53 protein-coding genes (2 of these 53 cut by a window edge) are annotated in these 57671 nt (G+C 47.4%); 30 read left to right on the forward strand and 23 right to left on the reverse strand.

What is annotated here, in order from left to right:
- The 6 genes in view from BCT27_RS17775 to menE are tightly spaced (at most 23 nt apart) and all read left to right on the forward strand, a layout consistent with a single transcriptional unit that may run on beyond the window.
- A protein-coding gene (locus BCT27_RS17775) for an isochorismate synthase (protein ID WP_102396368.1) crosses the window boundary here: on the forward strand, positions 1-128 show its final stretch. The gene continues 1237 nt to the left of window position 1, outside the view; 128 of the gene's 1365 nt are visible here — the last part of the coding sequence; its start codon lies off the left edge, out of view; it ends in the stop codon at positions 126-128.
- Positions 125-1858 (forward strand): 2-succinyl-5-enolpyruvyl-6-hydroxy-3-cyclohexene-1-carboxylic-acid synthase, encoded by a 1734-nt coding sequence (gene menD, locus BCT27_RS17780; RefSeq protein WP_102396369.1) that lies wholly within the window; start codon positions 125-127, stop codon positions 1856-1858. The genes BCT27_RS17775 and menD overlap by 4 nt, the downstream gene beginning before the upstream one ends.
- A gap of 10 nt (positions 1859-1868) precedes the next feature.
- The gene (menH, locus tag BCT27_RS17785) at positions 1869-2687 is read left to right on the forward strand and encodes a 2-succinyl-6-hydroxy-2,4-cyclohexadiene-1-carboxylate synthase (RefSeq protein WP_102396370.1); all 819 of its coding nucleotides are present in this window, start codon (positions 1869-1871) and stop codon (positions 2685-2687) included.
- A gap of 23 nt (positions 2688-2710) precedes the next feature.
- A complete protein-coding gene (gene menB, locus BCT27_RS17790; protein WP_017008475.1) occupies positions 2711-3577 on the forward strand; it encodes a 1,4-dihydroxy-2-naphthoyl-CoA synthase in 867 nt (288 codons plus the stop codon).
- Positions 3578-3588: 11 nt separating this feature from the next.
- A complete protein-coding gene (menC, locus tag BCT27_RS17795; protein WP_102391930.1) occupies positions 3589-4572 on the forward strand; it encodes an o-succinylbenzoate synthase in 984 nt (327 codons plus the stop codon).
- A complete protein-coding gene (menE, locus tag BCT27_RS17800; protein ID WP_102396371.1) occupies positions 4551-6035 on the forward strand; it encodes an o-succinylbenzoate--CoA ligase in 1485 nt (494 codons plus the stop codon). The genes menC and menE overlap by 22 nt, the downstream gene beginning before the upstream one ends.
- 4 nt (positions 6036-6039) lie before the next feature.
- Here menE and BCT27_RS17805 read toward each other — a convergent pair whose 3' ends face one another.
- From BCT27_RS17805 to BCT27_RS17815, 3 genes are all read right to left on the reverse strand, one after another.
- Positions 6040-7905, reverse strand: coding sequence for an MFS transporter (locus BCT27_RS17805; RefSeq protein WP_102396372.1), 1866 nt, complete (start codon positions 7903-7905; stop codon positions 6040-6042).
- Positions 7906-7932: 27 nt separating this feature from the next.
- A complete protein-coding gene (locus BCT27_RS17810) occupies positions 7933-8535 on the reverse strand; it encodes a TetR/AcrR family transcriptional regulator (RefSeq protein WP_198597583.1) in 603 nt (200 codons plus the stop codon).
- 107 nt (positions 8536-8642) lie between these two features.
- Positions 8643-9041, reverse strand: coding sequence for an NINE protein (locus tag BCT27_RS17815; protein ID WP_017008480.1), 399 nt, complete (start codon positions 9039-9041; stop codon positions 8643-8645).
- Positions 9042-9300: 259 nt separating this feature from the next.
- Here BCT27_RS17815 and BCT27_RS17820 point away from each other — a divergent pair, with 259 nt between their 5' ends.
- The 3 genes from BCT27_RS17820 (at position 9301) to BCT27_RS17830 (ending at position 11918) form a co-directional block, all read left to right on the forward strand.
- On the forward strand, positions 9301-10194 hold the full coding sequence (locus BCT27_RS17820; RefSeq protein ID WP_102316581.1) for a Tim44 domain-containing protein: 894 nt from the start codon (positions 9301-9303) through the stop codon (positions 10192-10194).
- Between the two features lie 201 nt (positions 10195-10395).
- Positions 10396-11532 (forward strand): MFS transporter, encoded by a 1137-nt coding sequence (locus tag BCT27_RS17825; RefSeq protein WP_277872025.1) that lies wholly within the window; start codon positions 10396-10398, stop codon positions 11530-11532.
- A 143-nt stretch (positions 11533-11675) separates the two neighbouring features.
- Entirely contained in the window at positions 11676-11918 is a 243-nt protein-coding gene (locus BCT27_RS17830) for a TIGR02647 family protein (protein WP_017008483.1), read from the forward strand.
- A 144-nt stretch (positions 11919-12062) separates the two neighbouring features.
- Here BCT27_RS17830 and BCT27_RS17835 read toward each other — a convergent pair whose 3' ends face one another.
- The 6 genes from BCT27_RS17835 to dinG all read right to left on the reverse strand — a co-directional run bounded on the left by BCT27_RS17835 (position 12063) and on the right by dinG (position 18533).
- Positions 12063-13481: an alanine/glycine:cation symporter family protein gene (locus BCT27_RS17835; RefSeq protein WP_102396374.1), complete on the reverse strand. Its 1419-nt coding sequence runs from the start codon at positions 13479-13481 to the stop codon at positions 12063-12065.
- A gap of 538 nt (positions 13482-14019) precedes the next feature.
- Positions 14020-14178 (reverse strand): pleiotropic regulatory protein RsmS, encoded by a 159-nt coding sequence (gene rsmS, locus BCT27_RS17840; RefSeq protein ID WP_102316584.1) that lies wholly within the window; start codon positions 14176-14178, stop codon positions 14020-14022.
- On the reverse strand, positions 14171-15100 hold the full coding sequence (locus BCT27_RS17845) for a histone deacetylase family protein (protein WP_102396375.1): 930 nt from the start codon (positions 15098-15100) through the stop codon (positions 14171-14173). Before BCT27_RS17845 ends, rsmS begins: the two co-directional genes overlap by 8 nt.
- Position 15101: 1 nt before the next feature.
- On the reverse strand, positions 15102-15650 hold the full coding sequence (priC, locus tag BCT27_RS17850) for a primosomal replication protein PriC (protein ID WP_017014135.1): 549 nt from the start codon (positions 15648-15650) through the stop codon (positions 15102-15104).
- Between the two features lie 19 nt (positions 15651-15669).
- Positions 15670-16443, reverse strand: coding sequence for a TSUP family transporter (locus BCT27_RS17855; protein ID WP_102396376.1), 774 nt, complete (start codon positions 16441-16443; stop codon positions 15670-15672).
- Positions 16444-16454: 11 nt separating this feature from the next.
- On the reverse strand, positions 16455-18533 hold the full coding sequence (dinG, locus tag BCT27_RS17860) for an ATP-dependent DNA helicase DinG (RefSeq protein ID WP_102396377.1): 2079 nt from the start codon (positions 18531-18533) through the stop codon (positions 16455-16457).
- 517 nt (positions 18534-19050) lie between these two features.
- Here dinG and BCT27_RS17865 point away from each other — a divergent pair.
- The gene (locus BCT27_RS17865) at positions 19051-20004 is read left to right on the forward strand and encodes a porin (RefSeq protein WP_102391923.1); all 954 of its coding nucleotides are present in this window, start codon (positions 19051-19053) and stop codon (positions 20002-20004) included.
- A gap of 72 nt (positions 20005-20076) precedes the next feature.
- Entirely contained in the window at positions 20077-20712 is a 636-nt protein-coding gene (locus BCT27_RS17870; RefSeq protein WP_102396378.1) for a YccT family protein, read from the forward strand.
- A gap of 47 nt (positions 20713-20759) precedes the next feature.
- Here the strand turns inward: BCT27_RS17870 and BCT27_RS17875 are convergent, their stop codons facing one another.
- Entirely contained in the window at positions 20760-21104 is a 345-nt protein-coding gene (locus tag BCT27_RS17875) for a TraR/DksA family transcriptional regulator (RefSeq protein WP_017008494.1), read from the reverse strand.
- A gap of 307 nt (positions 21105-21411) precedes the next feature.
- Here BCT27_RS17875 and BCT27_RS17880 point away from each other — a divergent pair, with 307 nt between their 5' ends.
- From BCT27_RS17880 to recR, 5 genes are all read left to right on the forward strand, one after another.
- On the forward strand, positions 21412-21810 hold the full coding sequence (locus tag BCT27_RS17880; RefSeq protein ID WP_102391921.1) for a YbaN family protein: 399 nt from the start codon (positions 21412-21414) through the stop codon (positions 21808-21810).
- 111 nt (positions 21811-21921) lie between these two features.
- Positions 21922-22467, forward strand: coding sequence for an adenine phosphoribosyltransferase (apt, locus tag BCT27_RS17885; RefSeq protein WP_102316592.1), 546 nt, complete (start codon positions 21922-21924; stop codon positions 22465-22467).
- A gap of 106 nt (positions 22468-22573) precedes the next feature.
- Positions 22574-24886 (forward strand): DNA polymerase III subunit gamma/tau, encoded by a 2313-nt coding sequence (gene dnaX / locus BCT27_RS17890; RefSeq protein ID WP_102396379.1) that lies wholly within the window; start codon positions 22574-22576, stop codon positions 24884-24886.
- A 26-nt stretch (positions 24887-24912) separates the two neighbouring features.
- The gene (locus tag BCT27_RS17895) at positions 24913-25242 is read left to right on the forward strand and encodes a YbaB/EbfC family nucleoid-associated protein (protein ID WP_017008499.1); all 330 of its coding nucleotides are present in this window, start codon (positions 24913-24915) and stop codon (positions 25240-25242) included.
- 18 nt (positions 25243-25260) lie between these two features.
- Positions 25261-25863, forward strand: coding sequence for a recombination mediator RecR (gene recR, locus BCT27_RS17900; RefSeq protein ID WP_017008500.1), 603 nt, complete (start codon positions 25261-25263; stop codon positions 25861-25863).
- A 110-nt stretch (positions 25864-25973) separates the two neighbouring features.
- On the opposite strand, the gene BCT27_RS17905 is transcribed toward recR, so the two are convergent.
- Positions 25974-26525, reverse strand: a complete 552-nt coding sequence (locus BCT27_RS17905) for a regulatory protein ToxS (protein WP_102391919.1) — start codon at positions 26523-26525, stop codon at positions 25974-25976.
- Positions 26516-27427: a transcriptional regulator gene (locus BCT27_RS17910; RefSeq protein ID WP_102396380.1), complete on the reverse strand. Its 912-nt coding sequence runs from the start codon at positions 27425-27427 to the stop codon at positions 26516-26518. Before BCT27_RS17910 ends, BCT27_RS17905 begins: the two co-directional genes overlap by 10 nt.
- A gap of 200 nt (positions 27428-27627) precedes the next feature.
- Here BCT27_RS17910 and htpG point away from each other — a divergent pair, with 200 nt between their 5' ends.
- The 4 genes from htpG (at position 27628) to BCT27_RS17930 (ending at position 32833) form a co-directional block, all read left to right on the forward strand.
- Positions 27628-29535, forward strand: a complete 1908-nt coding sequence (gene htpG / locus BCT27_RS17915; RefSeq protein ID WP_102396381.1) for a molecular chaperone HtpG — start codon at positions 27628-27630, stop codon at positions 29533-29535.
- A gap of 128 nt (positions 29536-29663) precedes the next feature.
- Entirely contained in the window at positions 29664-30308 is a 645-nt protein-coding gene (gene adk, locus BCT27_RS17920) for an adenylate kinase (protein ID WP_017008504.1), read from the forward strand.
- 134 nt (positions 30309-30442) lie between these two features.
- Positions 30443-31411, forward strand: coding sequence for a ferrochelatase (gene hemH / locus BCT27_RS17925; RefSeq protein WP_102391916.1), 969 nt, complete (start codon positions 30443-30445; stop codon positions 31409-31411).
- 117 nt (positions 31412-31528) lie between these two features.
- Positions 31529-32833, forward strand: a complete 1305-nt coding sequence (locus BCT27_RS17930) for an inosine/guanosine kinase (RefSeq protein WP_102258737.1) — start codon at positions 31529-31531, stop codon at positions 32831-32833.
- Between the two features lie 183 nt (positions 32834-33016).
- On the opposite strand, the gene asnB is transcribed toward BCT27_RS17930, so the two are convergent.
- The 5 genes from asnB to nagB all read right to left on the reverse strand — a co-directional run bounded on the left by asnB (position 33017) and on the right by nagB (position 39952).
- The gene (gene asnB / locus BCT27_RS17935; protein WP_102396382.1) at positions 33017-34690 is read right to left on the reverse strand and encodes an asparagine synthase B; all 1674 of its coding nucleotides are present in this window, start codon (positions 34688-34690) and stop codon (positions 33017-33019) included.
- A gap of 170 nt (positions 34691-34860) precedes the next feature.
- Positions 34861-36465, reverse strand: coding sequence for a cation:proton antiporter family protein (locus BCT27_RS17940; protein ID WP_102396383.1), 1605 nt, complete (start codon positions 36463-36465; stop codon positions 34861-34863).
- 312 nt (positions 36466-36777) lie between these two features.
- Positions 36778-37992, reverse strand: coding sequence for a DNA-binding transcriptional regulator NagC (gene nagC, locus BCT27_RS17945; RefSeq protein WP_102316601.1), 1215 nt, complete (start codon positions 37990-37992; stop codon positions 36778-36780).
- A 7-nt stretch (positions 37993-37999) separates the two neighbouring features.
- Positions 38000-39136, reverse strand: a complete 1137-nt coding sequence (gene nagA / locus BCT27_RS17950; protein ID WP_102316602.1) for an N-acetylglucosamine-6-phosphate deacetylase — start codon at positions 39134-39136, stop codon at positions 38000-38002.
- 15 nt (positions 39137-39151) lie between these two features.
- On the reverse strand, positions 39152-39952 hold the full coding sequence (gene nagB / locus BCT27_RS17955; RefSeq protein WP_017014124.1) for a glucosamine-6-phosphate deaminase: 801 nt from the start codon (positions 39950-39952) through the stop codon (positions 39152-39154).
- Positions 39953-40217: 265 nt separating this feature from the next.
- Here nagB and nagE point away from each other — a divergent pair, with 265 nt between their 5' ends.
- The 3 genes from nagE to glnS all read left to right on the forward strand — a co-directional run bounded on the left by nagE (position 40218) and on the right by glnS (position 46312).
- Positions 40218-41711, forward strand: coding sequence for an N-acetylglucosamine-specific PTS transporter subunit IIBC (gene nagE / locus BCT27_RS17960; protein ID WP_102316603.1), 1494 nt, complete (start codon positions 40218-40220; stop codon positions 41709-41711).
- A gap of 92 nt (positions 41712-41803) precedes the next feature.
- Positions 41804-44482, forward strand: coding sequence for a beta-N-acetylhexosaminidase (locus BCT27_RS17965; RefSeq protein WP_102396384.1), 2679 nt, complete (start codon positions 41804-41806; stop codon positions 44480-44482).
- Positions 44483-44641: 159 nt separating this feature from the next.
- Positions 44642-46312: a glutamine--tRNA ligase gene (gene glnS / locus BCT27_RS17970; protein WP_102396385.1), complete on the forward strand. Its 1671-nt coding sequence runs from the start codon at positions 44642-44644 to the stop codon at positions 46310-46312.
- Positions 46313-46389: 77 nt separating this feature from the next.
- Here the strand turns inward: glnS and fur are convergent, their stop codons facing one another.
- Entirely contained in the window at positions 46390-46839 is a 450-nt protein-coding gene (gene fur / locus BCT27_RS17975) for a ferric iron uptake transcriptional regulator (protein WP_017014121.1), read from the reverse strand.
- 195 nt (positions 46840-47034) lie between these two features.
- On the opposite strand from fur, the gene BCT27_RS17980 reads away from it, so the two are divergent.
- Entirely contained in the window at positions 47035-47532 is a 498-nt protein-coding gene (locus BCT27_RS17980; RefSeq protein ID WP_102396386.1) for a DUF4442 domain-containing protein, read from the forward strand.
- 114 nt (positions 47533-47646) lie between these two features.
- Here BCT27_RS17980 and fldA read toward each other — a convergent pair whose 3' ends face one another.
- The 3 genes from fldA to BCT27_RS17995 all read right to left on the reverse strand — a co-directional run bounded on the left by fldA (position 47647) and on the right by BCT27_RS17995 (position 49363).
- On the reverse strand, positions 47647-48174 hold the full coding sequence (gene fldA / locus BCT27_RS17985) for a flavodoxin FldA (protein WP_102316607.1): 528 nt from the start codon (positions 48172-48174) through the stop codon (positions 47647-47649).
- 133 nt (positions 48175-48307) lie between these two features.
- Positions 48308-48529, reverse strand: coding sequence for a DUF2788 domain-containing protein (locus tag BCT27_RS17990; protein ID WP_017008818.1), 222 nt, complete (start codon positions 48527-48529; stop codon positions 48308-48310).
- 60 nt (positions 48530-48589) lie between these two features.
- Positions 48590-49363 carry an alpha/beta fold hydrolase gene (locus BCT27_RS17995; protein ID WP_102396387.1) on the reverse strand — a complete coding sequence of 258 codons (774 nt, stop codon included), beginning with the start codon at positions 49361-49363 and terminating at the stop codon, positions 48590-48592.
- A 100-nt stretch (positions 49364-49463) separates the two neighbouring features.
- Here BCT27_RS17995 and seqA point away from each other — a divergent pair, with 100 nt between their 5' ends.
- Together seqA and pgm are read left to right on the forward strand one after the other, a co-directional pair.
- Complete coding sequence (gene seqA / locus BCT27_RS18000) at positions 49464-50009, forward strand: replication initiation negative regulator SeqA (protein ID WP_017008820.1); 546 nt, start codon at positions 49464-49466, stop codon at positions 50007-50009.
- Positions 50010-50147: 138 nt separating this feature from the next.
- A complete protein-coding gene (gene pgm, locus BCT27_RS18005) occupies positions 50148-51794 on the forward strand; it encodes a phosphoglucomutase (alpha-D-glucose-1,6-bisphosphate-dependent) (protein ID WP_102396388.1) in 1647 nt (548 codons plus the stop codon).
- 71 nt (positions 51795-51865) lie between these two features.
- Here the strand turns inward: pgm and BCT27_RS18010 are convergent, their stop codons facing one another.
- A complete protein-coding gene (locus BCT27_RS18010; protein WP_102316610.1) occupies positions 51866-52633 on the reverse strand; it encodes a DUF1853 family protein in 768 nt (255 codons plus the stop codon).
- Between the two features lie 104 nt (positions 52634-52737).
- Between BCT27_RS18010 and BCT27_RS18015 the strand changes: the two genes are divergently transcribed.
- The gene (locus tag BCT27_RS18015) at positions 52738-53496 is read left to right on the forward strand and encodes a Nif3-like dinuclear metal center hexameric protein (protein ID WP_102396389.1); all 759 of its coding nucleotides are present in this window, start codon (positions 52738-52740) and stop codon (positions 53494-53496) included.
- 97 nt (positions 53497-53593) lie between these two features.
- Here BCT27_RS18015 and BCT27_RS18020 read toward each other — a convergent pair whose 3' ends face one another.
- A complete protein-coding gene (locus BCT27_RS18020; RefSeq protein ID WP_102316612.1) occupies positions 53594-54883 on the reverse strand; it encodes a citrate synthase in 1290 nt (429 codons plus the stop codon).
- A 404-nt stretch (positions 54884-55287) separates the two neighbouring features.
- On the opposite strand from BCT27_RS18020, the gene sdhC reads away from it, so the two are divergent.
- The 3 genes in view from sdhC to sdhA are tightly spaced (each overlapping or abutting the next) and all read left to right on the forward strand, a layout consistent with a single transcriptional unit that may run on beyond the window.
- Positions 55288-55680, forward strand: coding sequence for a succinate dehydrogenase cytochrome b556 subunit (gene sdhC, locus BCT27_RS18025; protein WP_017017785.1), 393 nt, complete (start codon positions 55288-55290; stop codon positions 55678-55680).
- Entirely contained in the window at positions 55674-56021 is a 348-nt protein-coding gene (gene sdhD / locus BCT27_RS18030) for a succinate dehydrogenase, hydrophobic membrane anchor protein (protein WP_017008826.1), read from the forward strand. The genes sdhC and sdhD overlap by 7 nt, the downstream gene beginning before the upstream one ends.
- Positions 56022-57671: the 5' portion of a succinate dehydrogenase flavoprotein subunit gene (gene sdhA, locus BCT27_RS18035; protein WP_017008827.1), read on the forward strand. The gene runs 117 nt beyond the window's last position; 1650 of the gene's 1767 nt are visible here — the first part of the coding sequence; its start codon is at positions 56022-56024; the stop codon falls past the right edge of the window. It abuts the gene before it with no gap.

The raw sequence follows: 57671 nt of genomic DNA on the forward strand, positions 1-57671 counted from the left end.
AGTTAGATCGTAAAATGTCGACCTTGATGAGCCTGCTATCGCCTGTCCTTGATCCCCTGCCTTTCGAGAAAAAACGTTCGATGCTGCCGATGAGTAATGCTATCGATATGGAGCAAAAAGCGGGATGAAGCAATCAACCATGAACCGCGTTTGGGCAAAGCTTGTGTTGATGTCTTTGCAACGTGCTGGCGTGACTGACGTTTGCATTGCACCAGGTTCACGCTCAACCCCTTTGACGCTCGAAGCAGAAGCGCTTCGCGAAGACGGTGCGTTACCCTTAAATCTCCACACGCATTTTGATGAGCGAGGGCTGGGTTTTCTTGCGCTCGGTCTAGCCAAAGCCTCCGAAAAACCCGTGGCGGTTATCGTGACATCAGGTACTGCGGTTGCCAATTTACTGCCGGCTGTGGCTGAGAGTCGCCTTACGCGTGAGAAGCTGATTTTACTGACAGCAGACCGCCCGACAGAGCTGATTCAATGTGGTGCAAACCAAGCCATTAGTCAGCGCGGCATTTTTGGTGACCATGCCGATACCGTGTGTGATTTACCTTCGCCTTCAGAGTTAACGACACCAGCATGGCTGTTGTCGACACTCGATGAGAGCTTGCATCAGCAATCCCTGATCGGCGGCAGTTTGCACATCAACTGCCCTTATCCTGAGCCCTTGTATGGCGAACTTGAGGATACCAGTGAGTATCTTGCACCTGTTGCAGAGTGGCTTCGTGGTCAGACGCCGTATTTGTCTTTTGTCAGTGCTTACGACGACGAGCTGGTTTTGTCTGCGTCTTTCATCAATGAAAAATGGTATGCCGCGCAACAGAAAAAAGGCGTGCTTATTGTTGGGCGGGTGACCCGAAAAGACAGGGCTGCCATTCAAGCATTGGCAGATAAACTGGCCTGGCCGATACTGTGCGACCCACAAGCGGGCATGGGGTCTGACTTCGCCGGGTTTGATGGCTGGATGCAAAACCTTGCCTGTGCAGAATTTCTGGCTCAAGCGGAGTGCGTGCTGCAATTTGGCGCGCGATTGGTATCGAAGCGGTTAGGGCAATTTCTCGATGGTTTTCATGGCGAGTACTGGCTGGTGGATGAGCATCCAGGGCGATTAGATCCACGTCATCGTAAAGCGACCCGTATTATTGGTAGGCCCGCATCTATCGCTCCACAGCTCAGTCACAAAGCGTCAGCCGTTCAACATGCAGATTGGGCAGCGGCTTTGTCTTTGGCAAGTAAAGCCTACTTGGAATGTGTGCATCAGCACGCGCTCAAAAATGAACAATTGTCAGAGCTTGCGATGGCGGCAGATTTTCCGCATTGGTTGCATGAAAATAGCGATGTGTTTATCGGCAATAGCCTAGCGATTCGCTTGTTAGATATGTGCGCGCGCCTTCCCGAGCTGCATGTTTACGCAAATCGAGGCGCATCGGGTATTGATGGCCTTATTGCCACGGCGTCGGGTGTTCAACGCGCTCAACAAAACCCCATGGTGTGTTTGATGGGTGATACGTCTGCGCTGTATGACTTGAACAGTCTCGCTTTACTGGCTCACAACCCTTATCCCTTAGTGGTCATTGTGGTGAATAATGATGGGGGCGGTATTTTTGATATGTTACCTGTTCCACAAGAAAGCAAAGATGCCTTCTATCGCATGCCACATGGCTTCGAATTCTCTCATGCAGCGGCCATGTTCGGCCTTCAGTATCAGTGTCCAACAACCTTGGAAGCGGCGCGTTTTGCGTGTTTGGAAGGGCAAAAACATGCAGGAACCACGCTGATAGAACTTCGTGTTCCTGCAGGGGAGTCTGGTGCTCATTTAAAAGCCTTGTTCACTGATATTGCAAAGACATCGTTGTTTTAAAGAGATACCAATGACTTCATTCAGCAATGAGACGTTATCACCCTGCGAGATGTTGGCTTATAAAGCAACGGGGCAAATTGAAAAGCCAGCGTTGGTTTTTCTGCATGGCTTGCTTGGCAGTGCTGATGATTGGAAACCCGTGACCGAAGCGTTGTCGCAAGATCATTTTTGTCTCGCGATTGATTTACCGGGGCACGGTGAAAGTAAACACATTCCCCCTGTGAGTTTTGAACACACCAATACCTTGATCATGCAAATCATAGAGCAGCACGTGCAAGGGGCGTATTGGCTTGTGGGGTATTCGCTAGGTGCAAGGCTTGCGATGATGATTGCCGCGAATCATCAGGCTGACGGAGCAAGTGAAAAAGCAACCCACCTGCGAGGCTTACTGATTGAAAGCGGCCACACAGGGCTACCCGATAGTGAGCGCGAGTCTCGTTGGCAAAATGATTGCCGATGGGCACACCGCTTTGAGTCTGAGCCCATTATTGATGTGCTTCAAGATTGGTATGAACAACCCGTTTTTTCCTCACTAAATCATGCGCAAAAACAAAGTTTTGTCGCACTTCGCAGTGATAATCTCGGCGTTAAAGTGGCAAGTATGTTGCGTGCTACATCGTTATCAAAGCAACCCGAACTGACTGAGCCGTTACGGCAATGCGAACTGCCTTTGCACTATGTCTGCGGGCAAAACGACACCAAGTTTTCTGCCGTCGCCGCGCGGTCGGGGTTTAGGTTCAATGTCGTCCCAGACGCGGGACACAATATTCATGCTGAGCAGCCTAGGCTGTTTAGCCAGCTGATAAAAAAGCTGATCACTACCGTTTAATTTGACGATTCAATGGAGCCATTATGGCGATTACAACAGGTTTGACCGAACAAGAACTATACGCACCGGTTGAGTGGGCTGACTGCTCTGAAGGGTATGAAGACATTCTTTATCACAAGTCTGCGGAAGGTATTGCACGCATTACCATTAACCGCCCTGAAGTGCGTAATGCGTTCCGTCCTCAGACGGTTAACGAGATGATCAAAGCACTTTCTGACGCACGCTATGACGAAAAAGTGGGTGTGATTGTCCTAACGGGCCAAGGCGAGCATGCATTCTGCTCTGGCGGTGACCAGAAAATTCGTGGCGACTACGGCGGCTACCGAGACAACGAAGGTACGCATCACCTCAACGTGTTGGATTTCCAACGCCAAATCCGTACCTGTCCGAAGCCTGTGATTGCCGCGGTTGCAGGATACGCCGTCGGTGGTGGTCATGTTCTTCACATGATGTGTGATTTGACCATTGCCGCTGACAATGCGCAGTTTGGTCAAACAGGGCCTAAAGTGGGGTCTTTTGATGGTGGTTGGGGTGCTTCATACATGGCCCGCATCGTTGGTCAGAAAAAAGCACGTGAGATTTGGTTCCTTTGTCGTTTTTATGATGCGCAAGAAGCACTGGACATGGGGCTTGTAAACCATGTTGTGCCTTATGCGGAGCTTGAGCGTGAAACTGTGCGTTGGTGTCGCGAAACGCTGCAGCACAGCCCAATGGCGCTGCGTTGTTTGAAAGCAGCATTGAATGCAGACTGTGATGGTCAAGCGGGTCTTCAAGAGCTAGCAGGTAACGCAACCATGCTGTTCTACATGACAGAAGAAGGCCAAGAAGGTCGTAACGCATTTAACGAAAAGCGTCGTCCTGATTTCGACAAATTCCCTCGTAACCCTTAATGGAAGAAGCGATGAAACACGCAACGCTTTATCGCTACGATCTGCCTATGGACAGTGGCGTGATCCTGCGCCACACCCGTCTCGCACAACGTGTTGGCTTCATTGTGGAGCTTCGTGATGGCGAGCGTATAGGACGAGGTGAAATAGCGCCACTGCCAGAATTCAGCAAAGAAACGGCAGAGCAAGCCGGTGAACAAGCCCAAGTTATGCTGAATCATTGGTTAGCAGGTCAGGCAATCGACTGGGATGTTTTATTTCCTTCAGTTGCTTTTGGCATCAGTATGGCGATGGCTGAGCTATCCGGCGAACTTCCTGTCGAAGGTAACTTCGTGGTCGCGCCGCTGTGCAGTGGTGACCCTGATGATCTAGTGCAGAAACTGGCGGACATGCCAGGGCAGAAGGTTGCCAAGATCAAAGTCGGGTTGTATGAAGCCATACGCGATGGGATGGTCGCCAACATGTTCCTTGAGGTGATCCCAGATCTGCTGCTTCGTCTTGATGCGAACCGTCAGTGGACGCCTGCGAAAGCTGCCCAGTTCGCAAAGTATGTGCATCCCGCTTTCCGTGAACGCATTGCTTTCTTGGAAGAGCCTTGCCAGTCGCCAGAAGAAAGCCTCGCCTTTGCGAAAGATTCAGGCATTGGGTTAGCGTGGGATGAAACCTTGCGCGACGAAGGCTTTGTGCTTGAAGCGTGCGACGGTCTGAAAGCCATCGTGATTAAGCCAACCTTGATCGGCGGACTGACAAAAGTGAAAGCGCTTGTTGCTCAGGCGCATGACATGGGGCTTGATGTCGTGATCAGTTCCAGTTTGGAATCCAGCTTTGGTTTACATCAGCTGGCAAGGGTTGCTCACTGGTTAACGCCTTCGACAATCCCAGGTTTGGACACGATCGATCTCTTTCAAACGCAATTGGAAGTGCCTTGGCCAAATTGCACGTTACCAACGACACCGCTGTCAGATTGCAGTATCGCATGGCAAGCATCCAACCAATAAATTTCCCAACCTGGCCGTGGTTGTGCTGGCGTGAACAACACGCTGATGCAACCGCCGTTGTGCTGGATGATGTCGCGGTGAGCTGGCAACAGCTTTGCCGAGACATCGCTTGCGCCCAAACCGTGCTTTACCGTCACACCGCTAGACATTCTTCTGTTAGCAACCGTCATGGTGATATCAGTGTTACTGACAACGTCGAACGTATCGCCATTGTCAGTGATAATCGCTACTGTGATCTGGTGAACATGCTGGCATCATGGCAATTGGGCTGGCAAACGCTCATGGTAAACCCTGCATTTTCGTCAGAACTACAAACCACATTACTGGAAGAAATCGGCATTGAGCATTGTTTATCGGTTGATGATGTGGTGACAAATGTCGGTTCATTTCCCCCCCTCAAAAACGATGACTTCGGAAACCGGTATGTTGAAAGAGACGGTTTTTTGGAGCAAAACAAGACACTTGATGCGCCATTCATCCCCGAGAAGTGCCTGACGTTAACGCTAACTTCCGGCTCAACGGGATTGCCGAAAGCTGTTGCTCATACGGTGGAACATCACCTATCGAGCGCGGCAGGTTTGTTTTCATTGATGCCTTTTAGTGAAACTGACTGTTGGTTGCTGTCATTGCCGCTTTTTCATGTGTCCGGCCTTGCGATCGTGTGGCGGTGGCTCTTAAAAGGTGCCGTCTTAAAAATCGCTGAAACCAAAGGCGATGCCCTTATTCCATCACTCGATGGCGCGACACACGCGTCACTGGTGCCAACGCAATTACAGCGTGTCGTTTCTTTGGGTAAGTCTCAGTCTTTGCGCTCCGTTTTGCTTGGCGGGGCGGCCATTCCTCAACCACTGGTTGATGACGCAGAACGAATGGGCATTCAATGCTGGTGTGGGTATGGGATGACAGAGATGGCATCAACCATCTCAGCGAAACGTGCTGATGGACGCTTTACGGTTGGTGGTGTGTTACCCAACCGAGAGGTGCGTTTATCGGATGCGGGGGAAGTGTTGGTAAAAGGGGGCACGCTAGCTGCAGGGTATATGGTGAAAGGGGAGATACATCCGCTCACTGAACATTGGTTTGCAACTAAAGATAAAGCGCGATGGTGCAACGAAAGCCATGAACTTCAGATTCTAGGTCGACTGGATAACATGTTTGTCTGCGGCGGGGAGAATGTACAACCTGAGGCTGTAGAGCGTGTGCTCGGTCAATTTGAGGGGGTTCTGCAACTCATCATTTTACCGGTTGATCATGAACGTTGGGGCCAAGTGCCAGTGGCAATCGTTCAAGGTAGGGTCGAACATGATGCTTTTCTTGAATGGGCGAAGCAGCAAGTACCTGCTTACCAATGTCCGCAAGCTGTACTGTCATTGCCAGAGAATGTCGGTGTGTCTGGCATTAAGCTTTCTCGCAACGCCCTCGCTCAATGGCTAGCTTCACAACCATTAGCACTTCCTGTTTGAGTGATTAGCGCACATTACCACGAAGTTGTTTTACCTCTTTGAACAAGGTCGCACAGCTTGCATCCTGCGGTGGCGTTGCGTTGCCAGCAGAAACGGTGACCTTCGACCAAAAGCGGCACGGCAATTTGAGTAACGCCCGACCGCCTTCTCGGCTGAAGTAGCTTCCCCACAAGCCTTGCAATGCCATCGGAACAACAGGCACAGGGGTTTGTTTTAAGATCAATCCGATTCCGCGTTTGAAGGGCTGCATTTCGCCATTGGGTGTTAAGTGCCCTTCAGGGAAAATACAGACAATTTCGCCATCGCTTAGCTGCTTTTTAATCTCTTTTAGCGCACAACGAATAGAGCCGCTGGTGAGCTTTATCGGGATCACTTTGGCTGCGCGGAAGAAATAATTAAGTATTGGTAAGTGATAATAATCTTCGTCCATCACAAATCGAATCGGCCTTGGGCACGCACCGGCAAGCAATAGGGCATCAACATAGCTGACGTGATTACACACTAACAACGCGCCGCCTTCTGAGGGGATGTTAGCGAGGTTTTTGTGTTTCACGCGGTAAAAGCTGTGGCTGAGAAACCAGGTAACAAAGCGAAGCGCGAACAGTGGAACCTGCTTGCCTGCATAAAGGGCAACTAACAGGTTCAGGCCAGCAAGAATGCAGAAAAAGACCGGAATACTTAGCCCAACAACACCCAGAAGTACGATGGCGAGAATGGCGCTACTCACCATGAATAGCGCGTTGTAAATATTATTTGCAGCAATCACTTGTGAGCGTTCACTTTCTTTTGAACGGCTTTGCATCAAGGCATACAAAGGCACAATGAAGATGCCGCCAAAAATGCCAATGAAAACTAAATCAGCAAATACCCACCACAGTGAGGGTTCAGAAACGAATGCCAAGAAGGTGTCAGTCTGAGGTGGAACATCAGGTGTAGAGAACAAAAGGTGCGCGCCAAAAACGGTGAGCCCTAGACTGCCTATAGGTACAATTCCAGGTTCGATTCGGTGTGCTGATAACTTGTCACAAAGCAGCGAGCCTATGGCAATGCCTACTGAAAAAAGCGTAAGTAAAAAGGACACGGACGCTTCATTGCCGCCTAAATGGAGCTTGGCGTAGTTTGGAAATTGGGTGAGGTAACTTGCGCCAAGAAACCAAAACCAACTGATCCCCATGATGGATTGCAGCACCACCTTATCGCGTTTTGCGATATCCAACGTCGTTTTCATTTGCTGGCGCAGTGAAAAACGAATGCGGAGATCGGGATTACCTGCGTCGGCTGGTGGAATGGCGCGGGCGCTGAGATACCCCATGACGGCAAATGCCACGATGGCCATCGCTGCGATAAGTTGTGCATTGGGGAGATTTGCTATCAGCCCAGCGACGATAGTGCCGAGCAAGATAGCGAGGAACGTACCCGTCTCAACCAATGCATTTCCGGGTACCAATTCTTCTGGCTTTAATGTTTGTGGTAAGAGCGCGTATTTCACTGGGCCAAAGAAGGCGGATTGTGTGCCCATCAAGAAAAGTAAAAAGAGCAAAACGAGATAGCTTTCGAACAGAAATGCGAGAGCAGCAAGGCTCATGATGCCGATTTCGACGAGCTTAACGGCTCGGATGAAGCGGGATTTCTCGTACTTGTCAGCGAGCTCCCCTGCAAACGCAGAGAATAGGAAAAAGGGGAGGATGAAGAGGCCTGCGGCAAGATTTATAAAAAGATCGGTGCTGACCCCAAGCGCGCCTGGTGCCGTGAATGCCACCAAAATGAGGAGTACGTTTTTATAAACGTTATCGTTAAATGCCCCGAGTGCCTGGGTAACAAAATAAGGAAGAAAACGTCGTTGCTTTAGCAGTGTTGATTGCGTGCTCATCGCTTCTTCCTAGTGGTACGTTTGGTATTACTGCGCGGCAACCCAGCTTGATAAGTATCCAGTGAGCAAGTTGTTGATCAACTCTTGGCCATTAACGGGTACATCAGTAAAGAACTTGTCGTCGACGCTCAGCAATGTAATGCCATGAACGCCCGCCCATAGAACGCGACTTGCTTCAACCACCGATTCGTCACTTCTTGACGGGGACAGTTTGTGTAGGAGCGCTTCAAGAATACCTGTCATGTTTTGAATGCGATCGCTGTGCCAGTCAGGCATATCATTGCCTTTCATGCTGTGTTCAAACACCAATTGCCAGCGGTAAGGGTTCGCCTTTGCAAAATCCAAATAGACTTGAGCGAGCAGGAATAGCGATGTTTTTGGATCGGTGGAAGATTGCAGCTTTTCTTGTGCTTGGCGGCGAAGGTCATCCAAGGTGCGTGCAACAACATGTAAGAGGAGAATGTTGTAACTGCCGAACACATTAACGAGCGTGCTTGGCACGTAGCCAATCATCGCAGCGACTTTTCGCAGGCTCAGTGAATGGTAGGGATTGTCTTTCAGATAGGCTTCGACGCAATTCAGCGTCATCTCTATAAGTTCTTCTCTACTGTGGTCGTTCCTGCGTGCCATTACTTCATGCTGCGAATAGTGAACAATGTTCGATATTCTAGGAGCCAACTTTCTAAAGGGCAAGCCATGCGCCTCTCAGTTTGCATAACTTGCCTTAAGAATCGTGCTTAGTGAGAGAATTTGTTGCTGTTCTTGATGGAGACTTGGTCGTTTAGTGTCCAAAAGTCGTAAATGATGCCTATGCCAAATAAGCCTAGCGAACAAAGGTAAAGAATACCTGTTAGCCATTTGCCCATGTACATGCGATGAATGCCAAACACACCAAGAAACGTCAGCAAAATCCAAGCCACTGAGTAATCGGTTTGACCACTGTGGAAACGCAGATCGGCTTCTCTGTCCATCGAAGGGATCAGAAAGAGGTCAATCAGCCAACCGATACCGAAAAGGCCGAACGTAAATAGCCAAATGGTGCCAGTAACCGGTTTTCCATAATAAAAACGGTGTGCGCCAAGAAAACCAAAAATCCAAAGTATGTAGCCAATGACTTTGCTATGGGTGTCGTTCATGTAAATGTCCTGAACCAATGAAATCTGCCTGAGTGTAAAGTAACTCACACGGGAAGTGGATGACGTTAATGATATTTAGACATGAATTTTGTCTTATTGTTGCCAAGCGATGTAAAATTTTGGACTAATTCAAACGATAAGGCGTATTGAAACTAAACGATTAGTAACACTTTCTACGTCCTGAACGTTTGACTTTCAAACACACGGGTATACCCTCGTTATTCATGTACTGTAACGAATTGATTAAGTAAGGTTCGCGATGAAACGCTTTTTTGCTTTATTTGCGCTGATGTTTGTCGTGGTGGTTTCTGCCCCGCATGCTGAAGCAAAGAAATTCGGTGGCGGTAAGTCTTTTGGCAAAAGCTTTAAGACCGCACCTGCACCAAAATCTCAGCCAACAAATACAAATTCAATCAACAAACAAAACGATGGCTCTGCGGCTAAATCAGGCATGAAAAAAGGTTTGATGGGCGGCTTGCTTGGCGGTCTATTGGCCGGCGGTTTGTTTGCGGCCATGATGGGCGGCGCATTTGAAGGATTCCAGATGATGGACTTCCTTATCATTGCTGTTGTCGCGTTTGTGTTGTTCAAAATCTTCAAGAGTATGATGGCGGCCAAGAATGGCTCTATCAACCGACCCAATCAACAAGCCTATGCAGGTGGTCGTGAGCCACAACAGCAGAAAGGTTACTACCACGAAGAGCAACAACCTGCTTTTCGCGAGTCGGCGGCAACGTCACAAACGGGTGGTTTTGGTGCGGTAAACAATGACGTGCCTTTTAACTTCCCACCCAACTTTGACATGGTGTCTTTTGTGAACGGTGCGCGCGAGCATTACCGTATCCTTCAAGGTGCATGGAACCACAATCAACTTGAAACCATTCAAGAGTATGTAACGCCAGAGTTATACAACGATCTGACAGAAGAGCGTCGTAAACTGGAAGGCGAACAACATACTGAAGTGATGTATGTCGATGCTGAAATTGTACGCGCTGACAATGATAGCAATCGTGCACAGCTTAGCCTTCAATTTAGTGGCCGCTACTGTGACCGCCAAGAAGGTACTGAAGAAGATATCACTGATATTTGGCACTTAGAGCGCGATATGACGCAACCTAATGCGCCATGGTTGATTGTGGGTATTCAAGCGTAATCTCTACAACACCAAGTTCGATAAAGCAGTCACTTCGGTGGCTGCTTTTTTTTGTTCAAAATTTCTGGCGTAATAGTTCAACGTTTCTCAATAGCTTATCGGTGAAAAGCTGGTTAGAGTGGCAGCCTGTCATATTTCTCATTGAATTCAAGGTAAGTGCGTGTGAATGCATTAAGAACTCCCACAAATCTTCTTATTGGTATGGCGTTTATCATGGCCATGACCTTTTCCGTTTGGAATGTGCTTTTAAACAACTTTGTTGTGGAAAGGGCGGCGTTCACGGGGAAGGAAATCGGGATTTTACAAAGCCTGCGTGAAGTACCGGGCTTTCTCGCGTTTACCGCGATTTACCTACTACTGTGGTTTAAAGAACAATCGTTCGCCCTTATTTTCTTGGCTGTCATGTGTGTGGGCGTCGCGGTGACCGGGTGGTTTCCGAGCGAGTGGGGCTTGTATCTCACCACCGTGGTGATGTCCATTGGCTTCCATTATTTTGAAACGGTGAATCAGTCACTGACCTTGCAATGGGTTGATAAAGACAAAAGTGCGCATTTCATGGGAAGGGTTCTTGCGTGGAAAGGTGGGGCCAGCTTGATTGCCTATGGCACGGTTTGGTTGCTAATGGAATGGCTTGCAGTGTCGTACAACACTGTTTATATGGTCTTTGGTTTCTTCGGTCTATTGGGAGTGCTTTTTCTGTGGTTGAGCTTTCCTTCTTTTGAATCGCCACATGCACAAACCAAAAAATTGATACTGCGTCGCCGTTATTGGCTTTACTACAGCCTGACATTTTTAAGTGGCGCAAGGCGCCAGATCTTTATCGTCTTTGCCGGTTTTATGATGGTGGAGAAGTTTGGTTATTCAGTGGGGGATGTCAGTCTTCTCTTTATCATCAATTATGTTTTCAATATCTTGTTCGCTGCCAAAATTGGTGCGTGGATTGGTAAGGTAGGCGAGCGCCGCGCGTTGACGGTTGAATATGTTGGATTAGCGTGTGTGTTTACGGGTTATGCGTTTGTAGAAAGCAGCGCACTCGCAGGGGTACTGTACGTGGTTGATCATCTTTTCTTTGCCATGGCTATCGCGATTAAAACGTACTTTCAGAAAATTGCTGATCCAGAAGATATCGCTTCTACGGCGGGTGTGAGCTTCACGATTAATCATATTGCTGCAGTTGTTATTCCCGCTGCATTAGGGCTGGTTTGGCTTTATTCGCCGACGTCCGTGTTTTTAGTTGGCACAGCGTTAGCGGTCAGTTCGCTGGTGTTATCCCAATTGATCCCCCTTGAGCCGGAAGCTGGCAACGAAATTGCCATTTGGCGAGAGAAAAAAGCCTAGGATGTGGAGTGATTCTCAGTTATCGATATTTGCAGGAAAAGTTAGGGATTGATCGATCAGTTCTTGATCTCGGCACAGTTTACAGTTTGAAGCACGGACTATAGTCTGGAAAAGCACGTGATATAGAAGATAACGGAGGGCTTATGCCATTTACTTCAGAACTGATTGACGAAATGAATTTGTTGGTAAAATTTACACTGTCATCGGATATGGCGGGAATTAAAGTTCACAGCGATGCGGATCCACTTGTGATTGCGGCATCTGAACGTTTGTTCGAGAAAAAACTAGTAACAGAAGTCGATGGTGGTTATCTCACTGCCATCGGTCGTGATGCGGTAGAACATGCAAAAGAAGCGCTTCGTATTCTAACGTCGCAACCTCATTAGTTGCTGCTTTGAAAGTAAGTTTTAACGATTAGCATTGAATGACACGCGCTGCATTCCTATTCCTCGCGTGACACAAAATAAAAAAGGGAGCCATTCGGCTCCCTTTCTTGTTTTTCATGGTTGGTCTATTTAATACAAAATGTATTACCAAACATCTTTATCAATTTGCTTGTCTAGCTGAGGGAATTTCTTACGATCGAACGTCGGTGTTTTACCTTCCTTACGTTGCGCTTCGTAGTCCTTCAACAGTGCAATGACCACACCAGACAAAGCCAGTACGGCAACCAAGTTAACGATAGCCATCATACCCATCGACAAGTCAGCAAGTGCCCATACAGTAGGTAGATCAATCACAGCGCCTACAACAACCATTGCTAAGACAGCCACGCGGTAAATGTTGATTGCGAGTTTGCTTTTGAAAATGTACTCGATGTTTGATTCACCGTACGAGTAGTTAGCAATCAAAGAAGTGAATGCAAACAGCAAGATTGCGATAGCAATGAACTGTGCACCCCAATCACCGACTTCAGTGACCAGTGCTGCTTGAGTCAAAGCAATACCGGTAAGATCGCTGCTGGTATCAAGCATGCCAGAAAGCAAGATAATGGATGCTGTTGCTGTACAAATAACGATGGTATCGATGAAGACCCCCAGCATTTGTACGTAACCTTGTGCGACAGGATGGTTAGGGCGCGTGGTCGCTGTTGCTGCAGCGTTCGGCGCAGAACCCATTCCCGCTTCGTTTGAGAACAAACCACGTTTGATGCCTTGCATCATTGCCGCACCGAGTGCACCGCCAGCAGCTTGTTCAAAGCCCAATGCGCTCTTGATGATGGTGGCAAAGATGTCAGGAAGCACAGTAATATTGATGGCGATAACGTAGAGCGCCACAATCAAGTAACCGATTGCCATGAAAGGCACAATAAGTTCAGCAACACGAGAGACAGAACGCATACCACCGAAAATAATCGGTGCAACAGCGACGGCAAGAAGAATACCCACCCAGGTGTTGTCGGTGCCAAACGCGGTGTTCATTGCCGCAGCAATGGAGTTTGATTGAACGCCGTTAAACGCAAGGCCGAAGGCGATGATCAAGCAGATAGCAAATAAGATGCCCATCCAACGCTGGCCTAAGCCTTTTTCCATGTAGTAGGCAGGGCCGCCACGGAAAGTGTTGTCGTCGTGATTCACTTTGTAAGCTTGGGCGAGGGTAGATTCTGCGAAGCTGGTAGACATACCCACAAGGGCGGTAATCCACATCCAGAAGACAGCACCAGGACCGCCGAGGTAGATAGCAACGGCAACACCTGCCATGTTACCTGTACCCACGCGTGCTGCGAGGCTTGTACTGAATGCTTGGAAAGAGGAAATACCACCATCAGCACCGCTACGGCTGCCTTTGATGAGAGAAATCATGTGCCCGAATGAACGAAATTGGAGGAAACCAGTGCGAACGGTGAAATACAAGCCCGCGCCGATCAAAAGGTAGATGAGCACACTTCCCCATAGCAAGCCATTTCCGGCATCGATAAAGGAAACGAATAAATCTTTTAGTTCCGTCATAACAAACTCTACTGTCGTCAAAAAAGGAAAGGCAGCGGAGTGAACAAGGAGGAAACAAACGCTCTGAAACTTCCTTTTCAGCTCTGAGCCTCGGGCAATGGTTGCCCTGGCGACGCTTCCTTGCAGAGATTCATGGCCAGTATTCGTGCGCAGCGAGCCTGCGGCGCTATCTTCAATTCCATTTGAGTATGTATCCTACGGCCAGTTCTATTGCGGCTTACAGGTGTACGCTACAAGAAAACGGCGCGATAATACTTCAATTTGAGATGTCGAGCATCCTAAAATTTCGTCATTTGATTAAAAATGCGTCAGATAATTTAATAAAAAGATAATTATCCAACATAAACACCATAAATCGTTAACAAGGTAGCCAAATGTATTTCCAATATGGTTACTTTGGTGCCTCGGCTTTTTTTGCGTCTATATTTGGGGCTCAAAGCGCGAGAAAAGCGATGCTTGTGTTGAACTGACCTATTTTTGAAGAGCGAGGGAATAGAAAGAAGGAAAAATAATGGGAGAGATAAAAGAGCAATAAGCATCACTCTTCTTGGTGCAGTTTACGCTCGAAATCGCTTTGCACAATCGCTAATGCTTTGAGCACCGTCTCTGGTGCAACATCATGGCTTTCCAATAAGTAGATTAAATCGACGGCTAATTTAATTTCATCAGGTGCATGTTCTAAGCCTGAATCATTCATTGTTGGGTTTCTCCGATACGTGTGGGTAAAAGACGGCGAGGGCCGAATGTATTAACTCCGCATGCAGCGGAACCAATGCCGTTTGTTCTGTGCGATAGCCTCCGCCAATCACTGCGGCGACGGGAAGGTGGTGTCGTTTACAGGCATGAAAGACAGCCATGTCCCTTTCTGCGATGCCTTGTTGAGACACTGACAAGTATCCCAATTCATCCTCTTCGTGTATATCAACCCCTGCGTCATAAATGATCATGTCGGGCTGATGCTGGGCTATGGCAAGCTCAAGTGTTGGGACAAAGGCATCTAAATAGGTATCGCTGTTTGTTCGTCTCTCGAGTGGCAGATCAATATCAGAGTCAGGTTTACGCGACGGAAAGTTCTTCTCGCAGTGAACCGAAAAAGTCACGATGTCATCGCGATCAGCGGCTAATGTAGCCGTTCCATCACCTTGATGAACGTCGCAGTCTACAATAAGCACTTTATCTACATCTTCACTTTTCAATGCATGATCTGCGGCTAAGATTAAGTCATTAAACAAGCAAAACCCGCTGCCAAAATCGTAATGTGCATGGTGATAGCCACCCGTTAGATGGATAGCAACCCCTTCTTGAATGGCTTTATCCACAGTGAGAGTTGTTCCCCCCAAAGAGGTTAAGCTTCTCTGCAAAAGCGCTTCGCTCCAAGGAAATCCAATCCTGCGCATTTTTACAAGAGGAAGCGTCCCTGTCAGTAGTGCATTCACATAATCAGGATCATGAATCGCAGTTAGTGCGTCAGGTGGGAGCTGCTCTGGCTGATGAGACACCACGGGTAAGGCTTGGTCATCAATGTACGTTTTGAGTAGTTGGTACTTTTGTAGCGGATAACGATGCCCGTCAGGCAAAGGGAAGTCTGAATAGATAGGGTGATAAATGACGGACAACATGTCAGTGCTTTTTCTCGCGAAAGGTGATGCGGGCTTCTATTTTTTGTCTTGCTTCACTGCAACGCGCGAGACGTTTCTCCAGCGTTAATAGATTCTTTTGCATCTGTTGTTGTTCGACAAGTGTTTGGCATTGGCCAAGTTTTGCCTCTGCATCACGCACCATATCGTCGAGACGTCGCTCCCAGCTTTGGTGTTGGGCGAGATCTTGATAAAGCTGGCTTGTCGATGTGCCAAATCGCGGCGCAAAACTTCTTTCTTTTTGTCGAATGGAGATTGTTGCCATTTCTCGCTGTAACGCGCTGATCTGGTTAAGCAGCTTTTCACACAGATAATCTGCTCGTGCAGCAGTGAGTCGGCCACTTTCTTGCTCACGTTCTAGTGTTGCGACAAGGCTCTGAGCTTCAGAAACACAAGGCGTGAGCAAGCGTGCGAGACAACTAAAAAGACGCTCGTCGAACAAAGGCTTAATCGCCTCACCCCGTTTTCTATCAATGTCCGCTGCATTAATAGCAAGGGTTTGTAATTGCTGTTTTAGCGTCGATAAATCCATCTTGCTCTCAAATAAAAACTTAGAACCAAGCGCTGTATGCGAGTTTTACTGCCATCACAACAACAACAGTAACAAAAACAGGGCGAATAAACTTCGCACCAAAGCGTATGGCTGAATGTGCGCCAATGAAAGCACCCGCCATGAGACAAATGCCCATTGTTAGGCCGATAGCCCAATTTACATGACCCAAAATAATGAATGTCACCAAAGAGGCAATGTTGCTGGTGAAATTCATTGCCTTTGCAAGGCCTGATGATAGCAAGATATTCATCTTGTACAGCGACATTGATGAGACGGTCCAAAAAGCGCCTGTGCCTGGGCCGACAACACCATCGTAAAAACCAAGCGCGAGACCTTGTCCCCACTGTTTTGTTTTTAGGTTCGGATCATCTTTTGGCAATTCATGGTTGTCCGCTTTTGGCTGGGGATGCCAAATGGTGTAAACCGCGACAGCAAGAATGATCAGTGGCAGTGATTTCTCAAGCCACTCAGTGCTGATGTAATCGACGATGAGTGTGCCAATGATTGCACCAACGAGGGTGGCAATAAAAGCTTGGGTCCAAAATGCGGGCGAGAAAAGTTTTTTCTTATAATAGGTGAAGGCAGCCGTGGACGATGCAAAGGTCGCAGAAAGCTTGTTTGTGCCCAACGCGATGTGCGGGGGTAATCCGATAGAGAGAAGAGCGGGGACAGTTAACATGCCTCCACCGCCTGCAACGGCATCAATAAAACCCGCAGAAAACGCCACCAAAGCCAGAACAACGATGGTGGTTGGATCTAATAGCTCGATCATTTTACGGCTCTTTATGTGTACTCAATGACACGCTTAAAAGGTGGGAGGGAATCCAGTAGGGCTTTTCCATAACGTCGGTTAATGACACGTCGGTCAAGCAGCACAACTCTACCAGAGTCCTGTTCTTTGCGCAGCAGCCTACCCGCTGATTGTATGAGCTTTTTGCTGGCTTCTGGTACGGAGATCTGCATGAACGGATTTCCCCCTTTGCGCTCGATATATTCGGCATGTGCCTCTTCGACAGGCGATGTTGGCACGGCGAAAGGGATCTTGGTGATAATTAGGTTGGTTAATTGATTGCCGGGAAGGTCGACACCCTCAGAGAAACTGCCCGTGCCGAAGAGTATGCTCACTTTTCCTTGTTCGCAGCATTTGCGGTGCGCATCGAGCGTTGCTGTGCGTGATGCTTCGCCTTGCACATGTAAGTGCCAACCATTTTTCTTTATCTGTAGGCGCAGTTTCTCGGCGACTTGGTTCATCTGCCAATAAGAAGAGAACAACACCAAACTGGCGGTTTGTCCTTCTAAGTATTCCAACAGGATGTCTGGCAGCATGGCAGTGAATTGCTCTTGCTGAGGTTCGAAGGGGACATTCGGCACAACCAGTTGTGCATTCTCCTCATAATTAAAAGGAGAAGGCAGTGCAAGGAAACGCGTTCCATCATTTTCATCCAGCCCAACCTGGCGGCAAAAATAGCTGAATTGGTTTAATGCGCGCAGCGTCGCTGACATCAGTGACACCCCTGCTGCTCTGGACCAAAGAAGTTGGTCTAGACGCCAGCCGATCTCAAGCGGTGAGACGTGAACAACGAGGTCGGTCTCTCGTTCTGCATCGCGTTGAATCCAGCGGGCGAGTGGTGCACCTTTATTGGCGTTAGGTTGCGCCATTAAGGTCCATACTTTTTCGAGATTCTCTAACCGTTGTAAGAAAAAAGCCGACTCCGCTTGAATAGGATCGGCAAGGCGTGCAGCTATTTCTCCGTCTTTGACGCGCTCAGAAACCAAATCATGGAGTTTCGCTAACGACTGGTTGGCTTTTTTTGCTGCTTTTTGGGTTTCTTTAGATAAATTAAACAGTGCCTCTGGCAGCTCTCCGTCTTCAAAGCGATAAACACCGTCGTTATTTAGAGGCATGTCTGACAGCATGTCACGGGCTGATCTTAAGCTTGGAATGAGATCTTGAATCCCCGTTTGTAAGCTGTCTAAAAACCGTGAACTGCGTTTGATGTCACCCGCATTGGCGAGCTTCGACGCTGATTGATTGAGTTTTTCTAGCCATGAGGCCGCACCGAGCAAGCTTGCTGACGCAGCGGAAAAGTCGCGAGCAACAATCGGAAGGTGGTGGGCTTCATCAATCATATAGAGCGTTTGTTCTGGTTCTGGAAGGATCACACCGCCGCCTAACTCCAAATCTGCCATCAACAAACTGTGGTTCGCGACAATGACATCGGCTTTATCTAAATTTTCACGTGCTTTAGCAAAAGGGCATCCTCTGTGCGCAGTGAGTCCTGAGTGGCAGGTATGCTTGTCTGAAACAATGCTTTGCCAAATCGTGTCGGGAATGGGTTTTGGCCATGCATCTCTATCCCCCGACCATTTTCCTTTGGCATAGGCGTTATGGAGATCGTTCATCAGGGCAATCTCTGCTTTCTTAGGCTTATGTTCGAAGAGTGCTTGCTGACCATGCCCTTCTTCACTGGCAAACGCGGCCAGTTTCTGTCCACAGCAATAACGCTGCCTGCCTTTCGCTAATACAAAGCTGAATTCTCGCGTGACGACACGACGAAAGAGTGGCAAGTCTTTCTCAATTAATTGCTCCTGTAGCGCGACGGTGGCAGTGGAGACCACCACTTTCTTATTGTTATTAAGCGCATAAGGAATGGACCCCAAGAGGTAAGCCATGGATTTACCAATCCCAGTGCCGGCTTCTGCCACCATGATCCGGCGTTTTGGGTTGTATTCCCCCGCCAATGTTTTGGCAAGCTCCGCAACAAGAAAATTCTGTGCTTTTCTTGGAATAAAATTCTGCAATTGAGCTCGAAGATTCTCGTAGCTGCTACGTATGTCTTTTTTGGTAGATGGACTAAGCATAGATGGCACATTTTGGCGTGTAGATGGGCAGTATATCACGCATAAAGAATGTGAATGAGTTCAAGTATTCGCGTATTAGTTTTAATTTATGAGACTGAGATCACGATTATGGATTGAACTAATATTAGCTATCACTATGAAAAGCAAAGGGAATGCCTTTCACTGTGTAGGTTGCAAATATGTAGTTATATATGCTGTTTTTTGTGTTTTTTTAGTTCCATGTTGGTTTTTTATTCCGTTGTGGAAATGCGAGCAACTTTACAGAAAATTGACAATGCTATTTCAATACCGTGACCCTGCTCAAGTTAATGTTTTTATCGTTATGTATTTAAAGGTTTTTTTACTTTTTTTTGTTTGTTTTAGGTTGATTTGACAGATTTTAGATTGTTCTGCACGATAACTTTCGAAGTTAAAGCGTATTTGTTGCGTCGTTGTTGTGACGTTGTGACGAGTGCAACCATAAAAGGGATCCCGGAACAGGAATTCCATTCTAATAAAGAAAAGGCAGTGGATTAACATGAAAAAGACAATTCTAGCTTTGGCAGTTCCAGCTCTAATGGCTGCTGGTGCGGTTAACGCAGCAACTGTATACGATCAAGATGGTGTCACGGTTTCTATTGGTGGCGCTGCAGAAGTTCAACTTATCCAACCTTACGAGTTTGGTGATGAAGATAATAAATTAGACGTCCGTTTAGACGACGGAGAATTGAACTTTGGTGTTGACGTTAAAGTTAGCGACAGCCTAACCGCGCTTGGTTTTTTCGACTTCGAGAATGAAGACGACGAAGGCGGTGTGGTAAACGATGAACTATGGGCTGGCTTCAAAGGTGACTTTGGTAAGTTTACAGTTGGTCGTCAATACACGTTTTGGGATGATTCAGGCATCGGCGAAGACATTGAGCTAGGTCTGGAAGGCTTTGATAGCAACGAGCCTGCAGACGGTGAAGATGTACTTAAATACCGTTACGAAGGCGAAACTGTGTGGTTTGGTATTGCTCACGATCTAGATACTGGCGATGATGTTTCTCATACAGATGCGGGCGTTGGTGCTTCATTTGCTGGTGTTGATCTAGCTTTGTATGCAAACGATGCTGATTTGAGCGCTACAACTGACGTATTTGCAATCCAAGTTAGTGCTGTCTACAACGTTGACGCATTTACTGTAGGCGCTTCCTACACTGACATCGACGAAGAAATCAATGGCGACACTAACAAAGCAGGTACAGGCAGTATTGTTGAATTGTTAGCTGGTTATGGCATGGGTGACTGGCAGTACTACATCGGTTACAACTTTGCCGAGATGGATAACGATTGGGAAGGTAATAACGTTTACGCAAACGCAACCTACAAAATGCACAGCAACGTCAAAACTTATATTGAGGTAGGCTATGCAGATCAAGATCCAGAGCCAACGACTGGTAAGTCAGACGATTCAACTGGTTTCCTAGTAGGTATGGAAGTTAAATTTTAATTTAACTTTAACCTAAAAAACATTTAGAGCCGCCCTGAGGGTGGCTCTTTGTTTATTCCGAGATGAGAAACAATGAGAAACTTTTTCGTTAGTATTCTGGTTCTTTTATTCAGTTTTCAAGCTTACGCTGCTGAGCTGGGGGTTGGTTCAGATCTAAAAGTCATGGTTTTGAATGGTAAGGAGGTAGAGGCAAACAGCGGTGATTTGCTTGAGCTCGCTGCCGGAGACAACCAAATTGTTGTTCGTTATAAGTCGATTTTAGACAATGGCTCAAAAACAAAATTTTTTGAGTCAAAACCTTATGTATTTCAGTTTTCGAGTGTCGACGAAAACCTGACCATTTCTATTGAACGTTTTCGTAAGTATCAAAAAGCGGAAAATGCGTTCAAGAGGGGAGAGGTGATGTGGTCTATCAAACAACAATCGGGTACAGCGCTACCATTTCGTATTGATATACTTCCTGGAAACCCAGGCTTTCTTCCTTATGGCGACCTTCCAAAAGCAGTTGCTGCCTACAATAAAAAAGAAGGTATTTTCTTTGATGGTCAAGATATAAAAACGCTTGAAGAGGAAGTCATCGTTGCTGTTTCTGACACTGGGGATGTTGAATTCTCAGGTGATGCATTGGCACAGCTAAAGGTTTGGTACACCAAAGCAACCATAGAAGAACGTAAGACGTTTCGTAAGTGGATGATCGATCAAGAGTGATCGAAATGAGTTTTAGATAAACGCCCACTGGGCGTTTATCTCGTTATTCAAGAGTGGTAGTAGCGACTGTGTACTCGACATTCTTGGCAACGCGGTTCTGTCGGATCCTCAATGATATCTTGAAGATCGATAGGCTCTTCGCAATCAGCGCAGTAGCCAAACAACCCTGTGTGAATAGCACACAAGGCTGCGTCGATGCGCTCAAGCCTAAAGCCATCATCATGTAGATCGTCGCTTTCTCTGCGACATAGCTTAATCAGGTGTGCAGTCGGCACGCTGGAAACATCTTGGCCTGTTAACCTTATCAGCGCATCTTCTAATCGACTACGAACCACTTCCTTCTCGTTCATCAGGTTTTTCTGTAGCTGTGCTACCTTTTCTATATCAAGCATGGTTTTGTCTTCGTGCGCCTCAAGTATCCGTATTAGTCTATTTCGAATTCGTATACAGGCTCTGACATATATCAATTCCAGTGGATAAACCCTGAAATTTGTCGGTATTTAGGGGGCGTTGAAACGGGTATATTGACAAACCACCTACAGGCGTACACGAAAAGAAGGACATAATCATGGATGCCAACTACAAAGACCCTTTTAGTTTTGCCCACTTTCTAGGATTGATAGCGGTCATTCTCCTGCCCACGTTGCCAGCGACACTTACGTGGATAAAAATGCTCAGCAGCTAGGTTAGGAGAGAAGAGTGGGGAGTTCGCTTAAGCGAGTAGTATTGGTTGCGCTAGGGTGGTTTTGTGTCGTTCTGGGGGTCATCGGTATTTTTCTCCCTCTTCTGCCTACAACACCGTTTATCCTTCTTGCCAGTGCGTGCTTCATGCGCGGCTCTCCAACCATTGCCAACTGGCTACATCAGCACCCCAAGTTTGGGCCCATTCTTTATCAATGGCATCATCACCGTGCGATTGACCGCCGGGTGAAGCGTCGAGCCAATGTCTGCATTGTATTAAGTTTCACGCTTTCAATCTTTGTGGTGCCAGAAACATGGCAGAAAATCATGCTGATATGTATGGCGACGGTACTTTTAATTTGGTTTAACCGTTTGCCTGAAGTCGAAGCAGTTGCCCACACCCCTGAAAATACATAACATGGCAGCAGAGCAAACCTAAGGGGCTTTGTTGTGTGTGTTACTCCGACGCATTAATACTGTCTCAGTCCTCCCTATATTGTTGGAAACCACATTGAGTGGTGAATCATTATGAGCCAAGACAAAATCACATTTATCAAAGACAACATCAAATCCGTTCCTGACTACCCAAAACCAGGCATTATTTTCCGTGACATCACCAGTTTGATGGAAAACGCGGAAGCGTATCAGGCAACGATTGCGATGCTAGTGGAAAAGTATCGAGATCAAGGCTTTACTAAGATTGTGGGGACAGAGTCTCGTGGTTTCCTATTTGGTGCACCACTCGCACTTGAACTGGGTGTGGGTTTTGTGCCTGTTCGTAAGCCAGGAAAACTGCCGCGTGAAGTGATCAGTGAAAGCTATGCACTTGAGTACGGTGAAGACACGTTAGAAATCCATGTCGACGCGATTGTCGAAGGTGATAAAGTGTTGATGGTTGACGATTTGCTCGCAACAGGCGGTACCATTGAGGCAACCACTAAGCTGATTCGCCGTTTGGGTGGTGATGTTGCACATGCAGCATTTATCATCAATCTACCTGAAATTGGTGGCGAGACTCGACTGCAATCACTTGGCTTAGAGGTTTATAGCCTGTGTGAATTTGAAGGTCACTAAATTACGCGTTTCAAACGTCGTGAGCGATAGAGCGTGATTCGTGAGATCGCGCTCTTTTTGTCTCTGTGCTAGGATGGCGGCAATATATGAAAAGATTTTATAACCTATGAGTTATCAGGTACTAGCCCGCAAATGGCGTCCGCATCAATTTAAAGATGTGGTGGGTCAATCGCATGTATTAACTGCGTTAGCCAACGCCTTAGATCACAATCGCCTTCACCATGCTTACCTCTTTAGCGGTACACGCGGTGTAGGTAAAACGACGATTGCCCGCATTTTCGCAAAAGGTCTGAACTGCGAACAAGGTGTCACATCAACACCTTGTGGCGTGTGTTCGACGTGCCAAGAAATCGATCAAGGCCGATTTGTCGACTTGCTTGAAATCGATGCGGCATCGCGTACAAAAGTCGAAGATACAAGGGATCTTCTTGATAACGTCCAATACAAGCCAGCGCGTGGACGTTACAAAGTTTACCTTATTGACGAAGTCCACATGCTGTCTCGTCATAGCTTCAATGCGCTACTTAAAACGCTTGAAGAGCCGCCTGAATACGTCAAATTCCTGCTCGCGACGACGGATCCACAGAAGCTGCCCGTCACTATCCTTTCTCGATGCCTTCAATTCCATTTGAAGCACTTGGATACGACCCAGATCAAGCATCAGTTAGAACATGTGCTGTCGGAAGAGACTGTCGCGTCTGAGCCTCGTGCGCTTTCTTTGATTGCACGGGCTGCTGAAGGCAGTATGCGTGACGCGCTCTCTCTGACCGACCAAGCAATAGCGCTTGGAAATGGCGCAGTGAACGAAGCACAAGTAACAGAAATGCTGGGTACGTTGAGTACCGATCAAGCCCTGTTGCTGCTGGAAACCCTTTCAAGCGGTGATGCAAACTTAGTGATGCAATGTCTGACTCAACTTGCCGAGGTTGGTGTTGAGTGGGACGGCTTACTCAAAGAGATCGCGAGCCAGTTACATCGTGTCGCGATGGCACAAGCCTTACCAGAATCTGTGGATACGTCATCACCTGACGCAGAACGTGTGACAATGCTATCTCACGGGCTCACGCCTCAAGACACGCAGTTGTTCTACCAAATCGTGCTACAAGGCCGACAAGATCTGCCTTACGCCCCAGATGGGCGAGCAGGGTTAGAGATGGTGCTGCTGAGGATGCTTGCGTTTAGACCCGTGACCTCAACACATTTCGAACCTGAAGCGATTTCAGTGCCGTCATCAGAGCCGAGCCCGCGAGCTATTGCGTCGTCTCATGCTATGCCAGCACAAGCTACGACTAATGCACAGGTCGCCCCTGTTCAGGATAGAATCGCGTCTTTAAAGGCACAGGTTGCATCAAGTCGCGCACAGCCGGCAGCACAACAACAAGTTGCGCCTGCTCAACCTGCCGTGTCGGTAGCGCCTGAAAGCGCATCAAATATTTCTGCACCACATGCTTATGTTCCAGCGAGTACCCCAACAGGCAATGTAGAGCCGCAAGCGCCGACTCGCCAGCAAGTCGCAGATGTTGACCCTCAACTGTCGTCTCATATGGCAGCGATGGAGCAAGATGCGCAGCGTGAATATGACGATGATGGCCGTGATGACAACCCGTCATCGCCAATGCAACAATCACCAAGTCATTCTCATGCTCCGCGACAACATGCATCGCAAGAACATGCTCAGGGTTCAGCCTCAAGTGAGCGTCCGTCTTCTGCTGGAGATTTGCTCGCAGCGAGAAACATGCTGCGCAGCAGAACGCGTCAACAGGAGGGGCAGCCGCCAAAAAAGGGTAGTCCGGCATCTGCCGGTCGTGAATCCTCGTCGGTGCTAGACAGGATCGCAGCAAAGCATAAGCCTGCAGATCCTGCTTCGTTTCAGCAACTCACCACGCCGGGTGCGACGCCGGTAAGAAGTGATGATGCTTACCGTTGGCAGCCGACAAAAATTGACGCGACAACGCCAGCGATTGTTGTCACGCCAGAAAAAATCAAGAAGGCGTTACTTCATGATCGAACGCCAGAAATGCGTAAAAAGCTTGAGCAAGAATCCATCGATCAAGATGAGTGGTGCCGTGTTGCTAATGCATTAGATGTTCCTCGTCTGGTGAAGCAAATGGCATTGAATGCATCGATGAAGAAAGAAGGGGACGATGTCGTGTTAACCCTTCGATCCGAGCAAGCACACTTGAATAAAGACAAAGCACAAACGCTACTTGCGGATGGGCTGAGTCAATTAATCGGTTCTCCAATCAATTTAACGATTGAACTAGGAGAGCAAGGGGTTACGCCGCTAGAATGGCGAGATAAACTCTACACCGAAAAACTCACTCAAGCGGGTCAAAGCTTGAGTGATGATCCTAATGTTCGCTTTATCTGTCAGCGTTTTTCTGCTGAGTTAGATGAAGAAAGCATTCGACCAATATAACCACCCAAGCTAAAAGAGAGAGAATTATGTTTGGTAAAGGCGGAATGGGTAACCTGATGAAGCAAGCGCAGCAGATGCAAGAGCGCATGCAAAAAATGCAGGAAGAAATCGCAAACATGGAAGTCACCGGTGAAGCCGGAGCTGGCCTTGTTAAAGTCACCATCACAGGCAGCCACAGCGTGCGTCGTGTCGAGATCGACGACAGCCTAATGGAAGATGACAAAGACATGCTTGAAGACTTGGTTGCAGCTGCGTTTAACGATGCTGCGCGCCGTGTTGAAGAAGCACAAAAAGACAAAATGGGCGATGTCACTGGCGGCATGCAAATGCCTCCTGGCTTCAAAATGCCATTCTAACGACGACGTTTATTCATTATGCGTACAAGCCAATTGCTTGAACAGTTGATGGAATCGCTACGTTGTCTGCCTGGGGTCGGTCCTAAGTCAGCGCAACGTATGGCATTTCATTTATTGCAGAGAAATCGTCAAGGCGGCATTAAGTTGTCCGAGGCGCTGGAATCTGCCATGACAGACATTGGCCATTGCGAGAAATGCCGTACGTTTACCGAAGAAGACGTTTGTGCAATCTGTGCCAATCCTCGTCGCCAAGAGAACGGTCAAATTTGTGTGGTAGAAAGTCCGGCTGATATTGCCGCGATTGAAGCCACTGGACAGTACTCTGGCCGCTATTTCGTGCTAATGGGGCATTTGTCGCCATTAGATGGCATTGGCCCTTCTGACATTGGTCTTGATTTGCTTGAAAAACGCTTAGAAACCGAAACGATTTCTGAGTTGATTCTCGCAACCAATCCAACGGTGGAAGGTGAAGCCACGGCACATTACATCAGTGAGTTATGCTTAGAGCATGAAGTCATTGCCAGTCGGATTGCGCATGGCGTACCGATGGGAGGTGAACTTGAACTTGTTGATGGAACAACGCTATCTCATTCAATTGTCGGCAGGCATCGACTGCGATAATCGTTTGAATCAATAGAAAAAGGCCGCATTTAGCGGCCTTTCTTTTATCTCAAAAACACACTCAACAGTGTTTAGATACCTATTGCAGGTGTTCATCTGATCTTTATGGGTCAACCTTGGTTATAGAGAACCATAGAACCGTGGTTAAGGCTGGTCAGCAGCAAAGCACTGTCACTGAGCACATCAATGCGTCGTACTTTTTCGGCGCCCATTCGGTAGAACGTTCTCACGAGCGCTAAATCATCTTTTGAAAACTCTGATGTGTCACCCGTGGTCACGTCTTTTAACTCACCCAACTTCAAGCGCAAGTAGCCACCACTGACTTCCCATTCTCCAGACTCGGAAACCGACATAATCACTTGAATATTGTCGACCTCATTCTTGAGAACAATTTGGGTGTCGCGTGAATAGGTGTTGTTTGGCAAAAACACCATATTGCTATGCTGCTCGGTCGCCGTCAGACCTGTCACGTTGCGATAGGTCGATTCCTCGATGTAATTCACCGTGTTTGATTTCCACTCACGGGAAAGCAATAAGGTCGACGTACGCACATCTTCACCCAAGAACACCCAACAGCTTCCGATGATGGTAAGAAGCAGCAGAAGGAATGGGCTGTAGCGCTTCATTTGGTCCCTGCGGCGTGGCGTTGTGATTAGCGACATAGTGAGTGACTCTCCTCTTGGCTGGTGAGCAGAACATAGGTGAGGTTATCGTCAGTGTCCTTGTCGAAGTGGATATAGTTCAGCGAAATTTGATTGTCTTGACCGCCTGTCACTATTACTTCGCTTAGTGAGCGAGATGATCCGTAATAGTCCATGTATTTCACGACGCATCGTTCGATCATGGGTTGCCATTTCTCAATCCGCGCATTATTGATAGGGATATATACCGAGACGTCTTGCACTTGGAAAAACGCCTTAAAGGCTTCAGATTTCGGCGTGGAGGTAGCATAAAAGATAAGGGGCACCAAAAAGGCAAGAATCAACGCAAACCAAGAACCTAAAGGCATTTTTGTGGATGTGTATACAGGACCGTCAATCGCAGGGTTTGTCGCGGCGCCGCTTGGCACCGATGCAGGCTCAACGCTAAGCGTATCAACAGGTGCGGCAGGCGACTGAGTCGACTGATCGCTGGCAGGTGCGTCACTGCTCGTTACATCGTCTTGCTGGATAGGCGTCGGATCCATCACTGGTGGAGATGGAATATCAACGTCTTGATCGTTGTATGCTTCCACTGAGCATACGACCTGATAGCCGCGTTTCGGCACGGTTTTGACAAACATCGGGCTTTTGGTCGAATCTTTCAGCGCACGTCGAAGCGTAGAAATGGATTGCGTTAGGCTTGAATCATCAACTTCAAACCCTTGCTTACGCCAAACGTAATCGTGAATTCGGTGGCGCGTTACGATCGCATGTGGCTCTTCAATCAACACCATTAAAACGCGAGCTTCATTACTGCCTAGTCGAATAAGTTCGTCTGCTTCGTGTAGATCGATGACAGAGCTGTCACTAGGAGAAAAGACGAAGCGTTCTCCCAAAAGGTATCGGTTTGATTTGTTGAGCATTTGTTTACTTAACCTGCTGGAATTCGGGTGTGCCACAAGGAACAGACACTGAATTTAAGTAAAATATGCGACGATTATACCTGAAATGAGAAAAGCACCTCAAGAAATGAAAAAATGATTTACGAGGGTTGAAAAGCAATTCTTCGCCCTTATTTAAAGAGAGTTATTTAGACTTATTACCATTTGTTTTTGGGGTTAAAATGAGCGATCAAGCTACTCTACAAAGTAAGGAAACGCGCGGTTTCCAATCCGAAGTAAAGCAACTACTGCATTTAATGATCCACTCACTGTATTCCAACAAAGAAATCTTTCTGCGTGAGTTGATTTCTAACGCATCGGATGCGGCAGACAAATTGCGCTTTAAAGCGTTATCAAATTCAGAGCTTTACGAAAATGATGGCGACCTTCGCGTTCGTTTAAGCGTCAACAAAGAAGCAGGCACGCTCACCATTGATGACAATGGCATTGGTATGACGCGCGATGAAGTGATCGATAACCTCGGTACCATTGCAAAGTCAGGGACGGCGGATTTCTTTAAACAACTTTCTGATGATCAAACCAAAGACAGCCAATTGATTGGTCAGTTTGGTGTGGGCTTCTACTCCGCATTTATTGTTGCAGACAAAGTGTCTGTGACAACGCGTGCAGCAGGCACGCCGAAATCCGAAGCTGTGCAATGGGAATCAACGGGCGAAGGTGATTACACCATCGAAGGTGTTGAAAAAGCCTCACGTGGTACGTCCATTACTCTGCACCTGCGCGAAGAAGACAAAGAATACCTTGATGACTGGCGTCTACGTGAAGTGATCGGTAAATACTCTGATCATATCGGTATCCCCGTTGAAATTTGGGCAAATGAGCGTGACGAAGAAGGGAATGAAACCGACCAAGGCAAATGGGAAAAAATCAACAAAGCCCAGGCACTTTGGACTCGCTCTAAATCTGACGTAACCGATGAAGAGTACCAAGAGTTTTATAAACACCTTTCACACGATTTTGCTGATCCTCTGCTTTGGAGTCATAACCGAGTAGAAGGTAAAAACGATTACACCAGTTTGCTGTATGTGCCATCGAAAGCGCCATGGGACATGTTTAACCGCGATCACAAGCATGGTCTGAAACTGTATGTCCAACGCGTTTTTATTATGGATGATGCGTCTCAATTCATGCCGAGCTACCTACGATTTGTACGTGGTCTGATAGATTCTAATGACTTACCGCTGAACGTTTCGCGTGAAATTCTACAAGATAACAAAGTGACCCAAACGCTCCGCAATGCATGTACAAAACGCGTGCTAACCATGCTTGAGCGTTTAGCGAAGAACGAGCCTGAGAAATACCAAGCATTCTGGAAAGAATTTGGTCTGGTGCTCAAAGAAGGCCCAGCGGAAGACTTCAGCAATCGTGAGAAAATTGCGGGCTTGCTACGTGTTGCTTCAACGCAGTCTGACAGCAGTGAGCAAACGGTGTCATTGGCGGATTACGTATCTCGAATGAAAGAAGAACAAGACAAGATCTTCTACCTCACAGCAGATACTTATCAGGCCGCGAAAAACAGCCCACACCTTGAACAATTCAAAGCAAAAGGCATTGAAGTTATTTTGATGTACGACCGCATTGATGAATGGTTGATGGGTTACCTGCCAGAGTTTGATGGCAAACAGTTCCAGGCCATCACGAAAGCGGATCTGGATCTGAGCAAATTTGAAGACGACAACGAGAAAGAAAAACGCGAAGAGACGCAAAAAGCCTTCGAATCCGTTGTTGAACGTACAAAAGCGTATTTGGGCGACCGTGTGAAAGAGGTACGTACCACCTTCAAATTGTCTGGCACACCCGCGGTTGTAGTCACGGACGAATTTGAAATGGGTACACAGATGGCGAAATTGCTCGCGGCCGCTGGTCAGCAAGCGCCTGAAGTGAAGTACATCTTTGAATTGAACCCTGAACATGCACTGGTGAAACAAATGGCTGATGAAGCTGACGAAGAAGCGTTCGGTCGTTGGGCTGAAATGTTACTTGGGCAAGCGATGTTGGCTGAACGTGGTTCAATGGAAGATCCGTCACAGTTCTTAACAGCCGTTAATCAATTATTGACTAAAGGCTAATGGTATCTAACCCACGGAAATGTAAATAATCTATAGCAAGCCCAGCACGATTGCTGGGCTTGCTAGCGTTTACGTAACCGTGTATGTTTCATTTTTTGCGAAAAATCCAAGTTAAAAAGGGGATAACAATGCGCATCATTCTTCTGGGCGCTCCAGGTGCGGGTAAAGGAACTCAAGCGCAGTTCGTCATGGAAAAATATGGAATTCCACAGATTTCCACAGGTGACATGCTACGTGCAGCAATCAAAGCCGGTACTGAAATGGGCAAACAGGCGAAGGCAGTTATCGACGCTGGTCAGCTTGTATCGGACGACATCATTCTAGGTCTGGTGAAAGAGCGTATCGCACAAGAAGATTGTGCGAAAGGCTTCCTGCTGGATGGCTTCCCACGTACGATCCCACAAGCTGATGGCTTGAAAGAAATCGGTGTGGATGTTGATTTCGTTCTAGAGTTCGACGTTGCTGACAGCGTGATCGTTGAGCGTATGAGCGGTCGTCGTGCGCACCTGGCGTCAGGTCGTACTTACCACGTTGTTTACAACCCACCAAAAGTGGAAGGTAAAGACGACGTGACCGGTGAAGACTTGGTTGTTCGCGATGACGACAAAGAAGAAACCGTGCTAGCCCGTCTAGGCGTATACCACGATCAAACGTCACCGCTTATCTCTTTCTACAAGAAAGAAGCAGAAGCAGGCAAGACGCAGTACCTAACATTCGACGGTACGAAGCAAGTGGCTGAAGTCAGTGCTGAGATCGAAAAAGCGCTAGGTTAATTCCTCGCTTTTTTTGGAAAAAGGGCAGTCTAAGGATTGCCCTTTTTTGATCCGAAAAGACGCTGCATCAGTAGTGGTATGCTTGCGAGTTCGTGATATTCTTTTGGCGTAACATACTGTTGAAGCAGGTTGAAATGGAAAATAAAAACAAAACTGGCGTGTTACTGGCCAATCTAGGGACACCCGAGGCACCAACGGCAAAAGCGGTAAGCGCTTTCTTAAGCGAATTTCTTCATGACCAGCGCGTTGTAGACATGACGCGTTGGCTATGGTGTCCGTTACTTCACGGCATCATTCTTCCTGTGCGCTCACCAAAGGTCGCAAAGCTCTATCAAAGTGTGTGGATGGACGAAGGGTCGCCATTAATGGTGTACTCTCAGCGCCAGAAAGCCGCGCTGGAGACCGTCATTGATATGCCTGTTGAGCTCGGCATGACCTATGGTCAGCCAAGTATCTTAAGTGCTGTTGAATCACTTCAAGCCCAAGGGTGTGAAAGAATTCTCGTGTTGCCGCTCTATCCGCAATACTCGCGCACAACCACTGCGGCAGTGTTTGACAAGCTGGCAAAGTCCATGAAAGGCAAACCAGTGATCCCTGAGTTTCGTTTTATCAATCAATACTATGATGATAAAGCATACATTGACGCGCTTGCGCAATCTGTGGAATCGCATTGGGATGCGAACGGCAAACCTGACATGTTGGTGTGTTCTTACCACGGTATTCCTAAGCGTTATGCTGACAATGGTGACCCTTACCGTGAACACTGCCACGACACGACAGAGCGATTGATTGCCCGCTTGAACACGGAGGTGAAGATTAAAACCACCTTCCAATCTCGATTCGGTCGCGAAGAATGGTTACAGCCATACACAGACAAAACGCTAGAGCAATTGCCGAAAGACGGCGTGAAGCGTGTTGACATTATCTCGCCAGCATTCTCTGTAGATTGCTTGGAAACTCTGGAAGAAATTGCAGAACAATGCCACGACAGCTTCATGGAAGCGGGCGGCGAGGCATTTCGATTTATCCCCTGTCTGAACGATGCGCCAGCGCATATCGATATGATGCGCCAACTGGTGGAGCGTCATACTCAAGGTTGGTAACGGTTTCATTGATGCTAGAATGAATTTCTGTCGCACCAATTTGTATGGGAGATATTCCCACTGCAAATTAGTGTGATAGAATTCTCACTTTCGCCACTACTACGACGCATCGATATCATGAAATTTCCAGGCCAACGCAAATCAAAGCATTACTTTCCTGTGCATGCACGTGACCCTCTATTGGTTCAAGCGAGCGAACAACGCAAGCTGACGCGACCGCACGTTATCGGTATTGATCAGACGCTGGTTGATATTGAAGCCAAGGTGAGCGACGAATTTCTTGCTAAGTATGCATTGAGCAAAGGCCATTCTTTGGTAATTGACGACAAGCGCGCAGAAGCCTTGTACCAAGAACTAAAAGAAAACAACATGATTAGCCACGAGTTTGCGGGTGGCACCATTGGTAACACGTTGCACAACTACTCAACACTGGCCGATGATAAATCGATTCTGCTGGGTGTAATGAGTCGTGATATTACAATTGGCAGCTACTCATACCGTTACCTGTGTAATACCTCAAGCCGTATGGACTTGAACTACCTTCAACCTGTTCAAGGGCCAATTGGTCGCTGTTATGCATTGATCAGTGAAGAAGGTGAGCGTACGTTTGCGATCAGCGAAGGTTTGATGAACCAACTGAAGCCCGAGTCAATTCCAGAGCATATCTTTAAGAATGCATCTGCACTCGTGCTTACCGCGTACCTCGTGCGTTGCAAAGAAGGTGATCCAATGCCTGAAGCAACCATGAGAGCCATTGAGTTTGCGAAAAAATATGACGTCCCTGTGGTCATGACCATGGGCACGAAATACGTGATTCAAAACAACCCGCAATGGTGGCGTGAATTCCTTGCAGAGCACGTGTCAGTTGTCGCAATGAATGAAGAAGAAGCCGAAGCGTTAACCGGTGAATCCGACCCATTGCTTGCAGCGGATAAAGCCCTTGAGTGGGTAGACATGGTGCTATGTACTGCAGGCCCAATAGGCCTCTACATGGCCGGTTACACTGAAGAGAGTGCGAAACGCGAAACCAGCCTTCCATTGCTGCCAGGCCCAATTGCAGAATTCAACATGTACGAATTCAGCCGCCCGATGATGAAGAAAGATTGCGATACACCGTCTAAGGTTTATTCGCACATCGCACCATACATGGGTGGCCCAGAGCGCATTAAGAACACCAATGGTGCAGGCGATGGCGCATTGTCTGCCGTGCTTCATGATATGTCAGCGAACCGTTATCACCGTGATAACGTGCCAAACTCAAGCAAGCATAGCTTCCAATACCTCACCTACAGCTCGTTCTCACAAGTGTGTAAATACGCAAACCGCGTAAGTTATGAAGTATTGGCGCAGCATTCCCCTCGTTTGTCTCGCGGCCTTCCTGAGAGGGAAGATTCGCTAGAAGAAGCTTACTGGGAACGCTAAATCTCTGCCGTATTGGGCACTTATGCTGCGTTGATTTCATCGATTCTGTCAGTCACTTAGTGAACTAAGCTCCCTACCAGAATCTATTCATCGCCTTGCTTAAGTACCCACTACGTTGAGATTTCGCAAGCACAAAAAAACCGCCGTTAATGGCGGTTTTTAGTTTTTAAGCGCTTCTCACACTTAGCCTTTGTTGTAGGCTTCGTTGTGAACGGCTGCTATGGCGCGACCAGAAGGGTCTGCTGCATTTTTGAAGCTCTCATCCCACTCGATGGCTTTCGCGCTTGAACAAGCGATTGACGGGCCACCAGGAACACACTCCGCTGCGCTTGGCAGTGGGAACAACTCTTCAAAGATCTCGCGGTATGCATAACCTTCTTTCGTTGTTGGTGTGTTGTAAGGGAAACGGAATTGTGCAGTTTCCATTTGTTGGTCTGTCACTTTTTCTTCGGCGACAGCTTTCAGTGTATCAATCCAGTTGTAGCCAACGCCGTCTGAGAACTGCTCTTTTTGACGCCATGCGATAGATGCTGGTAGGTAGTGCTCGAAACATTCACGCAAAATGTGTTTTTCCATTTTACCGTTACCACACATCTTGTCTTCAGGGTTCAAGCGCATCGCAACATCGATGAACTCTTTGTCGAGGAAAGGTACGCGACCTTCAACGCCCCATGCCGCTAACGATTTGTTCGCACGCGCACAGTCAAACATGTTCAATGCGAGAAGCTTACGAACAGTTTCTTCGTGGAACTCTTTCGCGTTTGGCGCTTTGTGGAAGTATAAATAGCCGCCGAAGATTTCATCAGCACCTTCGCCAGAAAGTACCATTTTGATGCCCATCGCCTTGATTTTACGGCCCATCAAGTACATTGGCGTTGAGGCGCGAATGGTGGTGACGTCATACGTTTCAATGTGGTAAATCACATCGCGAATCGCATCAAGGCCTTCTTGAATGGTGTAAGTCATCTCGTGGTGAACCGTACCAATCTGGTCTGCTACTTCACGTGCAGCTTTCAAGTCTGGCGCACCTTCAAGGCCAACTGCAAACGAGTGCAGTTGCGGCCACCAAGCTTCTGATTGACCATCATCTTCAACACGCATTGCAGCAAAGCGTTTCGCAACGGCTGACGTGATGGATGAATCCAAACCACCTGACAGCAACACGCCGTAAGGGACGTCAGTCATCAACTGGCGCTTAACGGCATCTTCCAATGCCTTCGTCAGGTCTTCTTTGCTGGTGGAGTTACCTTGAACCGCTGCGTATTCATTCCAATCACGCACGTAGTAGCGGTGCGGTTCAGAATCACCTGAACGTAGGTAAGAACCTGGAGGGAACTCGCTGATGGTTTTACACACAGGCACGAGGGCTTTCATTTCAGATGCGACGTAGAAATTACCGTGCTCATCGTGGCCTTGGTAAAGCGGGATAATACCGATGTGGTCGCGACCAATGAGGTAAGTGTCTTTTTCTTCATCATAAAGAATGAACGCGAAAATACCGTTAAGTTCTTCGAGCAGGTCTTCGCCCATGTCTTGGTAGAGCGCCAGTATCACTTCACAGTCAGAGTCCGTTTGGAAGTCATACTTGTCTTCATAACGTGCACGGATTTCTTTGTGGTTATAAATTTCGCCATTTACTGCAAGGATGTGCTTTTTGTTAGGGCTGTAAAGCGGTTGAGCGCCACTGTTTAGGCCAACAATAGCGAGACGCTCGTGCGCCAGAATCGCGTTGTCTGACGAATAAATACCAGACCAGTCTGGGCCGCGGTGGCGGAGCATTTTAGACATTTCCAGCGCTGATTGACGAAGCGCCGTCGCATCTGACTTAATATCCAGAATGCCAAATACAGAACACATAAATCCCTCTCTTACTTCCCTTCGCAACGATGTCGTGCGTAATTTAAATCTTTGTTGCCCCCAATTTGCCAATTTGAATAAAAAAAGCAACCAATTGTGGAGAAAAAAATAGAAAACTCGAAACTTGATTTTAATCTATTCGGAAAAAAGGCCAATTTGGTGAATAAACGTTAATTGCTGTGTGTTTTTTGAACGTTTTCTTCGTGAGCAATCAGTTGGTCTTTAACGTGGCGGGCAAAACCAGCCCCCGCTTCGCAATAGATGTTGTATGCCTCATCCACACCGAGTGATTTGAGCAATGCCAACTCATCGCTGTACTTGGCAATAGCCGCGACTTTTCCATTAAATCCTAATTGATGAATCTGCTCCATAGCGATGGTATTCGCTTGGCTATGCGGCATAGCTAATAAAATAAGCTCAATATGCTGAGAGGAGGTGACGCGTGACCAAAAATCAGGATCCGTGGCGTTACCTTGAATAACGTGTCGTCCCGCTTCCTTATGAAGTACGACTGACTCATCGCGTGCTTCAATGCCCAGCACTTTGCCGGGAAAGGCTGCCGCCAGTTCATCGTATGCGCCACTGCCAATGCGGCCCATGCCCAAGATAACGATAGAGGAATGACCGAGGTCGATCAGTTGATCATTGTGGTGAATCTTTTCTGGGTTTGGATCGCTGAATCTTGCGGAAGCATAGGTATAGATCTTGTGGCTAAAGGTATTCAGGGGTGCCGCCAACACGAAGGACAGCGACACAGCGATGGCTAGCGCGACGAGTATGCTGCCGGGCATAAAGCCCATTTTGTAGGCAATGCCGCCGACAATGAGGCCGAATTCGCTGTAGTTAAACAGTGTTAGAGATGCAAACAATGACGTTCTTACTCGGAACTTAAAGCTGTTGAATACGCCGTAATACAAAAGCCCTTTGAGAGGAAGTATCAGCATAAACAAGATAGCGATGATGAAGCCTTCCACTGTGGGCTGCTCTGAAAGCCCGATATTGAGGAAGAAGCAGACCAAGAAGAGTTCTTTTAGATTAAACAGCGATTTTGCCATCTCAGAGGCGCGTGAGTGACCCGCCATCATCATGCCGAGGATCAGCGCGCCCAAATCCGCTTTCATTCCTACAGCGTCAAAAAGGCCAGCACCTGCGACTAATGCCAAGAAGATACCGTAAAGTACCAAGACCTCACCGTGACCTGCCTTATCAAGTAATCTGAACAGAACAGGTCGCAAAAGTGGTAGAGCAAACAACACCAGTGCCTCAACACCAGGCACTTTGCCGGATGTCGCTGTCAGGAATACTACGGCGAAAATATCCTGCATGATCAGTACGCCGATAGCGAGCGTGCCGTAGGTGGCGTTCATCTCACCTTTTTCTTGAAGCGCTTTGATGGCAAACACTGTGCTGGAAAATGAGAGAGCAAAAGCAATCAACACGATGTCGTTCAATGCGAGCGCTGAAAAAGCACTCAAGCCAAGGGTTTTGAACACAAGCAAACAGAGAGTGAAAACCGCCGTCGTCAGTACATTATGAACTGATGCACCGAGCCAGATTTCGCGATTTAGCAGCGATTTAACATCAAGTTTTAAACCAATGCTAAACAAGAGCAGGGTGACACCTAGATCGGCAAGCGTTTGAATGAGAGGCGTCGACGCGTAGCCTGCGGCATGAAGGCCGAAACCTGCAACAAGAAAGCCAACCAAAGGTGGCATATGGCAGCGCAGCATGAGAAATCCGCTAACAAAAGCGACGGCGATAATGATCAGATCCATAAAACGAGCAATTTTCCTTTTAACTGACTGTCGTAGACACGCGAACGCGAACCAAGAGAAGGCAATCTCTGGGTAATAAGCGGATTTCTATATGAATTTACGTGAGCATGATAAAGCAAATGCACATTTGAGAGCCAGTAAACGGGAAGAAAACTGGGGGATTACCGTGTTTAATTCGTTACACGGTGTGAAGGGTTCGCTTTGTCAGAGTGTTATATGGATGCGACGACCCGAAAACAAAAAGTCCATAAGTTAACCTTATGGACTTTCAGTGCTGCTGTGCGCTTTAGAACACCTAGGTGTTCACGATACTCAGTCTTCTAACAGCCTTTGCAGTAGCGCGCCATTAAGCATGGCACGTTTCACCAATGCAAACGCACCGAGTGTTGGTGTAGAAGATAAGCCCGCTGCAACAATAGGCAAATTCTGATGGAACGTTTTCAGTGATTGGTTTTCAACGCAGCGTTGAATGGCTGGGAAAACCACGCTCTCAGCTTCTGTAATTTCACCTGAGATAACAATTTGCTGTGGGTTGAACAGGTTGATGGTCATTGCAATGGCTTTACCAAGGTGATTACCAACCTTGACCAAAACTTGGCGAGCGAGTTCATCGCCAGCGACAGCCGCGCGGCAGATATCAGACACATCCAATTCTTTTTTGCCCTGCAGCATGCTTTCGTGGCCCTGTGCGAGCAATTGTTGTGCGTGCTCTATGATGGCAGGGTTCGATGCCACGGTTTCTAAACAACCGAAGTTTCCGCACTGACATTTTTTACCGAGTGGGTCGATTTGAATATGACCAATCTCACCCACATTGCGGTTATAGCCCAAGAAAACCTGCCCATTAACGATAATACCTGCACCAGCACCGTTATGAACACTGACGAGCAGGGTATCAAAATAATTTTTACTCACCCCGAAATAATGTTCCGCGAGTGCTTGTCCTCGGGTGTCATTCCCGATGAAACACTGCACACCAAATTCGTCGCGAATTAAGTCACTTAGCGGTAATTTATCGATGGAGATATTCGGCATGTATTCAACAACACCCGCTTCAGCATCGACGAGACCAGGCAATGAGATCGCAACAGCAATGAGTTCACGAACAATGTGTTGTTGAGCGGCAAGGAAGCTGTGAAGGCGGTTTAGAAGGCCCTCGATGAGTGCATCTTGATCTTGGTATTGGAAGAGTTCGTCATGCTGACCAAGTAGTCGACCTGACAAATCAAACAGAGAGATTTCGATTCGATCGCGACCTAGACGGACTGCGAGGGAATGGAAGGGGGCGCATTCGGTGGTCAACGAGATAGCTCGTCGACCGCCTGTGGACGCTTGTTGCGCGACTTCTTTGATCAAGCCGCGCTCAAGTAACTGACGGGTAATTTTGGTAACACTTGCTGGTGCGAGGCTGCTCACATCTGCAATTTGGATACGAGAAATCGGCCCTTGTTGGTCGATAAGTCGATAAACGGCGGCACCGTTTAACTGTTTAACCAGATCTACGTTACCAATTTGTCCGCCTGTCATAAATGTCCTAGTTCATTGAGTATTCGCCGTTAACTACAGTCGCTTTAACGTTAAAATCGCGATCAAACACGGTCAGGTTAGCGACATATCCTGGTTGGATAGCCCCTAGCTTGTCGTCCATGCCGATAGCTCGGGCAGGATACAAGGTTGCCATGCGGACCACTTCGTCTAAAGCGATGCCTACATGTTCGACAGAGTTTTGAACTGCTTCAATCATCGTCAATGCCGAACCACCAAGCGTGCCATTCTCATCTACACACTTGCCGTCTCGGTAATATACTTTCTTACCTACAAAAATAAAGTGATCCATGTCTGCTCCTGCAGGCGCTGCTGCATCAGTAACAAGAACCAGTTTTTCACCTTTCAATTTGTGGGCAATGCGAATGTTTGCATAGTCAACGTGGAAACCATCTGCAATCACACCCGTATAAACGTCAGGGGTGTCGTAGATAGCGCCAACCATACCAGGCTCGCGACCAGCGATAGGCGTCATCGCGTTGAACAGATGCGTAGCGAAGGTAATACCTGCACGGAAGCCTTTACGCGCTTCAACGTAGCTAGCGTTAGTGTGGCCAGCCGATACCACGATACCTGCAGCTGACAACTGACGAATATGCTCGTCTGGTGTTAGTTCAGGTGCCAAGGTAACTTTGGTCACAACATCTGCGTTAGCTGCAATGAAGTCAATCATTGCATCGTCAGAGCGACGAATGAAATCGACGCTGTGAATGCCTTTTTTCGCGACGTTTAGGTAAGGACCTTCAAGGTGCAGACCTAGCGCTTGGTTAGCGTATTTGGCTTGGTATTCACGAATCGCACTGACAGATGCCTTCATGTCTTCGTCAGAAGACGTAATAAGCGTAGGCAGGAAGCTGGTGCAACCTGACTTTAGGTTAGCCAAATGCATAGTGCGGATGGTATCAGCCGTCACTTCATCGTTGAACATTACACCGCCGCAACCATTGAGTTGCAGATCGATAAAACCTGGGCTTAGGTACGCGCCGTCTAATGAGCGCGTCTCAATGCCTTCTGGCAATTCATTTTCTGGGCAAACTGTCTGGATAAGACCGCCATCAACGATGACGGCATGGTTGTCCAGCACGTCGCTACCTGTGAATACACGGCAGTTAGTCAGTGCGTACATGAATACTTCCCTACCTTACAGGTTGTTAATGTTTTGTGCTTCTAGCTCTTGGAAGTACTTAACGGTCTTCACTTTCAGCTCAGCAGTTGATGGATCATCACACACCATCAGTGCTTTAGGATGCAACTGAAGGGCAGACACTGTCCACAAATGGTTTACAGAACCTTCCACAGCAGCTTGCAGAGCCAACGCTTTGTTGTGGCCAGTGATTAGGATCATCACTTCTTCTGCATCTAACAGTGTACCAACACCGATGGTCAGTGCATGTTTAGGTACTTGGTTGATGTCATTATCGAAGAAACGAGAGTTTGCGATACGCGTATCTTCAGTCAGTGTCTTGATGCGAGTGCGCGAAGACAAAGAAGACGCTGGCTCGTTAAATGCGATATGACCATCGTTGCCAATACCACCCATGAACAGGTTAATTTTACCAAACGATTTGATCTTGTCTTCGTAACGTTTGCATTCAACCATGTGGTCTTCTGCGTTGCCGTTCAGAAGGTTGATGTTTTCTTCTTTAATATCAATGTGGTTAAAGAAGTTGTTGAACATAAAGCTGCGGTAAGATTCAGGGTGGTCTGCAGGGATGCCACAGTACTCATCCATGTTGAATGTTACCACGTTTTGGAAGCTTACTTCGCCTTGCTTATGAAGGTTAATCAGCTGCTTATAAGTGTTCAACGGGGTGCCACCAGTCGGCAGACCCAGAACAAACGGACGTTCTTCTGTTGGAGCGAATTTATTAATTGCATCAACAATATAGCGTGCTGACCAAAGGCCTACTTCATGTGCGGTTTGTAAAGGGATAAGTCTCACGGGACACCTCTCAGTTAATTCGAAATCTGACTACGTATCATAGTGTAATTGTATCTTACTTTTTATCATAAAATAAGTTTTATGAGCGTGCTAGCAAAAAACCCGATCTTCTATTGTTTTGAGTGACCATAATCACATTTGCCTATGTTTTAATTTGCGGGGCGAAATTAATGGAATAAACTGCGAATGACTCACATAGGATCGTAAAAAAAGTCCCATGTTGTCATTCTACATCTGAGAAAGAACCACTATAGGGGGAACATAGGTGAATATTCTTGGGTATTTTCAAAAAGTAGGTAAAGCATTGATGGTGCCAGTCGCCACGCTTCCTGCAGCTGCAATTTTAATGGGTATTGGTTACTGGATTGATCCAAATGGTTGGGGTGCTAACAGTGCACTTGCAGCTTTCTTGATCAAAGCAGGCGCCGCAATTATCGACAATATGTCTGTACTGTTCGCAGTTGGTGTTGCGTACGGTATGTCTAAAGATAAAGATGGTGCTGCTGCGCTATCTGGTTTTGTTGGTTTCCTTGTTGTTACCACTCTTCTGTCTCCGGGCGCTGTTGCACAAATCCAGGGTATCGACCCTAGCGCTGTGCCAGCTGCATTCGGCAAAATCAACAACCAGTTCGTAGGTATCTTGGTTGGTATCGTTTCTGCTGAATTGTACAACCGTTTCTCTGCAGTTGAACTTCACAAAGCGTTGGCGTTCTTCTCTGGTAAGCGTCTTGTACCAATCCTGACGTCTTTTGCTGGTATCTTCATTGCGTTCATCCTGATGTACGTATGGCCAACCGTATACGGTGGTCTAGTAAGCTTCGGTGAAGGCATCCAAGGTATGGGTGAAGTCGGTGCAGGTCTATATGCATTCTTTAACCGTCTTCTGATTCCTGTTGGTCTGCACCACGCACTGAACTCAGTGTTCTGGTTCGACGTTGCAGGCATTAACGATATTCCTAACTTCCTGGGTGGCGCTAAGTCAATCGCAGAAGGTACTGCTACTGTTGGTGTAACAGGTATGTACCAAGCGGGCTTCTTCCCAATCATGATGTTTGGTCTTCCAGGTGCGGCACTCGCTATCTACCACACTGCGAAAGCTGAAAATAAAGAGAAAGTTGCATCTATCATGATCGCTGCCTCTTTTGCATCTTTCTTCACGGGTGTGACTGAGCCTCTAGAATTCTCATTCATGTTCCTAGCACCAGGTCTGTACGTACTGCACGCAGCATTGACAGGTCTTTCTGTATACATCGCTGCATCTATGCAGTGGATTGCAGGTTTCGGCTTCTCAGCTGGTCTTGTGGATATGGTTCTGTCTACGCGTAACCCGCTAGCCGTTAACTGGTTCATGCTGATTGCTCAAGGCGCTGTGTTCTCAGTGATTTACTACACTGTGTTCCGTGCTGTTATCGTTAAATTCGACCTGAAAACACCAGGCCGTGAAGACGATGATGAAGAATCAACATCTGGTGTTACTGGTTCAAAAGAAACGAGTGAACTAGCGCGTCAATACCTGAAAGCGCTGGGTGGCCACGACAACCTAACCAACATCGATGCATGTATTACTCGTCTACGTCTGACTGTTAAAGATGGCAACCAGATCGATGAGAAAACGCTGAAAGCACTTGGTGCGATGGGCGTTGTTAAATTGGGCACCAATAACCTACAGGTTATCTTGGGTCCTCTAGCAGAAATCGTTGCTGGCGAAATGAAAAAAGTTGGCGTTAGCGAAGATTTGACAAACGTCAAACTGCCATAATCTAATTTACTGACAAATTAGTTATCTAGCCGGCCTTTAACGGGGTCGGCTTTTTTTGGGCCTTTTTCGGCCGAATCGTAGGAAAAATGTACATGAATAAGACGTTTAAGCTTGGTTTTCTCTCTGTTGCGATTGCAACAGGCCTCGCAGGTTGTGGCGTTCTTCCACTGCAATCTGCTGATCAAAATGTTGTTGATGCATTAGCCTCTCAATTGGACATCAGTTATGACGTTCAAACTAACCATGGCGCGCAAGAAGGCCTTGCTTGTCAGGCGATGGGCGCTGAGTGGGCATCATGTAACAACGTCATCATGACGGTTGTTAACGAAGGTGAAGCCGTTGCTGATAACAACTGGCGTATTTATTTGCACAGCATTCGCGTCATTCTGGACGTTGCAAATGAAGATTTCACCATCAAACACATCACCGGTGACCTTTACGAGCTAGCCCCAACAGCATCTTTCAAAGGCTTCGCGAAAGACGAGACCGTTGAAATTCCGATGATTGCTGAATACTGGCAGTTGTTTGAAACAGACTTCATGCCACGTGCCTACGTGGTTGCTGGTGATGCAACACCACGTGCAATTGACTCTCTAAATACTGAAAACGTTGATGCATTTGTTGCTGAAATCGACGGCAATAAATGGAAGCGCACGCCTGAAGACAACAACATTCTGGCGACTGCGGCATCTCGTTTCGCGAAAAACAGCGATGTTGACGCCTTGTCTGAAAGTGCTATCGACGTTGCAATTATCCCAACCCCGCTGAAAACGCGCCAAATGCGCGGCGAGTTGAACGTAGCTTCTGGTTTTGCGCTTAGCAACAACGCGTTAGATGCTGAGCAGCTAGCGGCATTTGAAACACGTGCAGCGCTACTTGGTGTAAACACCAAAGGCGAAACCGCGCTAAGCATCACGCTGGATGAGAACGCGTTTAGCGGCGAAGAAGCGGTATCGGGCGCATACAAACTTGCGATCAACGCTGGTGGCGTAGAAGTACTAGGCTTCGACAGCGTCGGTGCTTTTTACGGTCTTCAGTCTCTGCTGGCTCTGACTGAAAAAGGCGAGAACGCAACCCTGCCAATGGTTGCGATTGAAGATGCACCACGTTTTGAATACCGCGGTGTGATGGTCGATGTGGGCCGTAACTTCCACTCAAAAGAAGCGATGTTGCGTACCATTGATCAAATGGCGGCATACAAGCTAAACAAACTTCACCTGCACCTGACCGATGATGAAGGCTGGCGTCTAGAAATCCCTGGCTTGCCAGAGTTGACCGATGTGGGTTCAAACCGTTGTCACGATCTTTCTGAGAAGTCATGCATATTGCCGCAGCTAGGTTCAGGTCCAACAACAGACAACTTCGGTTCGGGCTTCTTCTCTAAAGCGGACTACGTAGAAATTCTGCGTCATGCAAAAGCGCGCGGCGTTGAAGTTATCCCTGAAATCGACATGCCTGCTCACTCTCGTGCAGCCGTTGTGTCTATGGAAGCACGTTACTCTAAATATGCCGAACAAGGCGATCTTACGAAAGCAGAAGAGTTCCGTCTGATGGATCCATTGGATACATCAAATGTCACTACTGTTCAGCTTTACGACAAGCGCAGCTTCATCAACCCTTGTATGGATTCGTCGCTACGTTTCGTTGATAAAGTCATTACTGAAGTAAAAGCCATGCATGCAGAAGCGGGTATGCCGCTAAATACATGGCACTTCGGTGGTGATGAAGCGAAAAACATCAAGCTGAACGCAGGCTTCCAAGATATCAATGCGTCTGAGCCTGTGGCTTGGAAAGGCAACATTGATATGAGCAAAGAAGACAAGCCATTTGCTCAGTCTCCAATGTGTCAAAAAATGATAGCGGAAGGTGTGGCTGCAGACTTCGGTCACTTACCAAGCTACTTTGCAGAGCGAGTAAGCAGTGTTGTTAATGCTCATGGCATTGAAAACTTCCAAGCATGGCAGGATGGCCTGAAGTACTCGAAAGATGCGTCTGCGTTTGAAACCGAAAACACACGCGTAAACTTCTGGGATGTTCTTTACTGGGGCGGCGATGCGTCAGCATACGATTGGGCGAGCAAAGGTTACGATGTGATCGTGTCTAACCCTGACTATGTGTACTTGGATATGCCTTACGAAGTGGATCCGAAAGAGCGCGGTTATTACTGGGCAACCCGTGCGACTGATACCCGTAAGATGTTTGGTTTCGCGCCAGAAAACTTGCCACAGAATGCTGAAACGTCTGTAGACCGCGACGGTAATGGCTTCAATGGTAAAGGCACTGTAGATCACAACGAGGGTTTCTACGGCCTTTCTGCACAGCTTTGGAGTGAAACCGTTCGCACTGATGAGCAGTATGAGTACATGGTCTTCCCACGTGTGATCGCAGCGGCTGAACGTGCATGGCACAAAGCGGATTGGGAATCGGATTACCAAGTAGGTAAATCTTTTAACCTAGACACTAACTTCGTGAACAAAGACGCGCAGCTTCAAGACTGGACACGCTTTGCAAATGTCATGGGTCAACGTGAAATGGCGAAGCTGGACGCTGCAGGCATCCAATACCGCATTCCTGTTCCTGGTGCGAAAGTGGAAGCCGGTAAACTTCACATGAACATCAGCATGCCAGGTCTACCGCTTCAATACTCGATTGACGCAGGTAAGACATGGATCGATTACTCAGCGCCGGTGGCACTTGACAGCAATGTTAATGTAAAAGTACGCGCTTTGAGTGCAGACAAACAACGTGAAGGTCGCGTGGTTTCTCTGTAATTCCCCCTAAAAGCATCAAAGCCCGCGTCTCGCGGGCTTTTTTTTGTCCAAATGGCTTTGGTGCGTTCAGTAGTGGTTGAGTAAATAGCCACGATCGGGGATTATTGGGCGTTATTTTTAAGTTATGTCGAATTCGGTTCTTCCTACGAGGTATTTTTGATGAGTGAGTCTGAGGCTCGTCCAAGCAACTTTATCCGTCAAATCATCGACAAAGATTTGGCGAATGGTGCTCATGCAACTGTTCACACGCGTTTCCCGCCTGAGCCAAATGGCTATTTGCACATTGGCCATGCGAAATCTATCTGCTTGAACTTCGGTATCGCGAAAGACTACCAGGGACAGTGTAATCTTCGTTTTGACGATACCAACCCAGAGAAAGAAGATATTGAGTACGTTGAATCCATCAAGAACGATGTGAATTGGTTGGGTTTCCAATGGGACGGCGAGGTTTGCTATTCATCTGATTACTTCGATCGCTTACACGGCTACGCTGTCGAGTTGATTGAAAAAGGCATGGCATATGTTGAAGAGCTGAGCCCTGATGAAATCCGTGAATATCGTGGTACCTTGACGGCACCGGGTAAGCACAGCCCATACCGTGACCGCAGTGTTGAAGAAAACATTGCACTGTTCGATAAAATGAAGAACGGTGGCTTTGAAGAAGGTAAAGCGTGTCTGCGTGCGAAAATCGACATGGCATCGCCGTTTATGGTGATGCGTGATCCGGTTATCTATCGCGTGCGTTTTGCTCACCACCACCAAACCGGTGATAAGTGGTGCATTTATCCAATGTACGACTTCACGCACTGTATTTCAGATGCGCTTGAAGGCATTACACACAGCCTGTGTACGTTGGAATTCCAAGACAACCGTCGTCTTTACGACTGGGTGTTGGACAACATCACCATTGAATGTCAGCCACGTCAGTATGAGTTCAGCCGCCTGAATCTTGAATACACCGTGATGTCTAAGCGTAAACTGAGCCAGCTTGTTAGCGAAAACTTGGTTAACGGTTGGGATGACCCACGTATGCCAACCATTTCTGGTTTGCGTCGTCGTGGTTACACGCCTGCATCAATCCGTGAGTTCTGTAAGCGTATTGGTGTAACTAAGCAAGAAAACACCATTGAAATGAGCTCGCTGGAATCTTGCGTACGTGATGATTTGAACGAAAACGCGCCACGTGCAATGGCAGTGCTTGATCCTGTTAAGTTAGTGATTGAGAACTACGCAGAAGGTGAGATTGAAACATTGATCGCACCGAATCACCCGAACAAACCAGAAATGGGTGAACGCGAAGTGCCATTTAGCCGTGAGATCTGGATCGAGCGTGAAGACTTCCGTGAGGAAGCGAACAAGAAGTACAAGCGTCTTGTTCTCGGTAAAGAAGTGCGTTTGCGTAACGCTTACATGGTGAAAGCCGAGCGTTGTGAAAAAGACGAAGACGGAAACATTACGACGATCTTCTGTACCTATGACCCAGAAACCTTGGGTAAAGATCCCGCTGATGGCCGCAAACCGAAAGGCGTAATTCACTGGGTATCTGCGGATGCAGGCGTGGCAGCGGAAATTCGTTTGTACGACCGTTTGTTCACTATCGCAAACCCAGGTGGCGCAGATGATTTTGCAGCAACTATCAACCCAGAGTCACTGAGTGTGACCCGTGGTTATGTTGAGCCAAGCCTAAAAGCAGGCACTGCAGAACAAGCGTTCCAGTTCGAGCGCATGGGTTACTTCTGTGTTGATCGTAAAGACAGCACGGCTGACGCGTTGGTATTTAACCGTACCGTAGGCCTTCGTGATACTTGGGCAAAAATTGAAGCCAAGTAATTGAAACGCCAAGAATGTCGATAATAAAAAACCGGAGCCTAGGCTCCGGTTTTTTTATGTTCTTTTTTGCAAAGGTATTAATCTTCGTCGTTATGAATACTAGGATCTGCTTTGCAATCACCCTCTATGCAGTGGCCATAAAGGTAGAGACTGTGGTTGGTTAGACGCACATTGTATTGGGTCGCGATTTCGCGCTGGCGCTGTTCGATCGTTTCGTCGGTAAATTCGATCACTTTGCCACAATCTAAACAGACAAGATGGTCATGGTGATGTTGAGTGGCTAATTCGAATACGGACTTGCCGCCTTCAAAATGGTGACGAGTAACAATCCCTGCATCGTCGAATTGGTTTAATACGCGATAAACAGTAGCTAAGCCGATTTCTTCGCCAATATCAATAAGCTTCTTATAGAGGTCTTCGGCGCTGATGTGCTGACAGTCCGGCTGTTGCAAGACTTCTAAAATCTTTAAGCGCGGCAGGGTGACTTTTAATCCTGCGTCTTTCAGTGCCTTGTTGTTATCTGACATCCGGTGCTTCCTACGTAATTGCGTTTTCCCTAAGTGTGAGTGATAACGGGAAAATTGATAAGTAGCGTAACAAATGTGATAAGCCGCGGCTAGTAGGACAGACCAAATATCTGACTTAATTGCTTGGTTTTGCGGCTTGTTGTCGAAATGCAAAAGTGGCAGGATAGGACTGGTTAGACCAGAAAGGGATGTCTTGTGTACAAATACTACAAACCACAGATTGTGAAATGCGCATTAAATTGCTGGCCGCCTTTTTGGGGAGCAGGTATCAAAATCATGTCGATCAGCGATGACTTTCGTGCGACGAAAGTCAGATTGAAGCTGCGTTGGTGGAACAAAAATGCAAATCGCACTCAGTATGGCGGCAGTATTTTTTCAATGACTGATCCGATTTATGCCTTGATGCTGATGGGGATCTTACGCGAAGAATATTTCGTGTGGGACAAAGAAGCTGATATCAATTTTATCAAGCCGGGTGCTTCCGCGCTATTTGCTGATTTTGTTATTTCTGAAGATGTGGTCACGTCGATAAAGCAGCAAACCGCAGGGGGAGATAAAGTCTTTCCTGAATTTATTGTGAATGTGAAGAATGAAGATGGCGAAGTGGTAGCGCGGGTTCGTCGCGTACTTTATGTGCGTAAGAAGCCTGACTATCGAAAAGCGTCTAAAAACAAACATACCCAAACAACCTGAAAATGCCAGATTCAATTCGCCTGAAGGGAGACCCTCAACGCGCCAATCTTCAGGTTGTTTGTGCATAGGTATAAAAAAACGCGCCATCGGCGCGTTTTTCTCGAATGCACTGGCTTAGCCTTCTAGCTCTGCAAGACACATTTCTTCGTGAATTTGCTTCACCCAGTTTTCAACACGCTGAGCGGTTAACTCTGGTTGACGGTCTTCATCAACACACAGACCCACAAAGTGGCTGTCATCAACGAGCGCTTTAGACGCTTCAAACTCGTAACCTTCAGTTGGCCAATGACCAATGATGGTGCCGCCTTTGGTTTCAACGATGTCACGGACTGTGCCCATCGCGTCACAGAAGTACTCTGCGTAGTCTTCTTGGTCACCACAGCCGAAAATCGCAACCAGTTTGGTTGAGAAATCTACTTGCTCAAGTTCTGGGAAGAAGTCATCCCAATCACACTGTGCTTCACCGTAGTACCATGTTGGGATACCAAGCAGCAGAAGGTCAAAGTTATCGATGTCTTCTTTGCTACTTTTAGCGATGTCCTGAACGTGGACCAGTTGTTTACCCAGTTGTTTTTGAATCATCTTGGCGATAGCTTCAGTGTTACCTGTATCGCTACCAAAGAAGAGACCTACGCTCGCCATAATAGAGAGTACCTATTTTCTGTTAAGCGGGGTGCAATACATACAACCCCAAAATGTTAAGTGTAGAAGAAGGCCGCGCCTTCTTACTGTCGGAAACGTTTTTGCGTTTGAGTTGGGTTTGCAGACGGCTTTATCAGCCTATGCCCGTTCCTTCCCAAAACAATTGAATGACGCCTTTGGTGATAAACCCAGCGCATCCTAGAAAAAGTACCAGCCAAACGATACGTCGACCAAAAGGGGGTACATTTCCTTCGTTAAGTACGTCCTTGATTGCCATGCCGATAAAAAAGAAAATGCCTGCAAAAAGCAGGTCCAGTCCAATCTTTTCGAGCAACTCGAAATGCTCGTGCAGCATTTCCGCCTCCGTTCGGAACTATTATTCGTCGCGCACTATATCACAACAAAGAGTGGACTGTTAACGCTCTGACTTTGTTAAAAAGCGAGTGATCACGCGAGCAACCGTATCCGGTTTTTCAGCGTGCAGCCAATGCCCTGTGCCTGCAACAACGTGTGCTTTTGCCTGTGGAAATTGACGTTCGATGCTGTCGCGGTGTTCCGCAGCAATATAATCAGAATCTGCGCCTTTCAAAAACAGGGTTTTCTTGTCAAATACACCATCAAGTGGCCAATCCGTAATGTCATCGTAGTTGGCTTCTAGGGCGGCAACATTGAATCGCCAATCAAAGTGCCCATCGTCTTGCTTGGCGAGTGATTTTAACAAAAACTGCCTAACACCCGGTTCTTTCACATGCTGAGATAATGTTTGCTCTGCTTCTTTTCGGTTCGCGATAGGAGTCAGCATGGTGGCATTCAGACCGGCTAGCACAGCATCGTGGCGTCTTACACGGTATTGGACAGGGGCGATATCCATCACGACCAATTGATCAACAAGATCAGGGTTTGCCATTGCGAGGGCCATTGCGACCTTTCCGCCCATAGAGTGTCCAACAACAGAAACGTGATTCAGACCTTGTTGGGTTATGAAGTCCTTTACTGCACTCGCTTGCGATGAGTAGGTAACATCGTCGCTGCGAGGAGATTGACCATGATTGGGAAGATCAATCTGATACACCTTGTAGTTATCCGCTAAAACACGTGCCAGCCCGCCTAAATTATCTAAACTGCCGAAAAGTCCGTGGATCAACAATAAAGGTTGTCCTTCTCCTTGGATCTTAAAGTTCAAAAACACGGTTGTTTTCTCTCAATATGAATTGTTTGCCGTAGAGTATACCTCTCTAACTCTGTATAATCGCCCCGTTGAATTGTAATTAGGACACGATGATCAAACGATGAAGACGATTGAGGTTGATGAAGAGCTATACCGGTACATTGCCAGCCAAACTCAACACATTGGTGAAAGCGCATCTGATATTCTGCGTCGACTGCTAATGGCACCACAGGTTGAGCAGCCTTCCGCTGCTGCGTTGGAAACAGCGTCAAGACCACAAGGTATTGTTGTTAGTAAAGATGCAGGCAAGAGCGACACCATCGATCGTGTTAAGGAAATGCGTTCGTTGTTGATCTCTGATGAATTTGCCGCACAAGATAAAGCGATTGGTCGTTTTATGTTGGTGTTGTCGGCACTGTATCGTATTGATGGGCAATCATTTTCAGAAGCGACTGCGCTGAAAGGCCGAACCCGTGTCTATTTCGCTGATAATGAGCAAACGCTATTAGAAAGCGGAAAAACCACTAAACCAAAACATATTCCAAGCACGCCGTTTTGGGTTATTACTAACACCAACACTGGCCGTAAACGCCAGATGGTTGAGCAGTTGATGGCTAAAATGGGCTTTGCTAACGACATTACCGAGAAGGTTGTCGGCGAAATTTAGTGCTGGCGGTTGCCAAGCATTAACGCGAACGCATTGAGCTTTCAGTGCTGTTCAGCGTAACGCGAAATTTTAGAGGCTTTGTCTTTGACAAGCCTCTAACTCTATATAACTACTCATTTCCTGAAAGGATGCGACTGTATGGCTAGCCGCGATCGTGCAGGGCAACGTGCTCAGCAGCAAGATCTCTACAATATTCCTCTTCTTGTCTCAAACTACTTCCAGTTAACGCCAGACCCACAAAACGCTGATCACAACGTTGCCTTTGGTACGTCAGGCCATCGTGGATCTGCAGACAAGTCGACATTTAACCAACACCATATTTGGGCCATCGCTCAAGCCATTGCTGAAGTTCGCGCTGCAAATGGTGTCGCAGGACCGCTTTTTGTCGGTAAAGATACTCACGCATTGTCTGAGCCAGCTTTCTGTTCTTTGGTTGAAGTGCTGATTGCGAATGGCGTGCATGTCATTGCGCAGGAGCAAGGCGGGTATACGCCAACGCCGGGTATTTCACACGCTATTTTGGTTCATAACATTGCCAACGACACACTGGCGGACGGCATTGTGATCACGCCATCTCACAACCCACCACAAGATGGGGGCATTAAATACAACCCTCCGCATGGTGGACCTGCTGAAGGCGATATCACGAAAGCCATTGAGTCTCGTGCAAATGATCTTATTGCTGAGGGACTTGTGGGCGTTCAACGCATGGGCTACGCCGATGCGATCGCAAGTGATCTTTTCGTCGAGCAAAACCTTGTGCCTGCTTACGTTGAAGACCTTAGCAATGTGATCGACATGGCGGCCATCAAACAAGCCAATTTACGCATTGGTGTCGATCCACTGGGTGGTTCTGGCATTGATTATTGGAAGGCGATTGCCGCGCACTACGATTTGGACATTACACTGGTCAATGATGATGTTGATCCGTCGTTCCGTTTCATGTCGTTGGATAAAGACGGTGCAATCCGCATGGACTGTTCGTCGCCTTACGCGATGGCAGGCTTGCTTGCATACAAAGACAACTACGATTTAGCGTTTGGTAATGATCCTGATTTTGATCGCCACGGCATTGTGACACCTGCTGGCTTGATGAACCCGAACCACTACCTTGCGGTATGCATCGATTATCTCTACCGCAATCGTCCAGAATGGTCATCAGATATTGCCGTTGGGAAAACGTTGGTATCCAGTGCCATTATCGACAAAGTCGTTGCAAGCCTAGGCCGTGAACTTTGTGAAGTACCTGTTGGCTTCAAGTGGTTTGTTGATGGTTTATTCAGCGGCAAAATCGGCTTTGGCGGCGAAGAAAGTGCAGGTGCATCTTTCTTGCGTAAAGATGGTACACCTTGGTGTACTGACAAAGACGGCATTTTATTGTGTTTGTTGGCGGCAGAAATTACCGCGGTAACTGGGAAGAATCCACAGCAATATTACGATGAATTGGCCGCGAAGTTTGGTGCATCTAGTTACAACCGCATTCAAGCTGTTGCGAATGGACAGCAAAAAGCGGTGCTCAGTAAGTTGTCTGCCGAAATGGTGACTGCGGATACATTAGCGGGTGACTCAATCGTTGCGAAACTGACGCATGCTCCAGGTAACGGTCAAGCCATTGGTGGCTTGAAAGTGACCACTGAGTTTGGCTGGTTTGCAGCACGCCCATCGGGTACAGAAGACGTTTACAAAATTTACTGCGAAAGCTTTAAAGGCGACGCGCACTTGCGTCTGATTGAAGAAGAAGCAGAAAAAATCGTGAGTGACGTGTTCACAAACGCAGGACTATAACCCGCGTGAAAAATGACAAAGCCATCGCAAATTGCGGTGGCTTTTTTGTTTCTACCAATTGAAAAACATGTTTACGCGTGTGCAGTAGGCCAATCGTCAGGAACAATGAACCAGTGTTTACCCTCTTCGTCGACCACATGCTGGGCGCGCTGAAGTGGCGTTCTCATGATAAATGGCTCAAGCGTTGAGTATTGTGGTGCAGCCATCCACTGATGCCTTTCAAGCTCGAAGAAACGTTTTTCCGTTGGGCACTGTTTTGCCCAGCACCAATATCCTGATATTGCATCAGGTTCGACGTTAGGGTTTTCCACCTTTTGTGTATCTAAAAAGGGGTTTACGTATAAACGTCCTTGAACCAACAATTTCCGCTTGCTCACGTTTAGATGCGGGAATTGCGACACAAAGGCATCTGTTTGAGAAAGCGGCAGTTGGTGTCCCATCATCTTCTGATATTTTTTTGCGAGGGTGTCTTTGGCATTCGGTCCGTGCCACTCACCGTGATAGGCGAGGTAAAACTTTATCGCCACTTCCCAATGTTCCAATTCACCGCTCGCATTTTTCACGATGAAATCAATCGCACCGAGTGTTCTTCCGTTCTCGTCTACCTGAAGCTCCTCTTCGACGATTTGGTATTCAGGGTGCGCATTGAGCAGTGATTGAATCAACCATTGGTAGTAAAACCCGATTCGTCTTCCGCCTTGATAATCCAATTGGTGAGGACGTTGTTGTAACTGCCAAAACGCGTCATCAACTTGAATGTCGTTGCTGATACTGACCACACTGGGTGCGTTGAGGATCCATTCGATATCACGCTCGATTTGGTCTGGGTTGGAAAACATGGAGTTACATCCTTGATACGCAATAAGGCTAGGTTAACGTAAATCGGGTGCTTCGGTATACAATGTGGGAATACATCGACCCTTTTCCGTGATTTAGGATGAACATGAATAACTTCGAATTAGAAGCGCTGCTCAACACCTTTTTGAAGCCTCAGGCCATAAAAGATTACTGCCCTAACGGCATGCAAGTTGAAGGGAAGCCAGACGTGAAGAAAATAGTCACGGGTGTGACTGCGTGCCAAGCGCTGATTGACGAAGCTATTGCACATAATGCCGATGCAATATTGGTGCATCATGGTTATTTTTGGCGCGGTGAGTCTGAGCCTTTGAAAGGCATGAAGTTTCGCCGAATCAAAGCGTTGATTGAGAACGGTATTAATTTGTATGCCTATCACCTTCCTCTCGATGTGCATCCTGAAGTGGGGAACAACGCCCAGTTGGCAGCGATGTTGGATATCGATGTAAAAGGCGGGCTGGAAGAGGGGAATCCGAATTCTGTTGCCATTTGGGGCGAACTTAAAGCGCCAATGTCAGCTGACGCTTTCTCATCATTCATCCAGCAAAGATTGAATCGTACACCTTTGCATATTGATGGTGGCATGCCCGGTGACATCAAGCGTGTTGGCTGGTGCACCGGCGGTGGTCAGGACTTTATTGATCTTGCCGCAAGTAAAGGCCTGGATGCCTTCATTTCTGGTGAAGTATCAGAGCGCACCACATTCTCAGCAAGAGAGCAGGGGATCCATTACTTTGGTGCAGGACACCACGCGACTGAGCGTTATGGCGTGAAAGCATTGGGTGAATGGTTGGCACAACAGCACGGCTTTGACGTCAGTTTTATTGACGTTGACAACCCTGTTTAAGGCGTCAAGTTAAGCGAGAACATATTGCTTTTTATTGATGACTGACAGACATAAAAAAACGCCGCTATTGCGGCGTTTTTGGTTTCTTAACGTATGCTTAATCGCGTTCTTCGAGTGGCTTAAACTCACGCTGATCGTAACCAGTGTAAAGCTGGCGTGGACGACCGATACGGTTTTGAGGATCACCGTGCATTTCATTCCAGTGTGCAATCCAACCGATGGTACGAGACATCGCAAAGATTACAGTAAACATTGAAACTGGAATGCCAATCGCCTTCAGGATGATACCTGAGTAGAAGTCAACGTTCGGGTACAGTTTTCTCTCGATAAAGTACGGGTCAGAAAGCGCAATGCGTTCTAGCTCCATAGCAACGTCCAACAATGGGTCGTTGATATTCAGCTCATCAAGAACATCATGACATGCTTGGTTCATGACTGTCGCACGTGGGTCATGGTTCTTGTAAACGCGGTGACCAAAGCCCATCAAACGGAATGGGTCATCTTTGTCTTTCGCACGTTCAATGAACTCAGGGATGTTTTCAACTGAACCGATTTCTTCCAGCATCTTCAAACATGCTTCGTTTGCACCGCCGTGAGCAGGTCCCCAAAGTGATGCAATACCCGCCGCGATACAGGCAAATGGGTTAGCACCAGAAGAACCAGCTAGACGAACGGTAGAGGTTGACGCATTTTGTTCGTGGTCAGCATGCAGGGTAAAGATTTTATCCATTGCACGAGCAACAACCGGATTCACTTCGTATTCTTCACACGGTGTGGCAAACATCATGTGAAGGAAGTTTTCTGCATAGTCTAAATCGTTACGTGGGTAGATAAACGGCTGCCCAATTGAATACTTGTAACACATTGCCGCTAGGGTCGGCATTTTAGACAGCAAACGGTATGCTGTGATCTCACGGTGAACATCGTTGTTGATGTCGAGTGAGTCGTGATAGAACGCCGCAAGCGCACCAACAACACCAACCATTACGGCCATTGGGTGTGCATCTCGGCGGAAACCGTGGAAGAAGCTCGCGATTTGCTCGTGAACCATGGTGTGACGGCTTACAACGCGACGGAATTCTGTATATTGAGCTCGAGTTGGGCTTTCGCCATACAGAAGGATATAACAAACTTCTAAATAGTCAGCGTTATTGGCGAGTTGATCAATCGGATAGCCTCTGTGCAGTAAAACGCCTGCGTCACCATCAATATACGTAATTTGTGACTCACACGACGCTGTTGCAACAAAACCCGGGTCAAACGTAAAAAATCCATTTGCGCCCAAAGCACGAACATCGATCACTTCTGGACCGACTGTGCCTCCTTTGATCGGCAGTTCGATAGGTGCTTTCCCCTCAAGATGTAGGGTAGCTTTCTTATCTGCCATAACATTCTCCTTTGTTATTTTATAATCCTATCCCGGATACGGACCACGTTGTTGTACCGATCGCCGAATAATATGTCAATTTAGAGAAGTGAACTTTGTCGGGTGCGCGCAAGTATAAAAAATATGTGCAGTTTAAGTTAATGCTCTGTTTCGGGATTTCCGTCAATTTTATTGGTTTGTGTTTAAATGTTACGGGGCATATACTCTGCCGCAGGTCTCTGGATATTACACAAAGCCGAGGCGTTTCGGGGCTGAAATCGATATTTTTTCTGCGTAAAACGGCGCGTGAACTGCAGTAAATAGCAGTAGAGTCCGTAAAACGTAACCAAGATGTTGTAGGCCTAGCGCAGTCGCGAGATGTGATACCAGAGAGTGTTATAACAATAATTGCTCAATGGAGCTGAGTGGGCCATATCGTGAAAGTAAGAAAGCCAAGACCGGTAAACCTCGACCTCCAGACCATTCGCTTCCCTATCACAGCGATCGCGTCTATAGCGCACCGTGTATCGGGTGTAATTACCTTTATATCGGTTGCCATCCTACTATGGCTTTTAAGCCTATCCCTTTCCTCCCCTAGTGGTTTCGAGTCTGCTGCAGGCTTCGTAGATAGCTTCTTCGCCAAATTTATTCTGTGGGGCATTCTCACTGCTTTGGCGTATCACATCGTTGGTGGTATCCGTCACCTGATGATGGACATGAAGTATTTCGAAGAACTTGAAACAGGCACGTTGAGTGCACAAGTTGCATTCGGCGTAACAGCGTTTCTATCTGTTTTAGCGGGGATTTTAGTATGGTAGGACATGTATCTTCTTTCGGTAGAAACGGGGTTCATGATTTTATCCTGATCCGCGCAACTGCCATCATAATGACTCTTTATACCCTCTACATGGTGGGATTTTTTGCATTTGGCCCTGAGCTAACGTACCAAACGTGGCTCGAGTTTTGGAGTCAAACAAGCAATAAAGTCTTTACCATGCTGGCACTTGTTTGCGTGCTAATCCATGCGTGGATCGGTATGTGGCAGGTATTGACTGATTACATCAAGCCAACACTGCTTCGTGCGCTGATGCAGTTCGGTATCGTTGCTTTGCTGTTCGTCTATCTGTTGACCGGCTTTTTCGTTTTGTGGGGTGTGTAAGTGAGTATTCCAGTAAGAGAATTCGACGCAATTGTTATTGGTGCGGGTGGCGCAGGTATGCGTGCTGCACTTCAAATTTCTGAGCAGGGCCTATCTTGTGCGCTGCTTTCTAAGGTTTTCCCAACACGTTCGCACACAGTGTCTGCTCAAGGTGGTATTACCGTTGCTCTGGGTAACTCCCATGAAGACAACTGGGAATGGCACATGTATGACACCGTGAAAGGGTCAGATTACATCGGTGACCAAAACGCGATTGAGTACATGTGTAAAACGGGTCCTCAATCCATTATCGAGCTGGAGAAAATGGGTCTTCCATTCTCACGTTTCGAAGATGGAAGCATCTATCAGCGTCCATTTGGCGGTCAGTCAAAAGCGTTTGGTGGTGAGCAGGCAGCACGTACTGCAGCAGCAGCTGACCGTACAGGTCACGCATTGCTTCATACGCTTTACCAACAGAACATTAAAAACAAAACAACGATTTTTTCTGAGTGGTATGCGCTTGATCTCGTGAAAAACCAAGACGGTGCCGTTGTTGGTGCAACCGCGATGGACATGGAAAGCGGCGAGATTTGTTACTTCAAAGCGAAAGCAACCATCCTCGCAACAGGTGGTGCTGGTCGTATCTACCAATCTACAACCAACGCCCACATCAACACCGGTGATGGCGTAGGTATGGCATTGCGCGCAGGCGTGCCAATGCAAGACATGGAAATGTGGCAATTCCACCCTACTGGTATTGCTGGCGCAGGCGTTCTTGTTACTGAAGGTTGTCGTGGTGAAGGTGGTTACCTTCTCAACAAAGACGGCGAGCGCTTCATGGAACGTTACGCACCAAACGCGAAAGACCTTGCTGGTCGTGACGTTGTTGCACGTTCAATGATGGTTGAAATTCGTGAAGGCCGCGGCTGTGACGGCCCTTGGGGTCCACACCTTAAGTTGAAACTGGATCACTTGGGTAAAGACGTTCTTGAAGCACGTCTACCAGGCATTTTGGAACTGTCTCGTACATTTGCCCACGTAGACCCAATCAAAGAACCTATTCCTGTCATTCCAACCTGTCACTACATGATGGGTGGTGTGCCAACGCAAATTTCAGGTCAAGCCATCAAACAAGATCCGAACGGCAACGATGTTGAAGTTCAAGGCCTGTTTGCGTGTGGCGAGATCGCGAGCGTTTCTGTTCATGGTGCAAACCGTCTGGGCGGTAACTCGCTACTTGATTTGGTTGTATTTGGCCGTGCAACAGGTCTTCACCTTGGTGAAACGCTAGCAGCACAAGTCGAAGCGCGTGATGCATCTGAATCTGACATTGAAGCGTCTCTGGCGCGTGTGAATCGTTGGAATTCAACGCAGAAAGGCGAAGACCCTGTTCAAATTCGTAAAGATCTTCAATCTTGCATGCAGAACAATTTCTCGGTATTCCGTGAAGGTGATGCCATGGCGAAAGGATTGGAAGAGCTTAAAGTTATCCGTGAGCGTCTTAAAGAAGCACGCTTGGATGACACCTCTAGCGAGTTCAATACGCAGCGTATTGAGTGTTTAGAGCTTGATAACTTGATGGAAACAGCATTCTCGACGGCTGTTGCGGCTAACTACCGTACCGAAAGTCGTGGTGCTCATGCTCGCTTTGATTTCCAAGAGCGTGATGAT

Origin of the sequence: Enterovibrio norvegicus (assembly GCF_002876705.1) — a bacterium.
In the GTDB taxonomy this organism is placed as follows: domain Bacteria; phylum Pseudomonadota; class Gammaproteobacteria; order Enterobacterales; family Vibrionaceae; genus Enterovibrio; species Enterovibrio norvegicus_B.

Coding starts and splice junctions, on each gene's coding strand:
- menD (WP_102396369.1), top strand. CDS start 125: ATGAAGCAATCAACCATGAACCGCGTTTGGGCAAAGCTTGTGTTGATG.
- menH (WP_102396370.1), top strand. CDS start 1,869: ATGACTTCATTCAGCAATGAGACGTTATCACCCTGCGAGATGTTGGCT.
- menB (WP_017008475.1), top strand. CDS start 2,711: ATGGCGATTACAACAGGTTTGACCGAACAAGAACTATACGCACCGGTT.
- menC (WP_102391930.1), top strand. CDS start 3,589: ATGAAACACGCAACGCTTTATCGCTACGATCTGCCTATGGACAGTGGC.
- menE (WP_102396371.1), top strand. CDS start 4,551: ATGGCAAGCATCCAACCAATAAATTTCCCAACCTGGCCGTGGTTGTGC.
- BCT27_RS17805 (WP_102396372.1), bottom strand. CDS start 7,905: ATGAGCACGCAATCAACACTGCTAAAGCAACGACGTTTTCTTCCTTAT.
- BCT27_RS17810 (WP_198597583.1), bottom strand. CDS start 8,535: ATGGCACGCAGGAACGACCACAGTAGAGAAGAACTTATAGAGATGACG.
- BCT27_RS17815 (WP_017008480.1), bottom strand. CDS start 9,041: ATGAACGACACCCATAGCAAAGTCATTGGCTACATACTTTGGATTTTT.
- BCT27_RS17820 (WP_102316581.1), top strand. CDS start 9,301: ATGAAACGCTTTTTTGCTTTATTTGCGCTGATGTTTGTCGTGGTGGTT.
- BCT27_RS17825 (WP_277872025.1), top strand. CDS start 10,396: ATGGCGTTTATCATGGCCATGACCTTTTCCGTTTGGAATGTGCTTTTA.
- BCT27_RS17830 (WP_017008483.1), top strand. CDS start 11,676: ATGCCATTTACTTCAGAACTGATTGACGAAATGAATTTGTTGGTAAAA.
- BCT27_RS17835 (WP_102396374.1), bottom strand. CDS start 13,481: ATGACGGAACTAAAAGATTTATTCGTTTCCTTTATCGATGCCGGAAAT.
- rsmS (WP_102316584.1), bottom strand. CDS start 14,178: ATGAATGATTCAGGCTTAGAACATGCACCTGATGAAATTAAATTAGCC.
- BCT27_RS17845 (WP_102396375.1), bottom strand. CDS start 15,100: ATGTTGTCCGTCATTTATCACCCTATCTATTCAGACTTCCCTTTGCCT.
- priC (WP_017014135.1), bottom strand. CDS start 15,650: ATGGATTTATCGACGCTAAAACAGCAATTACAAACCCTTGCTATTAAT.
- BCT27_RS17855 (WP_102396376.1), bottom strand. CDS start 16,443: ATGATCGAGCTATTAGATCCAACCACCATCGTTGTTCTGGCTTTGGTG.
- dinG (WP_102396377.1), bottom strand. CDS start 18,533: ATGCTTAGTCCATCTACCAAAAAAGACATACGTAGCAGCTACGAGAAT.
- BCT27_RS17865 (WP_102391923.1), top strand. CDS start 19,051: ATGAAAAAGACAATTCTAGCTTTGGCAGTTCCAGCTCTAATGGCTGCT.
- BCT27_RS17870 (WP_102396378.1), top strand. CDS start 20,077: ATGAGAAACTTTTTCGTTAGTATTCTGGTTCTTTTATTCAGTTTTCAA.
- BCT27_RS17875 (WP_017008494.1), bottom strand. CDS start 21,104: ATGCTTGATATAGAAAAGGTAGCACAGCTACAGAAAAACCTGATGAAC.
- apt (WP_102316592.1), top strand. CDS start 21,922: ATGAGCCAAGACAAAATCACATTTATCAAAGACAACATCAAATCCGTT.
- dnaX (WP_102396379.1), top strand. CDS start 22,574: ATGAGTTATCAGGTACTAGCCCGCAAATGGCGTCCGCATCAATTTAAA.
- BCT27_RS17895 (WP_017008499.1), top strand. CDS start 24,913: ATGTTTGGTAAAGGCGGAATGGGTAACCTGATGAAGCAAGCGCAGCAG.
- recR (WP_017008500.1), top strand. CDS start 25,261: ATGCGTACAAGCCAATTGCTTGAACAGTTGATGGAATCGCTACGTTGT.
- BCT27_RS17905 (WP_102391919.1), bottom strand. CDS start 26,525: ATGTCGCTAATCACAACGCCACGCCGCAGGGACCAAATGAAGCGCTAC.
- BCT27_RS17910 (WP_102396380.1), bottom strand. CDS start 27,427: ATGCTCAACAAATCAAACCGATACCTTTTGGGAGAACGCTTCGTCTTT.
- htpG (WP_102396381.1), top strand. CDS start 27,628: ATGAGCGATCAAGCTACTCTACAAAGTAAGGAAACGCGCGGTTTCCAA.
- adk (WP_017008504.1), top strand. CDS start 29,664: ATGCGCATCATTCTTCTGGGCGCTCCAGGTGCGGGTAAAGGAACTCAA.
- hemH (WP_102391916.1), top strand. CDS start 30,443: ATGGAAAATAAAAACAAAACTGGCGTGTTACTGGCCAATCTAGGGACA.
- BCT27_RS17930 (WP_102258737.1), top strand. CDS start 31,529: ATGAAATTTCCAGGCCAACGCAAATCAAAGCATTACTTTCCTGTGCAT.
- asnB (WP_102396382.1), bottom strand. CDS start 34,690: ATGTGTTCTGTATTTGGCATTCTGGATATTAAGTCAGATGCGACGGCG.
- BCT27_RS17940 (WP_102396383.1), bottom strand. CDS start 36,465: ATGGATCTGATCATTATCGCCGTCGCTTTTGTTAGCGGATTTCTCATG.
- nagC (WP_102316601.1), bottom strand. CDS start 37,992: ATGACAGGCGGACAAATTGGTAACGTAGATCTGGTTAAACAGTTAAAC.
- nagA (WP_102316602.1), bottom strand. CDS start 39,136: ATGTACGCACTGACTAACTGCCGTGTATTCACAGGTAGCGACGTGCTG.
- BCT27_RS17965 (WP_102396384.1), top strand. CDS start 41,804: ATGAATAAGACGTTTAAGCTTGGTTTTCTCTCTGTTGCGATTGCAACA.
- glnS (WP_102396385.1), top strand. CDS start 44,642: ATGAGTGAGTCTGAGGCTCGTCCAAGCAACTTTATCCGTCAAATCATC.
- fur (WP_017014121.1), bottom strand. CDS start 46,839: ATGTCAGATAACAACAAGGCACTGAAAGACGCAGGATTAAAAGTCACC.
- fldA (WP_102316607.1), bottom strand. CDS start 48,174: ATGGCGAGCGTAGGTCTCTTCTTTGGTAGCGATACAGGTAACACTGAA.
- BCT27_RS17990 (WP_017008818.1), bottom strand. CDS start 48,529: ATGCTGCACGAGCATTTCGAGTTGCTCGAAAAGATTGGACTGGACCTG.
- seqA (WP_017008820.1), top strand. CDS start 49,464: ATGAAGACGATTGAGGTTGATGAAGAGCTATACCGGTACATTGCCAGC.
- pgm (WP_102396388.1), top strand. CDS start 50,148: ATGGCTAGCCGCGATCGTGCAGGGCAACGTGCTCAGCAGCAAGATCTC.
- BCT27_RS18010 (WP_102316610.1), bottom strand. CDS start 52,633: ATGTTTTCCAACCCAGACCAAATCGAGCGTGATATCGAATGGATCCTC.
- BCT27_RS18015 (WP_102396389.1), top strand. CDS start 52,738: ATGAATAACTTCGAATTAGAAGCGCTGCTCAACACCTTTTTGAAGCCT.
- BCT27_RS18020 (WP_102316612.1), bottom strand. CDS start 54,883: ATGGCAGATAAGAAAGCTACCCTACATCTTGAGGGGAAAGCACCTATC.
- sdhD (WP_017008826.1), top strand. CDS start 55,674: ATGGTAGGACATGTATCTTCTTTCGGTAGAAACGGGGTTCATGATTTT.